The sequence below is a fragment of the Arthrobacter sp. ZBG10 genome (genome assembly GCF_001238605.1).
Lineage (GTDB): Bacteria > Actinomycetota > Actinomycetes > Actinomycetales > Micrococcaceae > Arthrobacter.
On sequence record NZ_LFQH01000053.1, the window covers coordinates 1 to 56,299 of the forward strand.

Genomic DNA, 56,299 nt, shown 5'->3' on the forward strand with positions numbered 1-56,299 from the left:
GGCCCAGGCCCTTGGCCTCACCCTGGCGCACGTAGTGGATGGGGCCCAGGTTGGAGGCGTGCTCCACGGCGGCAAGCTTGTCCGTGTCGCCCTTCCGCTCCAGTGCACCTTCCAGGCCGGGTTCCCGGTCAAAGTGGTCCTCCAGGGCGCGCTTGTTCCGGCCCGTAATCATCAGCAGGTCAGTCAGGCCCGAATTCACGGCCTCCTCCACCACGTACTGGATGGCTGGCCGGTCAACAACCGGCAGCATTTCCTTCGGCATTGCCTTGGTGGCGGGCAGGAAACGGGTCCCCAATCCGGCAGCAGGAATAACGGCCTTGGTGATGGTTTGTGATGCAGTCATGTGTGTTTTCTCTTCTGTTGTGGACGTGTCAGCAGTGGGCGCGGAGGCTGTTGCAGGTCAGGTCGCCGCATTGTGTGATGTCGTTGATGAACCCGGCAGCGTACCGCGGCAGGAGCATTGCAGCATTCGAGGCAGTGGTTTCGTCGCGGATACCGGACTCAAGTGCTGCGGCCAGGCCGGCCAGCCGGCGGGCGCCGATCATCTGGCTTGATGATTTCAGGCTCAACACCGCGTCGAGCGCACATTCGAAGCTTCCCGCCACCAGGGCCAAGCGAAGTCTTTCGATGCGGTGAGGCATTAAATCGATGAAGGAATCAAAGAAGGCCTTCGTGTAGGCAAGTTCCTCAAGTTCCTCCGTGAACTGGTCAAGAACGGACCGGTCCAGTAACGGCGGAATATCACTGGAATCAGGGGGCCGGCGTTCGTTAATCGATTCGTCCGGCCGTTCATCATGCCGGGTGGAGCTGTGAATCATATGTCCTTCTCTTGGTCAGTTGCGGCTCCCGCAATTTCTGTTGGCTGTACTTGGGTGAAGATCCCCGGAATTGCCCTAGGATCAGTCCGAAGTGTGTGTGAAACGCCGCTTGGGTGGTGGCGTCCGCAGGTCCTGGTCTCATAGGTGCAACGCGCCGCTCGGTCTCGTCGGTGCTGTGCGCCGTCTGTCAGGGGAAGTGCAATTGAATACTCAGAAAAACCAGCGTTGGCTGAAGCTGCCTCGACGGCGGCTCTCTGTTGGCGCCGTCGTCTCTGGTTTGGTCGCGTTTATGCTGTTGGTGGTGCCATCAGCCTCAACGGTGCCTGCTGCTGAGGCAGCGGCCACGTCCGGCGATTGGGTTCCCCTGGCCGCGGGGCCGGCACCGGCGAGCAGTCCCTTGGCTGGTTTTGTCCCGTTCGCCGGTGCTTACAGTTCGATGCCTCACTCCATGGAATGGTTCTACCTTCCCGTTAATGCGGTTGTTACCGGACCCGGAACGTTTAATTGGGCAAGCCTGGAAACCCAGTTGAACGCCATTGCGGGACGCGGCCACCAGGCGGTTTTTCGTTTTTATCTTGACTACCCGGGTAAGGCCACCGGCATCCCCGCATATCTGCTGCAGTCCGGGCTGTCCACCCACCGCTATGCAGACCATCAAAACCGTGGCGTGAGCGTCTCCCCGGACTATGAGGATCCGCGCCTCGTGTCAGCACTTGAGGGATTCGTTGCAGCCTTTGGGGCCCGTTATGACGGTGATCCACGAATCGGGTTCATCCAGATGGGCCTTCTGGGCTTCTGGGGTGAATGGCACACCTTCCCCCATGACGGTTGGGGCTCTCCGGAGAACTGGTTTGCATCAACGGCCACCCAGGGTCGCGTGCTCGCGAGCTACACCAAAGCGTTCAGGAAAACGAAGCTTCAGGTCAGGTACCCCGACGCAGCCAACAAAAGCCTGAATGTCGGCTATCACGATGATTCTTTTGCCGTGCAGACCTTGCCGGGAATTGGTTGGCACTTTGTGGACAAACTGCGTCAATCCGGGACGACGGGCAAGTGGCTCACGCAACCCGTGGGCGGGGAACTGCGGGTGGAGATCCAGGACTGCATCTTTGAAACGCCGATGCGCTGCCCCGTCATCGAGTCCGGCGCGGACAATGACTTTTCCGGAAGTGTCGCAGCCACCCATGCCTCGTGGCTGCTTAACCACCGTGCCTTCAGTCCGGGATACACCGGTCAGACCCTGGCGAACGCAAAAGCTGCCTCCCAGTCGCTGGGCTACCGGTTCCAAGCGACAGCTTTCGCACTGACCCGGGGAGCCGTCAGCGGGCAGAGCGATCTCACTGTAAAGGTTAACAATGCCGGGGTTGCACCTTTCTATTACGACTGGCCGATCCAGGTTGCGGCGGCCGATTCGGGTGGAAAAATAGTTCGGACATGGACCACCTCGTGGAAGCTCTCCGGGGTGAAGCCGGGAACTCCGGTGCAGTGGAAAACAACTGTCGGCGGTGTGCCGCCGGGGTATTACACGCTGCTGATGAGGCCGGTCAACCCGCTTGCGACGGGCGTCCCGCTACGGTTCGCCAACGCATCCCAGGACAAAACCCTGGCTGGTTGGCTCACGCTGGGGCGCAAGTACCTCCCGGCGCCGTGAGCAGGCCGGGGGCTCGTCCTGCTCACGGTGCCGGGTTTGTTGCCCTGTATCCGTCCGGGTTTCCCTGCTGCCACCGCCAGGCATCGGCACACATGCGGTCAAGGGTCAGCGACGCCGTCCACCCCAGCTCGAGGTCGGCCTTCGACGGATCGGCAAGACTCACTGGCGCGTCTCCCGGTCTGCGGTCCACCAGGGCGTAGGGAATGGTGGTACCGGATGCGGCTTCAAACGCTTTGATTACTTCCAGGACGGAGTAGCCTTCACCGGTGCCGAGGTTCCAGGTATGCAGTCCCTCGTGCCTTGCGAGGTAGTCCAGAGCTGCTGCGTGGCCTGATGCCAGGTCCATAACGTGGATGTAATCCCTGATGCCGGTCCCATCGGGGGTGGGGTAGTCGCTGCCGAAGACACTCACTTTGTCCCTGCGGCCCACTGCCACCTGCGTCACGTACGGAAACAGGTTGTTCGGCGGCCCCTGTGGGTCCTCACCGATCAGCCCGGAGGGGTGGGCGCCCACTGGATTGAAGTAGCGCAGGAGCGCAATCCGCCACCGGGGATCGGCGGCCTGGAGATCCGTGAGGATGTCTTCGATATGCTGCTTGGTCCTGCCATACGGGTTGGTCGCGCGCAGCGGAAAGTCCTCCCTGAGCGGCATATCCGGGTTGGCACCGTAGACAGTGGCCGAGGAGCTGAAGACAAGGCGGCGGACGCCGTGGGCGTCCATGGCCTCCAGGAGGTTCAGTGTCCCGCTGACGTTGTTACCGTAGTAGCGCAGTGGTTGGCTGACGGATTCCCCGACGGCCTTGAAACCTGCGAAGTGGATGACGGCACCAATATCGGCGCAGGAGAAAATCTCCCGCAGGCAGGACTTGTCCGCAATGTCCCCCTCAACGAAAGAGATGTCCCGGCCCGTGATTTTCTGTACCCGAAGCAGGGATTCAGAGAGGGAGTTGCTGAGGTTGTCGATGACAGTGATGTTGTGCCCGGCCTCGAGCAGATGAAGGATGGTGTGCGAACCGATGTATCCGCAACCGCCGGTGATGAGGATGTTAATGGCTCTGCCTCCGCTGGTAGATGACCCCGCGTTGCGCGGGCAGAACCAGCGACGTCGGGGCAGGGTTCCCTGCGGCGTCCGCCAGTCCCGGGGGAACGCTGATCCGGCGTTTCCGGCGGCCATCCTTGTTGAAGTTCACTGCAGCCCACCCGCCGTTGAATTCGCGCGACCAGACGTGGTGGCGGCCTTTCGGCTTTTCCCTGGGTGTTCCCAGGGACCAGTCCAGCTCGGGGATGTGTTGGGTCCGGCTGTAGTCATCGTGTGCTGTCGCAGTGAAGGAGCCCCGGCCGTGGCCGAAAATCCAGAATGCTGCCAGCCCGTACGTGAAATTCGGGTGGTTGTCATCCCCGTTTGTCGGGACGCGCAGAATTGACAGGCCCGGGCCATCAGCCTGCGGGAGCTGTGCTTCTGCCGTAGCCGGGTCAAAGAGGTCCCGGGGGCCGTAGCCAAGCCAGACTTCTTCGAACCCGCCGCCGTATGCGGCGTGGGAAGCCCACCTGCCCGGCACCCGGCGCGACTCGGCGATGTTGGGCACCAGGATTTTCCCGATGCTGTTCAGGGATTGGCCCGCTGCGTGGACAAGGTGATCGAGCCCGTCCCGAAGATCCGCCATCGAGGAAGCCGATCTAATGGGCAGGTTCAGCTGGTAGTAGTCGTCAAAAACATCGTTGTCAGCCATCACGCCGTCGAACGGCGACTCCAGGAGTTCTGCGGTGACATTTTGAACCCAGCGCGCACGGTACCCGGCGTCGCGAACGTTCATCTGCCAATGCCCGCCGTACCCGTTCCACTCGATGCGGGTGCCGTCCAGCCGGGTAGCGAACCACGCCCCGCCCTCCTCCTCGGCTTCGCGGTACGCAACGCCCGAACTGTAGACCGGCCCGGGTTCGTAGTCACGGGTTGATGAGAAGCACTTGTAACAAAGGACCGTCATGTCCGGCCGGAGCCGCTTGAGTTCTGCCGCCGCGTCCGTCTCCCAGGGTTGGAGGATGGCTGCGCGGTAGTGCTTTGCAGCGAAGGCCACCTGGTCCGCAGGGATGGGATCGCCGTAACGGATCCACGCGCCCACGCCGCTCACAGGTCCACCGGAGCCAGCTCTTCGCCCCGGACCGGGGCCGCTTCCCCGATGACCGGGAGGTCGCCGAGGGCGCGGTAAATCTGGTTGTAGGAGGACATAACCTCGTGCATCTGGAACAGCTCCTGGACGCGGGTGCGGGCATTTGCCGCGTATGAGGCGTAGTTGGCCAGGTTGCCGATGACGGCCTGGATGCCGTCGGCCATCTGTTGCACGTTGCCGGGCGTGACCGTTTCGCCGCAGGGACCGATGACCCGTCCGTCCGCGGTGGTGAGGTTGTCGGAGATCTGCTGTGCGACGCCGCCCACATCGGAGCCGACGGTAGGAATTCCCGCCGCCATGGCCTCAAGAATGACAATAGGCTGTCCCTCGTTGTAGCTGGGGAGGACCAGGAGGTCGAACTGGTCCAGCATGTCCCGAACATGGACAGTGCCGTGGATGGTGACGTGGTCGTTGAGTCCCAGGGCATCGATCTTCGCGAGGCAGGCCTCGTAGTACTCCGGCACGTGTTCGGTTGGCCCCAGAACGTCCAGGTGCAGGTTCGGATACCCGCGGTCGCGCAGGATCTCCATGCTGGACAGCAGATCCAGCAGTCCCTTGATGGGCACAACGCGGGCGATATAGACAAGGTGCCAAACGTAGTCGGGGCCTTCCGCTTCCATCTTTGCCAGTGCGTCCTGACGCGCCCGGAACTTCTCGTCGAACTCGGCAATGACCATGCCGTTGGGCACAACCACCGACTTGTCCATGTCGGCGCCGAGCCGGGCAGCTTCGGTGATGGCACTCGGGTAAAGGTACGTGATGAGTCGTGCGCTGGGGTAGCAGAAACGGCCCATCTCGGTCCACCACGCCATCCACGCGCGCTGCTCTGCGGTCACGTCGAAAGTCCGGTAATCCTCCGCCGTGATGGACAAGGCCATGTTCCGGTCCAGCAGGGTGTTGACCGTGTCGCGGACGTAGAGGTTGTGCTCGGTCAGCAGGAATGACGTGTTGTGGTCCCTGGCCGCGGCCGCGCCGAGCAGCGAGGCGTAGCCGGTGGTATGGGCGTGGTAGACACTGGCCCGGGGCATCGTTTCGCCCAGCACCGCGTAGGCCAGGGAAAAGAAGTTGCGCAGGGTCCAGAAAGAGTTTGCCAGCGACAGGTTCAACTGGGGCATACGATCCTGCAGGGTCTGCATGAATTCCCTGGAACCGAGAAGGGCCCAGAGGGGGTACTGCCGGGTGCGTTCGTTCATCCCCTCGTCAATCAGCTCCCACAGGCCCTCGACGTCGCCGTGTTCCGAAAGTGCGTACAGGGCATCAAAGAACCTGTGCGAGAGCGCTTCGCGTTCCGGTGCCGTCATTCCCAGATCCCTCGATGCGACGCCCTGGAAGTCCTGCCGGTGCTCATCCATGCTGAGGAACACGGTGCGTACCCACCGGACGTTCGACGGCATGCCGTAGAGGTCCGTCAGCGGCGCGTCCGAGTCCCACGTGATGTGGATGATGCCGTAGCTGAGATCGGGGTTGTGGGTCACGATGTCGTGAACCACGGCGGAGACCCCGCCTTTGAGGAAGGGATAGGTGGACTCCATCACGATGGCAACATCCACGTCCTCATAAACGGGCTTGGCGGCTGTTGCCGGCTCGATGGCCGCCGCCGGAGACAAGGTCCGTGGCTTCTTCTTGCCGCTTCTCGCGATCGAGTACATGGTGTTCCCCTTAGCATTTTGGAAGTCAGTCGTGGCGTTGCTGGGTAAAACGGGTCCTTGCCGGGTGATGGGCTGGTTACCAGGTAGTGGCGTGGCGCCAGAAAAGCGTGTATTCCGGTTGGCTCCAGTGACGCTTGTAGAGCGTCCAGGCGATGCCGATGAGGACAAAGTCCACAGCGCCCAACAGCAGGTAGCCGCCGGCCGCACCGGTGAGTGGGCCCAGCAGTCCGCCGGCGGCGAAGGCAAGGACGCAGACCGCCAGGTGGACGGCTCCAATGATCTGGGGGGTGGTCTTCTCGCCGATGAAGTCCAGTTCGTAGCTGAGCAGTGTCAGGACCATAAAGGCCCAGGAAGCCAGGGTGGCGGCCACCGCCAGCAGGGACTGCTGCGGATCAACCCCGGACATCACCAGGGACACTGAAAGTGCCAGCAGCGCTGCGATGGCGCCCGTGAGCAACACGGAGCGGTCAACGACACGGCTCAACCGGCGCGAGCTCCCCTTCAAAGCGCTGATGGGAGCCGCTTCAATGTCCCGGTGCAGGCCGTTGAGGGCACTGTCCACGCCAGGCGCAAGGTGGACAAAGTAGTAGTTGTAGGCAACGACAGCGGGCAGCATCGCTGCGAACACGGCGACGACGTTGAAGTCGCCTTTGGTGACCAGGAAGAGTGCAAACTTGTCAGCCCAAAGCACGGCTCCCATGAGGAGTCCGCGGACAAGGTCGAGGCCGAACACCCGCGTGCCGAGCCGCTGGGTAAATCCCAGCTGCCGCAGGCCGGAGCGCATGGCCAGGAGCTGCGTTGCCGTGCCCACCAGGGGCGGAAGCCACCACACTGTGGGGGCGATAAAAAGCGCGGCGGCGTAACCGGACCACGCCGCTGCCCACAGGCCCCGGCGGTTTGCCACGTTGGCCAGTACCAGGGACTGCACAAAGAGAAGGTGCAGGACGCAGAGCACCACATAGTCGAGCATCACGGTGGCGGACCACCCTGAGGCCAACCACATGGGAACGGCGAATACGGCAACCAGCGGCAGTGACTGGACGAACATCATGGGCCAGTAACGGCAGAATTTCCGGGTGATGGCTTCGAGGTTCCGCTCGGCCATCAGATCGCCGAGGACCCGGTAGATGGGAAGGCATGCCGCCTGGGCCATCCAGGGCACGGTGATGGAGGATGCCAGCACCACGAGCGTCAGGGGCACCCCATCCACGTCAACGGCAGCCATTGTGGGGCTGACCAACGGGTAGACAACGTTGAGCAAAAGAACGGGTGAAAGGTACAGCAGGAGCGCAGAGCCCAACCTTTCAGTCGAGGCAACTGCCCCGCTGTTGGGACCGGCAATGCCTGGCTTGATGATCAGGGCGAGAGCCAGCAGGAACGGGACCGCTGCTGCGGCAAGAACGGGAAAACCGGCGGAGCCGGGAAAAAGCTGCACGGTTGCGGGCACAAGTGCGGACAGCGCCAGTCCCACCACAACGATCAACGACATCTGGCGGGTGTAGGAATCGTGAAATAAGGACTTCAAGATGATCTGGTTCTTTCCTCTGGATCAAGCCCCTGCCCTCGAGCTGCGGGCATGGAAAAGCCCACCGGTCTCTCTCGTCAGCGATTGAGGCGCGGCAGGCGCGATGGGCACTCATGTTGGTGTTGGGTCGGTTGTGCAGGAGAAGGGGAGTCGACGGCGGACTGGGGGGCCGGCCCGGTCTCAGAGGCAGGCTTCCGCCGCCGACTCCGGCTGGTACCGGCCCCACTTGGAAGGCCGGAAATCTACAAATCTAATTCCACGCAAAACTTCACGGAAAAACCCGAGTAGGCAGTACTCTATTTTTTTCCAATGCACTACTTGGTTTCTTGGCAGCGCCGCTGGAATGACCCAACCCAGCGGCCTCCGCTGGTAAACCATTGCGTCCGGTTCGGGCAACAAGAAACATTCAATCAACCACTCCTCAGAAACTACTTTGAGAAAGATCAAGATCTGATCAATGCTCGAAAAGATTCTCAGGAATTCCTCAGTATTATCCAAGGCCAGTTGCTGAGGACCTGTTCGCCCACGTCAGTAGCTGATGGCCTGCTGTTTGCCGCGCCGTGACGCTGTTCACAAATGGCCGACGCGCATTATCGTCGACCCCATTCACAACCCTGGGTAATGTGATGCGGATCGCACGCCGTAAGCTTTTGTCCGTATCAAATGCCGGCACCCTGCCGGGCCTGGAAATTGACGGAGAATATCATCAAAGATACCCCTGGAGTCCGCATCAAAAAGGGACCTGATCCCAAGGCTGGTGTTTGCCTGAATTTCCCACTGAGCCATCCGCGGGGTTGGCGGTGCCGAATCCACAGGTAATGCATAAAGCCCGGGCCGGCTGTGCGTGCCGGGACAGTTACTACATGGAAGGAAGCAGTTGTGGAGCGCGGTGTAGCAGTAGTGATCGAAGACGACAACGACGTAAGGGCTGCGCTTGCTGCGATTTTCCGGCAGGCAGGGTTCGCCGTGCACCAGGCGTCATCGGGTGCTGAAGGACTGGACCAGGTACGGACGCACAACCCTGACATCGTGACCCTTGACATCGGCCTGCCGGACTTTGATGGGCTTGAAGCGTCCCGGCGCATCAGGACCTTCAGTGACGCTTACGTGGTGATCATCAGTGGGCGTGCAGACGAGGCGGATGCGTTGCTTGGCTTTGAGGCGGGCGCTGACGATTACATCGTCAAACCCTTCCGTGCCCGGGAACTTCGGGCCCGCATCAAGGCGATGCTCCGCAGGCCGCGGGCCTCCAGCCCGGGTGGGGCGGGCAGCAGCCAAGGGGGCGCCGCTGCGGGTTCCGGTGACGGGACTTTCACGCGGGAGGCGACGTATGACAGTTTCGACTACGTCCACAAGGGCCTGGCTTTGCACGAGGGAACCCGGCAGGCTGCCGTGGACGGCGTACCCGTCGCCCTGACGCGGAGCCAGTTCGACATCCTCCTGGTGCTGATGAAAAAGCGGCGGACCATCCAGGCGAAGGCCGACCTGGTGCGCTACCTTCGCCATGACAGCTACGACGGCTCCTTTGTGGGCGCCACGGAGGAACGCGCGGTGGAGGTCCACGTCAGCAACCTCCGTAAACGTCTCGGGGAAAACCCCAGGAAGCCGCGGTGGGTGGAGACGGTGCACGGTGTGGGCTACCGCCTCACGCCGCCGGTGCCGCGCCGGCAGGGCAGGCAACAGGACTGAATGCTGAACCCGCCGCTTTTCAGCTGCCCTGGGCCGGGCTGAGGACTTCGCGCAGGGCTTCGACCACCAGGTTGTGGTCCTGGACCTGCGGGAGGCCGGACACCGTGACGGTGGCGACGGCCCCAACGCCGGCCACGTACAAGGGGAATGACCCGCCGTGGGCTGCGTAGCGGGACTGGTCGAACCAGGCGTTGTCCTCGATCCGGCCGCCGTTCCGCCGGCCCCGAAGGCCCACCAGCAGGGACGGCACCTCGTAGCGGGCCGCTGTGGCCTTCTTCGCCCGGATCCATTGCTCGTTGTCCGGAGTGGCGCCGGGAAGCGCCACGTGGAAGAGCACCTGCTCACTCCTGGAAATATCAATGGCAATGGGCAGGCTCCGCTCCTTTCCCAGCTCCACCAACAGCAACCCGAGGTTCAGGGCGTCATCCAGCGAAAAGCCGGGAAACTGCAGTTCCCTGGTCTCGGCTTCGATCCTGGCAATGAAGGCCTCCAGCGAACCCTCAGGCTGGGCATCGGCGGAGTCCGGATCGAAGTCGGTCACAAGCGGTGAATTGGCGGTCATGGCCCACAATCTACCCCGCCCAGGTGTAAACTGGGCAGGCCCAACAGGGCAGCTTTAACCAACCACTGAAACATTCAACGACAGGGGAGCGCAGCCGTCGGGCGTCACTGGCATTTGCCAGGATCCGCAGGTGGGCGCTGAGAGTGCGGACAGCCGCAGACCCTCGAACCTGATCCGGTTAGTACCGGCGCAAGGGAGTCGAGTTCTCGAAGTGCGCGGAAAATGGCGGCAGCAACCGCCACCCGTGTCCACTTTCCCCTCCTGTTACCCAGGAGGACCACCATGAGCACTGCAGCAATCAAGAAGACCACCAGCAGGTCCTGGCGCGTCGTGGACATCGTCGTCGCGGCCCTGATCGCGATCGCCGGCGGCATCATTTTCTGGGCCTGGTCCCAGGGTGCCGCGGCCGTTTCCGCGCCGATGAACGCCGTCTATCCGCCCCTGACCGGCCTCCTGGCCGGCGGCTGGATGATCCCGGCCGTCCTGGGCATGCTGATCATCCGGAAACCAGGTGCCGCGCTTTTCTGCGAAACCATCGCCGCGACGGGTGAGCTGTTTATGGGCTCGCAGTACGGCGCGTCGGTGCTGTTTTCCGGGTTCGTCCAGGGCCTGGGCGCCGAGATCATTTTCGCCATCTTCGTCTACCGGAAGTTCAACCTTCCTGTCTCCCTGCTGGCCGGCGCGGGTGCCGGACTCTTCTGCGGCCTGAACGATTCGTTCGCGCCGTGGGGCTGGAACATTGCCTATTCGGGCGGCGACAAACTCGCCTACATCGTCTTCACCGCCATCTCCGGCGCAGTCATCGCCGGCGCCCTCTCCTGGATCGCCACCCGCGGCCTGGCCAGGACCGGCGTGCTGGCTTCCTTCGCCTCCCGGAAGGCCGCATCGGAGCCTGCCTTCTCCTGATGCCTGCACCTTCCCAGCACGGCAGCCCGGCGGTCCGGCCCGCAGCGGTCAGTGCCCACGGGTGGGGCTGGCGCCATGCCGGCCGTACCAGGCCCGCCGTCCACGCCCTTGACCTGGATATCCGGCCCGGCGAGCGGGTCCTCCTTTTGGGCCCCTCCGGAGCCGGTAAGTCCACGCTGCTCCACGCCCTCGCAGGGGTGCTGGGGGATGCGGACGACGACGGCGAAGCGGCGGAGTCGGACGAGTCCGGTTCGCTGCTGGTGGACGGCGCCCCGCCCAGGTCCCGGCGCGGGCGCGCCGGCCTGATGCAGCAGGACCCGGAAACGCAGGTGGTCCTTTCCCGGGTGGGCGACGACGTTGCTTTCGGCGCCGAAAACCTTGCGGTGCCCCGCGACGACATCTGGACCCGTGTGCACGAGGCGCTGGCCGACGTCGGGCTTTCCCACCTTTCGCTGGACCACCCGACGTCGGCCCTCTCCGGCGGGCAGAAGCAGCGCCTGGCGCTGGCGGGAATCCTTGCCATGCGGCCCGGCCTGATCCTGCTGGATGAGCCAACGGCGAACCTGGACCCGGCCGGGGTGCTGGAGGTCCGCGACGCCGTGGCCAGGTGCCTCGACAAAACGGGGGCCACCCTGGTGGTGGTGGAGCACCGCGTGGGCGTGTGGAAGGACCTGGTGGACCGGATTGTGGTGCTCCAACCGGGATCAGCGTCGGACCCGGCCGTGCTCCTGGACGGGCCACCGGATACCGTGCTGGAAGGCGCCAGGGAGATGCTGAAAACCGCCGGTGTCTGGGTCCCGGGGTATGCCCCCGCCACGCGCCACCGCACGGCGGGATCCCCGGCCGACGGCGACCTGCTCCTGGCCGCGGACAATCTGGCGGTGTCCCGTGAACGGCCCCGCCGCAGCAGGTTCCGCAAAATTCCGCCGGTTCCCGTCCAGGAAGGGATCGCCGCGCAGGTAATTTCCGGGCAGGCGCTGGCCATCACGGGTCCCAACGGTGCCGGAAAATCCACCTTCGCCCTGACGCTGGGCGGATTACTGGCTCCGGTGACCGGGACCGTCGAGGCCGCTGCCACTCTTGGCCAGGGCGCCGGACCGGATCCCTACCGCTGGAAGGCCGAGCAGTTAATCGAGCGGATCGGCACGGTGTTCCAGGAGCCTGAACATCAGTTCGTCACCGGCCGGGTGCTGGACGAACTGCAGTTCGGTCCCAGACACTTGGGCCATGGCGCGGAACGGGTGGATGAGCTGCTGGAAAGGCTTCGGCTGACCGGTTTGGTGGACGCGAATCCCTACACACTCTCAGGTGGCGAGAAGCGGCGGCTTTCCGTGGCCACCGTCCTGGCCGCGAGTCCCAGGGTCCTGATCCTGGACGAGCCCACGTTCGGGCAGGACGCCAACACCTGGGCCGAGCTGGCATCGTTCCTCAACGAACTCCTGGACACCGGCACCGCCGTGGTCTCGGTGACGCATGATGCCGAATTCACTGCCGCCCTGGGCGGGGCCGAGCTGCGACTGTCAGCTCCGGAGCGGGTGGCGCCATGAGGCAGGAGCTGAACCTTTCCGGCGGAACCGCCGTGCTGGCCCGCGCCAACCCGCTGAGCAAATTTGCCGCCGTTTTCCTGGTCACGCTGGTTTTGGCGTTGTCCATCGACTGGGTTTCCGCGTCCGTTGCGCTCGCCTGCGAACTGCTGCTGTTCCCTCTCGCGGGGCTCACGCTGACGCTGCTGTGGCAGCGTGGCTGGCCGTTGATCCTGGCGGCGGCCGTCGGCGGCTGGAGTACCTCCATCCTGGCAGCGGACAGCGGAAGGACGCTGATCGACGTCGGGATCTGGACCATGAGCGAGGGCTCGCTGGAAACCGGCGCCGGATTCCTGCTCCGCGGCCTGGCCATCGCCCTTCCCGCCGTGCTGCTGATGAGCTGTACCGATCCCACTGACCTGGCCGACGCGCTGGCCCAGAAGGCCCGGCTGCCGCACCGGTTTGTCCTGGGGACGCTCGCGGCAATGCGGCTCGTGGGGCTGATGGCGGAGGAATGGCAGACCATCGGGATGGCGCGCCGGGCCCGCGGCGTGGGTTCGCGCGGCAGTGTGGGCCAGCGGATCAAGGCCACGCTGGGCCAAAGCTTCGGCCTCCTGGTGCAGGCGATCCGGCGGGCCTCCAGGCTCGCCGTGACCATGGAAGCGAGGGGTTTCGGCGGCGGCGAACGGACCTGGGCCCGTGAGTCCACCTTTAGCGCGCTCGATGTGTGGGTGGTTGCCGGTGGTGCCCTGATCTCCGGCCTTGCCGTCACTGCTGCCGTGTCGGCCGGAACGTGGAACATGGTGTGGCTGGGGCAATAGGTCCTCATCCTGTTGGCAAAACCATTGATCTTCCCGAAACACACTGATAGTTTCGGGAAATCGGTTTCTCAACAAAGGTGGATACCCAATGGCGCGTAAAAACATCCGTGGAACCCGGAAGATTATTGCAGTGGCAACAGCCCTAAGCCTTTTGGGCTTCGCCGTTGCCTGCTCCACTGATTCGTCCGGCGAATCAGGCTCAGGGCAGCAGGAGATCCGGTTCGCCTGGTGGGGAAACGCCACCCGCGCGGACCTGACCAGCAAGGCCATCGCCGCCTTCGAGGCACAGAACCCCGATATCAAGGTCAAGCCCGAGTATGGCGACATTTCGGGCTACTTCGACAAGCTCGCCACGCAGGTCGCGGCCAATGACGCCCCGGATGTGATCACCATGGGCGGCGCCTACCCCGCCGAGTACGCCAACCGCGGGGCCCTGCTTGACTTGTCCTCGGTGGGCGACGCCCTGGACCTGTCCGGCATCGACCAGGGCGCCCTGCAGAACGGGCAGGTGGATGGCAAGCAGTACGGCATCTCCACCGGCGCCAACGCGCTGGCCATCGTGGCCAACCCGGCCGTCTTCGAGGCCGCCGGCGTTCCCATGCCTGACGACGGGACGTGGACCTGGGAGGATTTTGCCCGGATTGCCGCAGACGTGACCGCCAAAAGCCCCAAGGGCACCTACGGGACTGCCACTGTCCTGACCCACGACTCGCTGGACGCCTTCGCACGGCAGCGCGGCCAATCGCTGTACACCAAGGACGGCGCGCTGGGCCTCGAGGAAGGCACGGTCCGGGACTACTTCGACTATTCCCTGGAACTGAGCCAATCGGGGGCCGCGCCCGGTGCGTCCGAAACGGTGGAAAAGCTCAACGTCAGTACCGAGCAGACCCTGATGGGGACCGGCCAGGCCGCCATGATGCTGACCTGGTCAAACTCGCTGACGGCCCTGAGCAAGGCCTCCGGTGCCCCGCTGGAGCTGCTTAAGCTGCCCGGCGAAATCCCCACCCACGGCATCTGGCTGCAGTCCTCCCAGTTCTACACGGTCTCGGCGCGGAGCAAGCATACGGAGGCGGCGGCCAAGCTGATCGATTTCCTGGTCAACAATGAGGAAGCGGCGCGGGTGGTCCAAAGTGACCGTGGTGTGCCCAGCAATGCCGACATGCGTACCGCCATCGGTGACCTGTTGACCCCCCAGGGCAAGGCCGAGGCGGCCTACGTGGACGAGATCGGAAAGCAGGATTTTGCCCCCACCTTCATCGGACCCACCGGCTCCACGGCCGTGGCTGAAATTACGGCACGTATCAACACCGAGGTGCTTTTCGAGCGGCTGACACCCGAAAAGGCGGCAGGCCAGTGGCTGAGCGAGAGCAAGGCTGCCATCGGGAAATAGGTGCCAGCGATTGCCTGGTATCGCACGTAACGGGTATACGGCGCGCCGCTGGGCCCTTGGGTGGCCCAAGCGGCACGCCGTAACTCATTCATGATATATTCGCGGCATGAGCCAGGAGACTACCGAACACGTTGCCGCCATGTTGAGGAACGCCAGGAGCGAGAAGGGCTGGACCCAGGGACAGCTGGCTTCCGAGCTTGGCACCAGCCAAAGCGCAGTGGCCCGGATGGAGCAGGGCAAGCAGAACCTGAGCCTGAAGATGATCCAGCGCCTGGAAACCATCTTCGACCGCAGCATCGTTAACGTTGGTAAACCGCGGATGACGCACCTTCGTGTTGAAGGCGGCCGCACCCTGTCCGGCTCGGTGGACGTCAACAGCAGCAAAAACGCCGGCGTTGCCCTGCTGTGCGCCAGCCTCATCAACCGGGGGACCACCGTCCTCCGCCGGCTTGCCCGGATCGAGGAGGTCAACCGCATCGTTGAGGTGCTCAGCAGCATTGGTGTTGAGTGCACCTGGCTGAACGCCACTGACCTGCGCCTCCGCCGCCCCGCCGTGCTGGACCTGGCTGCAATGGACGTTGACGCCGCCCGCCGGACCCGCAGCGTCATTATGCTGTTGGGGCCGCTCCTGGACGAGACCGCCGAGTACCGGCTGCCCTATGCCGGCGGCTGCGACCTGGGCACACGGACCGTTGAACCGCACATGCAGGCTCTGCGTCAGTACGGTCTGTCGGTGGAGGCCACGGCAGGCTTCTACAGCGTCCAGGCGCCATCCGCCGATACCCGCGACCGCTCCTTTGTGCTGAGCGAGCGCGGGGACACGGTCACGGAGAACGCGATCATGGCCGCCGCCCACCGCGAAGGCACCACCGTGATCCGCAACGCCAGCCCCAACTACATGGTCCAGGACCTCTGCTTCTACCTGCAGATGCTCGGCGTCAGCATCGAGGGCGTCGGCACCACCACGCTTCGGATCGTAGGCCGGCCGCACATCGATGCCGACATCGAGTACTTCCCCTCCGAGGACCCCATCGAGGCGATGAGCCTTATTACCGCAGGCATCGTGACCAACTCCGAGGTGACGGTCCGCCGGGTTCCCATCGAGTTTATGGAGATCGAGCTTGCCACCCTGGGCCAGATGGGCCAGCAGCTGGAGATTTCCGGCGAATACGTGGCCCGCAACGGACGGACCAGGCTGGTGGACGTAACCACCAAGCCTTCCGCGCTGCGCGCCCCTGAGGACAAGATCCACCCGATGCCGTTCCCCGGCCTGAACATCGACAACCTGCCCTTTTTCGCCGTGATCGCCGCCAACGCCCACGGCCAGACCATGATCCACGACTGGGTCTACGAAAACCGGGCCATCTACCTCACGGAGCTGAACCGGCTGGGCGCCCAGGTGCAGCTCCTGGATCCGCACCGGATCTACGTCAACGGGCCCACCAAGTGGCGCGCAGCAGAGGTCGGCTGCCCGCCCGCCCTGCGCCCGGCCGCGTGCCTGCTGCTGGCCATGCTTGCCGCCCGGGGAGTGTCCGAGCTGCGGAACATCTACGTGATTGAGCGCGGCTACGAGGACCTCGCGGAGCGCTTGAACACCATCGGGGCCAAGGTGGAGTACTTCCAGGACTAGTTCCGGCGGATTCTGCACGATCATCCGCGCCCAGGCCCGGGTGGGCCCCGCCAGTCCGGGCTTCCGGCCCGGCCAGCGGCGGATGATGGTGCAGAATCAGGCAGGACGGCCCCGCCGCAGCACAGCCCGGATGTCCCGGAGCACCACATCGGGGGCGTTCCAGACCTGCTCGGGCGCGAAGCTGAGGGTTGCGTAACCCAGGGCCTGCGCGGCGTTCAGGCGGGCCATGTCCTTGCGCCAGGCGTCCCGCGAGCTGTGGAACTGGTAGCCGTTGACTTCCACGATGAGCCAGCCCCCAAGCATAAAGTCCACCCGCCCCACTCCGGGTACTTGGACCTGTCGGCGGAACTCAAGCCCCGCCGCGTCGAACAACAGCCTGGCACTGATCTCCGGCACGGATTCGGACAAGCCGTCCGCCTTTGCCAGGCGCCGCCGGGCCACACCGTAGTACCTGGCGCCCAGCTGGGCTTCCAGCGCAGCCCGGGACACACCCTGGAAGCGCATTGCGGACTGGGCGATCGCTATCGCATCGACTTCCGGCAGGCAGGTCAGGGCGTGGACCACAATGTCCTCGATGCCGGCGATGGGCAGTTGGTGATGCGGCTCGAAACGCAGCCCGCCGTGCCTGGGGCGATGCGTTCCGCGCCGGTGTTTGGCCGCCAGATGGAGCCGGACCGGCCTGTCCTTGATCCACAGCCCGTACCGGATGGCCCCGGAAGCGCAGGTCAACAATGAATCGCTGACGATTGCCTGCAGGAAAGCGGGATCGGCGTCCGGCAAGGCCCAGACACCCTTGCGCGGCTGGGCTGCTCCGGCTGTGGCGAGATTCCGCACCGCGCGCTCCGAGTAGCCTTGGCGGCGGAGCAGGCCAACCCGTGCCACGCCGCCGACGGATTTCAGGTAGTCCAGGGGGTCCATGGAACGAGCCAGCCATCTTTTGGGCCGGTTGGGCACCGCCGTCGTGCCCTATGTGGAGAACGGGCGGCGGGTTCTGCCCACTCAACCACGACAAACCCGGGCCCCGCCGCCCACTGGCCCGCACGCCGCGCCCGCCCACCGCATTGATTGGGCAGAATCCGCCGCAATCCGGAACCGGTTACCGGCAGGGAAGTGCCGCACAATGTAAGCATGCGAACATTCGGCGTTGAGGAAGAGCTCCTGATCGTTGACCCGGAGTCGGGCGAACCGCTGGCGCTCGCGGATGCGCTGCTCTCCGGCCGGCACCTGGCCGCCGATGATTCGCCGGCCGGCCAGGGCATGGGGCTCAGTGCCGAACTCAAGCTTGAGCAGATCGAGACCCAAACCCGTCCGTGCGGCGACCACGCCGGGCTGCTCCCGCAGATCAAGGCCGGGCGGCTGCTGGCAGACCAGGCCGCCCGCAGGAACAACGCCCGGGTGGCTGCGCTGGCCACGTCCCCCCTGGCCTCAACCACCCACACCACTCCTGACCCGCGGTACGCGTTGATGCAGGAGCGGTTCGGCCTCACCGCGCAGGAGCAGCTGACCTGCGGCTTCCATGTCCACAGCTTCGTGGCCTCGCCGGAGGAAGGCATCGCCGTCCTGGACCGGATCAGGGACAAACTGGCTGTCCTCACGGCGCTGAGTGCCAATTCGCCCTTCTGGAACGGCATGCCCACCGGGTTCGAAAGCTACCGCACGCAGGCCTGGAACCGCTGGCCGACTTCCGGCCCGGCCGGCATTTACGGGACGTACCCTGCCTACCGGCGGGTGGTGACCCGGCTGCTGGACAGCGGTGTGATGCTGGATGAAGGCATGCTGTATTTTGATGCCAGGCTGTCCCGGAACCACCCCACCGTTGAGGTGCGGGTGGCGGACGTCTGCCTCCGCGCCGAGGATGCTGCGCTGATTGCGGTGCTGGTGCGGGCCCTGGTGGAAACGGCCAGCAGGGAGTGGCGGGACGGCATTGACCCTGTCCCGGTGCCCACGGTGCTGCTCCGGATGGCGGCCTGGCAGGCCAGCAGCAGCGGGCTGCGCGGGGAACTCCTCGATTTTGGGACCTTCCGCCCTGCTCCCGCCGTCACGGTGGTGCGGTCCCTGGTGGACTACCTGGCACCGGTCCTGCAGGAACAGGGCGAACTGGCCCTGGCCCGGCAGGGTACGGAGGACATCATTGCGCGCGGCACCGGCGCGGCTGAGCAGCGCCGGGTGCAGGAAGCAGCGGCCGACGACGGCGGGCTGGGGGCCGTGGTCATCCATGCCGTGGGCGTCACGATGCACGGCACTTCAGGGCTGGCTGACGTGGCGGGGACGCCGGAACTGCTCCGCGTACGCCAGTCCTGAAGCACCTGTCAGAGACCCGCCGCCAGGCGCAGGCCGAGCGTGAGCATCACCAGGGCGATGAGGCCGTCGAGGAAGCGCCACGACGATGGCCGGGCAAAGAACGGACGCAGGACGCGGGCGCCGAAGCCCAAGGCGCTGAACCAGGCTCCGCTGGCGGCGATCGCCCCGGCGCCGAACCACCAGCGCAGGTCCTGCTCCTGCTGGTTGGCCACCGACCCGAGCAGCAGCACAGTGTCCAGGTAGACGTGCGGGTTGAGCCAGGTCAGGGCCAGCACTGTGGACAGGGCGGCACCGGCGCTGAGTGCCTTCCGGGAACCTGACGCCGTCAGCACCCCTGGCCGGATGGCGCGCCGGGCAGCCAGCACGCCGTAGGTGACCAGGAACGCGGCCCCGGCATAACGGGCCACGTCCACCACCATCGGGCTGGTTTGGATCAGGACACCGAGGCCCGCGATGCCCCCGGCAATCAGCAGCGCGTCGGAGACGCTGCAGACGATGACAACGGCGGCCACGTGCTCGCCCCGGATGCCTTGCCGGAGCACAAAGGCATTCTGGCTGCCGATGGCTACAATCAGCGCCAGCCCGGTGCCGAAACCAAGCGTCGCCGCGCCAAACCCAACAAGTATGTCCATAAAACCAAAGCTACGGTTGGGCCCGACATTACTCCAGCTAAAGATGTTTAGGACTACTAAGCTGAGCTAATGAAGATGTTCCAGCTCGACCAGTTGAAGACCTTTGCCGCAGTGCTGGATGAGGGGACGCTGGAGGCTGCCGCCTGCACCCTGCACGTCACGCCGTCTGCGGTGTCGCAGCGGCTCAAGGCGATGGAGGACGCAGCCGGCCAGATCCTGCTGCAGCGAACCAACCCGGCCCGCCCCACCACGGCGGGCGAGGCCGTGCTGCGCTACGCCCGCCAGCTCCGGCAACTGGAAGGGGACGCGCAACGCGAACTCGGTGGCGCCGCCGGTAGCCCCAGCACGCCCATCCCGCTGGTGGTGAATGCCGATTCGCTTGCCACCTGGTTCATGGCGGCGCTGGCAAGCCTCCCCCCGGAGCCGGGTGTCACCTTTGAGCTGCGCCGCGAGGACGAGCAGCATTCCACGCAATTCCTCCGGACGGGAGCGGTGATCGCCGCCGTCACAGCGAACCCGGAACCGGTTCAAGGCTGCAGCGTCGAGCCACTTGGGGCGCTGAGATACCGTGCCGTAGCCAGTCCCGGGTACGTCCGGCACTGGTTGCCCGGCGGGCCGGAGCTCGTTGCGGGCAGCACCGCCCCGGTGGTGGACTTCGACCGGAAGGACGACCTTCAAGGTGGGTTCTTCCGCAGGATGACCGGGACGGCCCTCGGTGCCCCGCGGCACTACGTCCCGTCATCGGCAGAGTTTGCCCAGGCCATCCGGCTGGGGATGGGCTGGGGGCTGCTGCCCGAAGCGGAATGCCTGCCCTGGCTTGGCAGCGGCGAGCTGGTGGAACTCGCGCCCGGGCACCCGGTGGACGTGGCCCTCTACTGGCAGCGCTGGAAAATTGACTCGCCGGTGCTGAACCAGCTCACGGCGGCCGTCCGGGCGACGGCTGCCCACGAGCTCCGGCAGCCCGCCCCGGGACCGGGTTCCGTCAGATCTGCTTGAGCGCTTGCTCCAGGTCGCCGATCAGGTCATCGGCGTCCTCGAGCCCCACGGACAGCCGCACCACACCGTCGCCCAGCCCGATCGCTGCGCGGCCTTCCGGCCCCATGGCCCGGTGCGTGGTGGTGGCAGGGTGGGTGATGAGGGACTTTGAGTCACCCAGGTTGTTTGAGATATCGATGATGCGCAGGCCGTCCAGCAGGGCAAAGGCGGCGTCCTTGGCCGACCGCCCGGGAGCCGAAGCCAGGTCCAGCGTAAGGACGGTGCCGCCTGCCTTCATCTGCTTCGCGGCAAGCCCGTACTGGGGGTGCGATTTAAGCAGCGGGTATTTCACCCAGCTGACCGCCGGCTGCTGCTCCAGCCACTCGGCCAACCGCAGGGCCGTGGCCGACGAGTGGTTGACCCGCAGTGCCATCGTCTCCAGTCCCTTGTTGAGGACCCAGGCGTTAAACGGGGAAAGCGAAGGCCCGGTGTGGCGCATGAGCTGCTTCACGGGACCGTCAATGAACTCCCTGGTGCCCAGGATCGCCCCGCCCAGGACGCGGCCCTGGCCGTCGATGTGCTTGGTGCCGGAGTAGACAATAACGTCGGCGCCGAACTGGCCGCACCGCTGGAGCAGGGGAGTGGCAAATACATTGTCGACGACGACTGTTGCGCCGGCGGCGTGGGCCAGGTCGCTGACGGCGGCGATGTCCACAATCTCCTGCATGGGGTTGGACGGCGACTCGAAAAACACGGCAGTGGTGGGCTGGGACAGGGCTTCGCGCCACTGGTCCAGGTCCGGCCCGTCAACAAACACCGTTTCCACGCCCCACCGCGGCAGGATCTCGTTCAGGATCACAAAGCAGGAACCGAACAGCGACCGGGCGGCAACCACGCGGTCGCCGGCAGCGAGGAGGGCGCCCAGGGCGGTAAAGACCGCTGACATTCCGGAGGCCGTGGCGAAGCACGCTTCGGTGCCCTCCAGCAGCCGCAGCCGCTCCTGAAAAGTGGCTACCGAGGGGTTGCCGTAGCGGGAGTAGACAAAACGCTGGTCCTCGCCGGTGAACGCCCGCTCGGCGGCGGCAGCGGATTCATAGACAAACCCTGAGTTCAGGAACAGCGCCTCGCTGGTCTCCTGGAAGTTGGTGCGGTCCAGGCCACCGCGGACCGCCTGCGTATCGGCGTTCCAACCGGCAGCGTCGTCATTAAAAGCCATTTAGTTGGTTCCCAGGTTGGTAGGCAGGCCGCGGTTCTTCCAGCCGTTGACGGTCCGTTCGCCATACCGGTCAGGCTCGCCCTCGAAGCCCTCCAGCACGTTGTATGAGGTGAAACCGGCCTGCGTCGCAGCGGTGGCAGCCGCGATGGAGCGCTGCCCGGAACGGCACAGGAACAGCAGTTCCGCGGCTGAATCCTCCGGAGCCTGCTGGCTGAGGTCGCTGATGAAGGCGGGGTTCGGGACGCCGCCGGGGAAGGTCCACTGAATAAACAAGGGATCGTTGTCCGTGGCCTTGGTGTCAGGAATGCCGATATGGGCCCATTCAGCTTCGGTCCGGACGTCCACCAGGATGGCGCCCTGCTCCAGCTTGGCCCATGCCTCCTGCGGGGTCAGGTCTCCGGCGTAGCTCATGCGTGCCCCTCGCCGTCGAATTCGAGGCTGTCCACTGCGGTTGCCACGGCGGCGTCCGCCGTGGCGATGGCGGCCGGCAGGACAACTGCCTGGGCCACAATCACACCTCCGCCGTTGTACGTGGCGGCGGGGCTTCCGTGCAGCACGTAGCCCTCCGCCAGTGCGGCCGAGATCCGCTCGCAGAACTCGCGGTTGTCCGGGCCGCTGATGAGGCGGTAGGACAGTCTCTCTTCAGGGGCAGGTGCGTCGGACACGACGGATCTCCTTCTCTCACGCTTGCAGCTCGAATGGTCGATATGCCGAGTATTCACCTGAGGCACCCCGCCGCGGAAGGGAGGGTTGCCGACCGGCCAGTCAGGGCTTAGTGCCGGTACTCATTACTCCCCAAAAACGTAACACTTGCCGCCCGGTGCCGCACGGCCGCCGTCGTCATGTTCCGTAACCGAGCCGCGCCGGGCACGGGGTCCTGGCGCGGCGGCCGGACCGATAAGGTTTGCATGGGGGCGCCGCCCCGACAGCTGGCTTCAGACCGGGGGGTTCCCATCAGCAATCGATCAGCCGCGCGGAGTGGCGGCACTGCCGTGCCCGGCACCCGGATTTTCCGCGCCTGTGCTGCCCTGCTGGCAGCGATGATGATGACAGTGCTGGCCATCGGGCTGCCGGCCGGGGCGGCACACGCTGCTGCGCCGGTTCCGGACGACCGCGGGCCCCTCCTTGGCGCCGTCCTGGAATGGGGCGAAGATACCGCCGCAGGTTTCGCGGACCGGCTGGGTGCACGGCCCGCAGTCCTGGGTCACGACATTGACTTTCCGTACCGGGATGCGGAGCGTAACGACCTCAAGGGCTTCCTGTACCAGGCGTCCGCCCAGGGCGCGCATGCCATGCTCACCGTCCGGCCCACCGTCCCGCTGGACCAGGTGGATTCAGGCTCTGCTGCCGCCTTCGCGGCGGAGGTGCGCACGCTCGCCGGCGGGTTCAAGGGCAAGCTCCTGATCCGGTTCGCGCCCGACATGAATTCCAGCTGGGTGGAGTGGGGCCAGCAACCGGCAGCGTACCGGGAGGCGTTCCGGACGCTCGCCGGCAAATTCCGGGCGTCCGACGGCGGCGCCCTGATGGTGTGGGCCCCTTTCCTTGGCAAGGACTACCCGTTCGAGCGGAGCAGGGCAGCCCCCGGTCCCGGAAGCGACGGGTTCAGCCTGCTGGACAGCAACGGGGACGGCAGTTGGAACGGTGCCGACAGCCCCTACGGGCCGTATTATCCGGGCGATGATTCCGTTGATTGGGTGGGCCTGAGTGCCTACCATGACGACACCTCGGGCGGGGCCGCCGTCAACTCCCTGCCCCGCGCTGGTGAGTTGCGGGAAATGCTGACATCGGCCGGCGGTGAGGACTTCTACGGCACGTATGCAGCCGGCAAGGACAAGCCGTTCCTGCTCCAGACCGCCGCCTTCTACAGCCCGGCGTCGGGAGGTGCCGCAGAGGCCGACATCAAAGTGAACTGGTGGGACCAGGTAGTGGGCACCATGACGTCGGCGGAATTCGCCCGGACCGCCGCCGTTGTGTGGGATGAGCGGACCAGCACCAGGGACACCGGGGTCGCCAGCATTAACTGGCTGCTGACGGGGAAACCGGACATTGCTGCAGCTGCCTCGGAGCGGCTCAAAAAATCCCCTGTGGTGACCGGGCCGGTGACGGAGGTGTCCACGGACGGCAGTTATTCGCATCCCAACACGTTGTCCGGCGTTGCCGCGTGGAGTGTTGGAGCGGCTTTGCTGATCCTCCTTGCCGCGCTGTGGCAGATTCCCGGACGGATCAACAACGCTTCCTCCTGGGCCTATGCGGATCCGTCCAAGCGTGACTCCCGCGTGGATCTGCTGCGCGGCATGGCGATCGTCTTTGTTGTGGTCAACCACCTGGGCATGACATCCCTCTTCCAGCTTTTTACCCAGGAAGCGGTGGGATTCGTCTCGGGAGCCGAATTGTTTGTCCTGTTCTCCGGCCTGGTGGTGGGCATGGTCTACGGGCCGCGCGTCAAGGACGACTTCGGCCGCGTGCTGGAGTTGACGTCGCGCCGCGCAGGCAAGCTGTACATGACGGCACTTGTGGTGCTGATCGGTGTCTTCCTGCTTTCGCTGCTGCCGGTTTTCCGTTCCGAGGTGCTGACCACGTTCGTGGACCAGGGAACGGGTGGAGCCGGCCATGGCGGTGCGGGCCGCACCTACGACCTTTACGCCGGCATGGGCTCCCTGCTGCAGTTCCCCGTACCGCCGGGGATCCTGCCCGCGATCCTGCTGCTGCAGTTCGGGCCGTGGCAGTTCAACGTGATGGGCCTCTACGTGGTGCTGCTGCTCGCCAGCCCCCTGATCCTTGCCGCGCTGGGCCGGGGCAAAGGGCTGTATGTGCTGGGTGCATCGATTGCTGCCTACGCCGCCGGCGCAACCACCCGTTTCCGGCTGCTCCCCTCGCAGTTCGAGGATTCATTCCCCCTGCTGGTATGGCAGGTGTTGTTTGTGATCGGGCTGGTGGCGGGGTACCACCGGCACCGCATCATTGCCTGGTTCTCGGCCCGGGTTTGGGTGGTGGCTGCCTGTACCGTCCTGGCCGTTGTCTTCGCGTTCCTGTCCTGGGGCAACCCGTACCTGGCCAATGGCTTCGACGTCCGGCTCGCCGTCATCCCGGACGCCACCTACCGCATCATGTACGACCTGTTTTTCGGCCGCACCTACCTGGCACCCGGCAGGCTGCTGAACGTGCTGGTCCTGGTGGTGGCGGCCTACGCGTTCCTGACGGCGTATTGGAAGCCGGTGCAGCGGACACTGGGGTGGTTCCTGATTCCGTTGGGCCAGGCAACCCTGTATGTGTTCATCATGCATGTGGTGCTGATTGCCGTGGTGGCCAACATTCCGGCCCTGCTGCAGGAGAACGTCCTGCTGAATACAGCGGCCTACGCCGTGCTCCTGGGGCTGCTGTGGGTCATGGTCAGGACCAGGTTCCTTTACCGGATCATTCCCACGTAGGCCCGGTCCGCAGGCCGCTGACCGCCTGGGGCAGAATTACCTGATGCAGCAGATGGTCCTGCCATTTGCCCGCGATCTTGAGGTAGTTGGGAGCCAGCCCGATCTCCTGGAATCCGGTGCGGTCCAGGATGCGACGGGATGCTGCATTGTGGACCAGCGTGGCGGCCTGGACGCGGTGCAGTCCCAGTTCCGCGCCGGCATAACCGAGCATGTAACGCACACCGGCCGTGGCAATGCCCCGGCCGGTGAGGTCGCGGTCCACCCAGTACCCGAGATTGGCGCTCAGGAACGGCCCCCGGACGATCCCTGTCAGGGTGATGGCGCCGACTATCCGGTCCCCGTGAAGTTCTGAGCCCCGTTGGTCGGTGTCGACCAGGACCCACGGCACCTCGGTTCCCGCGGACAGGTGCGCCCGTTTGGCGTGGATGATGTCCAGCTGGTGGGAGGCAGTGAAGAACGGGTCGAGCCGTTCCGGTTCCCAGGGTGCGAGGTGCCCCCGGTTGCGGAGATAGGCAGCTGACATTGCCCCGGCGTCGGTGGCAGCAAGCAGCCGGATCCCGACGCCGGGAGCAATCCCAGTCATTGAACCGTCCAGTGGGTGCTCCTAGACCAGGCCCGGGTAGCTGGCCATGATGTAGTCCGTCGCGGCGGGGCCCTTCATGCGCAGGCCGTTCCGGCCGGAGCCCACCCTGGCCTTCATGGCAGTCCAGAAATTGGATTCGGGGCCTGGTGCCTGCTGGTTGATGAAGCACCAGCTGGTGTACAGCCCGTACAGGCGGTCCCGGTCGAGGCTGGTTTCGTTGACTGTGTCGACGTGGGTGGCTTCGTGGAGAAAAAGGTCAAACTGCGAATGTGCCATGATGGCGTCCCTTCGCTCAGTGCGTGGCGCCGCCGTTCGGCTACAGCAGCCATAACCGGCGCCATGCACGGGGCGCCGGAGGGTTGATGCGGGCAACTTCGGTTGTTGCGGCCCTGAGCGGCGCTAATGCTCCATCTACAATGTAGACTTTACCTGTAGACCAGGAATCGGGCAAGCGCCCGGCAATTTGCCGGGAGGCAGCACAGCTCCGGTCCGGAACGGAATCCATGACTTCCCCGAGCGCAACCACCGAAGGCGGCCGGTCCCGCAAGGCAAGGCTGAGCAAAGAGGTGGTGCTCGCCAAGGCCCTTGAACTGGTGGACGCCGACGGCCTCGAATCGCTCACCATGCGGCGCCTGGGACAGGAGCTGGGGCGGGACCCGATGAGCCTTTACCGCTACGCCGAAAACCGGGCCGCACTGCTTGACGGGGTATCGGAACTGGTGCTGAACGAGCTGCCGGTCCATGCCGATGACCCGAACTGGAAAGGCCAGCTGAGGCTGATCGCCCACAGCTTGCGCCTCATTGCGTTGGAGCATCCCAACGTGGTCCCGCTCCTGGTCACGCGGCCTCTGTCCACCCCGCTGGGTCTCCGGCCGTTGGGGACCCTTCGCCCCCTGGAACAGATCCTGGCACTTCTCATTGAGGCCGGGTTCCAGCCACCGGATGCGCTGCACGTGTACCGCGCCTATTACGGCTTCCTGTATGGCCACATCCTCAATGAGCTCCAGGAGTTTGTGGTGGATCCGGAGGAGAATGAGGCCCTCCTGCGGCTGGGCCTGCACCGGCTCCCGGCCAAGGACTTCCCCCGCCTCCGGGCGCTGGCCCCTGCTCTCGCTGACTACGACGGGTACGCCGAACTGGACCAGGGCCTGACCATCCTGCTCTCGGGCCTGGAGTCCCAGCTGTTGAAGCAGGAAGCGGCGCCGACGCCCGTTTAAGGCCCGCCGGTCTTATTCGATGCCGGCAAACAGCAGGTTCAGTTCGTCCGACAGTTCCTTCCGCAGCGCAGGAGTGCCGATTTCCTGGCCATCGATGCGGTTGACCGGGGCGAGCAGGCGCACGCTGGAAATCAACCACACCGCGTCCGCATCCAACAGGTCGCGCGGCTCCAGCGGGCCGTAGCCGAGCTCCCAGCCGGCGGCCTTCGCGGCGATAAAGAGGGCGCCCTGCGAGGTGCCCGGCAGGATGCCGCTGTCCAGTTGAGGTGTGATCAGGCGTTTGACGGTGGTTCCGTCCGCGGACTTTTCCACATGCGCCAACAGCACCGTGGACGTGGGTCCCTCCAGGACGCGACCATCGGAGGAGTGGAAAATAACGTCGTCGGCACCCTGCTTGTGCGCGTGGCGCAGGGCGGCCATGTTGACGGCGTAGGAGAGCGTTTTGGCGCCCAACAGCAGCCAGGGCGCCCTTTCCCCCACTTCACTGTCGTAACCCCTGTCCAGGAGGATCACGTCGATGCCGGTTTCCCGTTGCCGCCGGCCCAGCTCACCTACCGGTGATACCTGGACCCAAGCGGTGGGCGCCACTGCCCCGTCCACACCGCGGGTCACCACCAGCTTGACCGCCAGTTCGTCTGCTGCCGGCGCGGCCGGCGGATGCTGGACGTGATGTTGGCCCAGCCCGGCCGCGATCGCGCGCCGCCACTGGTCCTCGCCCGGCACGTCCAGGTCCAGCGCTTCGGCGGAGCCGGCCAGCCGGTCCAGGTGGGCCTGGATCTTGCGGACCTTGCCATCCACGGCCAGCATGGTCTCGAAGATCCCGTCGCCGCGGGTGGCGCCCTGATCGGTGACCATCAGCTGGGGCTGCGACGCGTCTGCCAGGCGGCCGTCAGGAGCATCAGGGTCGAGAAAAACGAGAACCACGGGCGAAGGAGAGGTCATGGCTCCAGCTTAGTGCGGCGTTGCCCGGATAAGCTGGGCTGACGCCGTGGCCGGAATCCGTCCGCCGGGCGCTCATTCTCCGGGGGTCTGCTCGTGTTGTGGCCGTTTTCGCTTGCCGGTACCGCTCCGGGGTGGGTGGTGACCCTCCTGGCCGTGGCGGACCTTGTGATCAGGGTGCTGGCCATCGGCATCATTCCCGGCAACAGGCGGCCCACCACCGCCATGGCCTGGCTGCTGGGCATCTTCTTTGTGCCGTTCCTCGGCATTGTCCTATTCCTGCTGTTCGGCAATTTCCGGCTCTCCAGCCGCCGCCGCGAACAGCAGCAGCAGGTCAACGACAGGGTCCGGTCCGGGATATCCTCCCTGGCAGCCGCCGAAAGCGAGTACCACGGCCCCGAGTGGGTGAAGTCCGCCGGTGAACTGAACCACAGGCTGGGTTCGCTGCCCATGGTGGACGGCAACTCCGTGGAGCTTATCCCCGGCTACCCGGACTCGATCCTGGCCATGACCGAAGCCGTGCGGAAAGCGAAGAAGTTCGTCAACGCCGAGTTCTACATCATGAGTTCGGACCACATCACCAACGACCTCCTCACGGCCCTCGAGGAGGCCGCAGAGCGCGGCGTCGAGGTCAGGGTCCTGTTCGACCACATCGGCACCCTCCGGGTTCCCGGCTACCGCAACCTGCTGAAGCGGCTGAGGGCGGGCAAAATCCAGTGGAAGCGGATGCTTCCGTTGCTGCCCATCCACGGCCAGTGGCGCCGGCCGGACCTCCGGAACCACCGCAAGATCATGGTGATCGACGGCGAAATCGCCTTCTCCGGGTCGCAGAACCTGATCGAGCCCTCCTACAACAACGCGCGGCACCGCCGGGCCGGACGCGAGTGGGTGGAGCTGATGGCGTGCCTGCAGGGCCCCATCGTGACCACCCTGAACGTCGTTTTCGCCACGGACTGGCTCAGCGAGACGGACGAGTCGCTGGAGGACCAGCTGCAGTTGCCGGCCAACACCGCACCGGGCAACGTCACGGCACAGGTTGTTCCCAGCGGTCCCGGGTTCATCACCGAGAACAACCTGCGGCTCTTCAACACCCTTATCTACTCGGCCCAGCAGCGGATTTCCATCTGCAGTCCGTACTTTGTTCCCGACGATTCCCTGCTCTATGCCATCACCACCGCAGCGCAGCGGGGCGTGGAGGTGGAACTCTTTGTCTCCGAGAAGGGCGACCAGTTCCTTGTCCACCATGCCCAGCGGTCCTACTATGAGGCGCTGCTGGAGGCAGGAGTGCGCATCTACCTGTACAAGGCGCCTTTTGTCCTGCACGCAAAGCACTTCACGATCGACGACGAAGTGGCGGTGCTGGGCTCCAGCAACATGGACATGAGGTCCTTCTCGCTGAACCTTGAAGTCTCGGTCATGCTGATGGGCGCCGACATCGTCACCAAGATGCGGGCAGTGGAAAACACCTACCGCGGCATTTCCCACGAGCTGAAGCTTGCCGACTGGCTCAACCGGCCGCTGGCCGCCCGCTACGTGGATAACGTGGCCAGGCTGACGGCGACAGTCCAATAGCAGCGGTCCGTCCGCCTAGGGGTCCGGAAAGTGCGCGCCCAGCGTGGACAGGACGCCGTAGGCTTTGGTCCGGATTTCCTGGTACTCGTCCTCAGGATCGGAATCCGACGTGATGGCGCCGCCGATGCCCAGGCCCAGTTCCATGGCGCCGCCGGGGCCGGCGCTGATCACCAGGGTCCGGATGGTCACGGCCAGGTCAGTGGCCCCGTTGAGCGAAAAATAGCCGATGGCGCCGGAGTACAGCCCCCGGGGCCCGGTCTCGAGCCGGTCGAGGATGGCCATGGTACTGATTTTCGGGGCGCCCGTCATGGAACCGGCCGGAAAGCAGGCCGCCACTGCTTCGGCGCGGGAGGAACCGGGCAGCAGCCGGGCGTCGATGGTACTCACCATCTGGTGGACGGTGGCGTAGCTTTCGATGGCGCACAGTCGGCTGACGGTGACGGAACCGGGGACGGCAAAGTGGCTCAGGTCGTTCCGCAAGAGGTCAACAATCATGATGTTTTCCGCCCGGTCCTTGGGCGAGGACGCCAGGTCCGCCTGCAGCGCCCCGTCCTCGGCGGCGTCGGCACCCCGGCGGCGGGTGCCCTTGATCGGTTCGGCGCGCATCCCGCCGTCGGCCGCGATTTTCAGGAAACGCTCGGGCGAGGTGCTGGCCACCGTCAGGCCGCCGAACCGCAGGTAGCTGGCAAACGGTGCCGGGTTGCGGTGCCGCAGGTCCAGGTAGGTGGACCACGGGTCCAGTGTCCCGGCCGGCACCGAGGCTTCCAGCGCCGTGGTCAGGCAGACCTCGTAGGAGTTGCCGTCCGCGATCTGGTCCTTGGCGGCATCGACCTTGCCCCGGTATGCGGCAGCCGAATCGCGGCTCCGGAAGGACGGCGCAGGGCGGCTGCCGGCAGTGGGGCGTCCGACGGCGGTGCTGCCGCCGTCCGCCGCCGGCACGGCAGCCACGGTGGTCCTTGCCGTGTGCAGCCAGTGCCGGGCGTCCGGGGCCTCCAGTGCCAGCAGCCAGACCGTGCCTTCTTCGTGGTCAATGACCACTGCGCGACCGGCAAAAATCAGGGCTGCATCGGGGGTGGCCGCGGACAGGTCTGAACCGCCGGTTTCGCGTTTCAGCTCAAAGCCCAGGCAGCCCAGCCAGCCCAGGGCAAACTGGGCCGGATAGCCGTCCGGTGTCCGTACCGCCCGGCGCCCCCACACGGTGTGCAGCCAGCGGAAAAACGGCCCGGGTACGGTGGCTGCCGCTGAGCCGGTGCTGATCAGGCTGGTGCCGGATTGGTGCGTGACGAATTGGCCGAACGTCCCGCCGTCGTCCGCCATGATGCTGAAGCGGTTGCGTTCCGGAACAGCGGTGGCTGAATTCGAGGAGTCGAGCCAAACAGCGTTGGGTGATTCGGAATACAGGGCACGGAAAAGGGCGGGCGCGTCCGGCAGGCCCTCAAGCCGTTCCGTGAGCAGCTGCAGGCCCCGCCGCGCCGAAAGTTCGGGGGCCAGCACCGGGGCAAGGGCTGGGAGGTAGGGCAGGAGCTGCAGCACGTGCTCCGGGGCCGACGTGCCTGCGGAATTGTTGACCCGAATGCCCGCCTGGTGCGGCGCATCGTCCGTGGCAAGCCACTCATCCTCCTGGGCAGCCCACTGGTCCCAGAAGGGTTCATACGTGGCCCCATCGCGGTCCATGGCGCGGGATTTGCGAAGCCCGGGAGGTGCTTCCGCCCAGATGGCGGCGCTCAGGAAGGGCCGGGCAGCGGCAGCTGCCGCACCTACCCCTTCCACAATCACGATTTCCGCCGGAAGCGTTACCTGGGTTCCACCGTCGTAATGGTTTTCCCAGTCCCAGCTGGTCCACGTTGCTGCCTCGCCGCGGGCCAGGGGAGTGAGCACTGTGGCCACGTACCGTTCGATTCCCGCCGCGAGCCCGTTCCACCCGGGGTAGATGTCCTCCAGGTGGAACAGGGAAACCCTGTGATGGGCCCGCAGCCTGGCCGCCAGTTCCACGGCCAGCGTTGTCTTCCCTGCGCCGGAGCGCCCGTCGATGGCGATGATGACGGGGGCTGGGCTCATGGACTGAAGCGTACCGCTAACCCTGGCGGGCTTTCATCCGGGGGTTCTTTTTATTGATCACAAACGTCCTGCCGCGGCGCCGGACAATCTGGGCGCCCGGGATCTTCTTCAAAGCCCGCAGCGAATTCCGTACTTTCATGGTGTTCTCCTTGTTCCATTGGGTGGGTGGCGTTGGGGGCGACGCTGCCGGCGCCTTACGTGGCCGGCGTCAGCCCGAATGGGTCCGGCAGGCGGTGCCCTGCTGCCAGTTCCCTGTCGGTGAGCTCGCAGTCCTTCAGGAGCCGCGAGATTTCGGCGGGGTCCAGGTCCTCGCCTGTCGCGGCGATGAACGAGTCCGGCGCTGTGGCCGGGACGCCCGCAGCCGCTCCGTGGCTGTCCGAGGGCCAGGCGCCGGCGTTTTCCAGCCAGACCCGGGGTCCGATGCCCTGGAGGGTGATCCGGCAGCCCGGCGCCGATGCCACGTTGAACTGGCCCCGGAGGACGCAGCAGCCCGCCGCCAGGGTTCCCAGGGCCAGGCGGAACCTGCCCGGATGCAGTTCCCTGTCCAGGCGGTGGACGACAGTGGTGAACGGGGACGCGGCGCCAGGCCGGGCCCGCCCGGCCTGTGCCGGGGCGGTGCCCGGTTCGCACCGGGCCGCGGACGCCCCGTAGTGGAACCGGCCACGCCTTAGGTCCGCGCCGGCCGCCGCGATGTGTGCGTGCGGCGCCAGCGCCTGGACCAGGTGCAGGCCGCGCTCCTGGCCGGCCGGATGTGCGGGCATGATGTCCGGCTGGGCAGGGAGGATGGTGTCGGCAAAGTCCAGTTCCCCCACCATAAACTCGCCGGGTGTGCGTTCATCTCCCGGCGCGGGGGTGAAGCCCGATTCGAAGAGCGTGTGGGCATCCCAGAGGTGGTCCTCCATGGCATCCGGAGCGCAGGCCAGAATGACGGACCCCACCAGGGCAGGCCGGCCCAGGCCCCGGTTAAGGGCGGCGATTGCAGTCGCTGCCGGCAGGGCCGGGGGCAGCCCGATGATGATGGGCCGTGCGTTGGCGGCAAGCAGTTCCTCCACCGCGGGTACCAGGTCCAGCCGCACGGCGCAGCTGAGGCAACTGTGTTCCAGTATGGTTTCCGTGCGGTCCCGGCGCCCTGCGGCGTCGACGGTCCTGCGGATCACCAGGCCCTCGTCCAGCAGGTCCTGGACCACCACCACGCTGCCGGGATGTGCTGCTGCCGCGGCCTCGCATGCCTGCTGCCGGCAGAGGGCGTCGAGAGAGCTGATGACGAGAATGTCCATGCCCGCAGTTTAGATGAGAATCATTCTCATTTGCAAATACAAGGGGAAGGGGAGTCCCCTCAGTGGTTGCTGAGCTGCGGGTCCCTAGCCACGGCGTTTTTGAGGTGCCTCAGGAGTCCCGGAAGGGCTGTGTGGATCTGATGCCACACCGCATCAAAATCCGCGCGCCCGCCGTACCAGGGGTCCTCGATGCCCTGGTCCAGCAGGTCGTGTCCCGCCATTGCGGGATCGAAGCTCCGGAGCATCCGGATCTTCCGCAACGCATCACCGTCCGGGGCGGCCTCGCTCAGCCAGGCGTAGTGGTCGATGTCCAGCGCCAGGATGAGATCGCGTTCGCGGAACCATGCCTGGTCCCACGCGCGGGCAACGTGCTGGCCTGAGCTGAGTTGGGTATCCGCCAGGCGGCGGGCGGCGCGGGGGTCGATGGGCCGGCCGGCTTCGTAGCCGGTGGTTCCCGCGGAATCCACCTCCACCAGCCCCTCGAGCCCTTCGCGTTCCAACGCTGCGCCCAGCATGATCTGGGCCATGGGCGACCGGCAGATATTGCCAGTGCAGACGGCGATGACGCGGTATGGGCTCGACGGTGAGTTCATTGCTCTAGCATGCGCGCTGGGACGCCAGTTGGCCAGAGGTGCGTTCATAAAGGTTTACGGGCTTGTAAACTCCTGTGAATTTCCGTCATATCCGTCGTTGCGGGCAACGTCGGGCAACGCGGACAGTGCGGGCGCGAAGGTCAGTGGATCAGGGCCAGCAGGATTCCCACGGCAATGAACAGGGTGCCAAAGACCTTGCTCAGCACCAACTGGCCCCGCGGCGTTTGGGTGAACCGCTGGAAAGACCGTGCGGCGGCCGCAAAGAAGAACCACATCACCAGGATGTCGATGACCACCACGGTGGCCGTCAGGACCGCGTACTGCACAAGCAGGGGTTCGTCCGTGCGGATGAACTGGGGCATAAACGCGAGGAAAAAGACGATGGCCTTGGGGTTCAACAGGTTGACCCAGAGGCCGCGGCGGAAAATCGACCACGCCGGCTCGTTGCGCAGCGCGGCCGCCTCCTGCTTTGCAGGGTCCGGCTTGCTGAGGAACTGCCGGATCCCCAGGTACACCAGATATGCGGCACCGGCGTAGCGGATCACGTTGAAGGCGACGGGCGAACTGGAGACCAGGACCCCCACTCCCAGCGCAACAATCGCCACGTGGATCACCAGTGCCAGCTGCTGTCCCAGGATGCCCCAGATTGATCGCACAAAGCCGGCGCTCAGGGAATTGCTCATCGTGTTGATGGCGCCTGCTCCCGGCGTGAAGCTGATCAGGACGCCGGCGCCGGCCAGGGCCAGCCAAAGGGAGAATTGCACCAGACAATACTAGTGCCCCCAGGGCGCCGCTGCTGAGGCGGGTGGGGGCTTGGGGCCGGATCAGGCCCGGGCGATGACCTCGCCGTTGGGGATCAGGAACCAGCCGTCGTCGGTGGAACCCCAGCGGTGCCAGCCGGCGGAGATCCGGGCCAGGTCGGCGGGGTTGGCGAAGTCGTACTCCAGGGCCTGCTCAGCGAAGGCCGAATGCAGGACGCGTTCGCCCCAGACCCGCGCCTGCCACCGGCGCTGCTGCCCGGTGGCGTACAGCCAGTTGCTGCTGGTGGGTGCAACGTCGGTGAACCCGGCGGACTGCGCCCACGAGACCAGGCGCCGGCCGGCATCGGGCTCGGCGCCGTTGCGCCGGGCGATGCGCTGGTACAGCTCCATCCATTCGTCCAGTTCGGGGATGGCGGGGTACCAGCTCATGCCGTGGAAGTCGGCGTCGCGCACAGCGACGATGCCGCCGGGCTTGGCCACGCGGCGCATTTCCCGCAGTGCTTCGACCGGGTCCGTCAGGTGCTGCAGGACCTGGTGCGCGTGGACGACGTCGAACACGCCATCCTCGAACTCGAGGTCGTAGATATTACCGGCCACAAAATCCACGTTCTCCACGCCGCGCTCCACGACCAGGGACTGCGCCTGGCGGATGATGTCCGGCGAGCGGTCCAGCCCCGTCACTGCGCCCGGAGCCACCAGGGCGGCGAAGTCGCAGGTGATGCTGCCCGGCCCGCAGCCCACGTCCAGCAGCGTGGTCCCCGGCGGAAGGTGGGGCAGGACAAACGCCGCGGAATTCTCGGCCGTCCTGGCGGCGTGGGCGCGGACCACCGATTCGTGGTGGCCATGCGAGTAGATATCTTCCTGGGGCTGTTCCGCACTCATAGCCAAACGCTACCCCCAGGGGCAGGGATCCGTGCCGCAAACGTGCCGGTGCAAGGGTCCGCGGCTCAGCCAGGCCGGCGGGCGTCGGCGGAATGCACTTCCCGGGCCGAGATGGTGGCCTCCACCATGGCCGTCATGAACCGGGTCACGGTGTCCAGTTCGGCTGGCGAAAACCCTGCCATGGCGCCGTTCATAAAGCGGGACAGGGGCGCGAAGATGGCCCCGCCGTCCTCGAAGGCCTTGGGGGTCATTTTGAGTTGAACCTGCCGGCGGTCCGCGCTGTGCCGCTCCCGGACCACGTGGCCGGAGTGGTCCAGCCGGTCGATCAGGGCGGTGGTGGCCGGTGAGCTCAGGTGCAGCTCCTTCCGCAACAGCCCGGGCGTGACGGTATTGCCCTTCGCGGTGTGGCGCATGATCACCGCCAGCGCGTTCAGGTCCGTGCGGTGCATGTCCTGGCGTCCGCCGGCAGCATCCACGTACCGGTTGGCTTCAAGGGTGAACTCCTGCAGGAGCCGGATCAGCGGGTGCGGTCCGCCGCCCTGGCCCTGGCCCGAGCCGGAGGCCGGGCCGGGCAGTGGCGCAGGGTCTGCGGAGGGAGTGTTGCCGTCCATGTCCACCATCTCCTTTCCGGTGTCGGATTGCGCCAGCCGTACTGACGGATATTACTTCACCAAGCCGGGAGCCCCGCTCACTTGCAGAAAAGCTTGACTGGCACTTATCTCTATCATGGAGATAGTCTATTCTGGAATCAATAGTACGCCCAAGCCCGGAAGGCATCATGAAAAATCACATCCCAGGAACGGAACGCGTCCCGTTCTGGCTTCGCTGGCTGGTCCCCGTCCTCCTGGTGCTGACGTGGCTCGCGGTGGCCGGCGTCGGCGGGCCCACGTTCGGCCGGCTGGATGAGGTCTCCTCCAATGACCAGGCCTCTTTCCTCCCCGCCAGCGCCGAGGCCACCGCCGCCCAGGAGTGGCAGTCAAAATTCCGGGACTCGGATGAGGTCCCCGGCATCATCGTGATCGAAAACGCAGATCCCATGACCCCGGCCCAGCTGGGTGAAATGGCGGAACTGAAGACCCGGCTGGCTGAGCTCAAGCTGGGCAGCGCCGTCATCGGCCCGATCCCCTCCGAAGACGGCCGGGCGGTGCAGTTTGTGGCACCCATCGATTCCTCCGGTGAGCTCAAGGAGGCAGTGAAGGAGCTCCGGGACACCGTGGCTGAAGCCGCCCCGGACGGCATGCAGACCTACGTCACGGGCCCGGCAGGCCTGGCGGCGGACCTCACCGCCGCCTTCGCCGGAATTGACGGCATCCTCCTGCTGGTGGCCCTGGGCGCCGTGTTTGTGATCCTCCTGATCGTCTACCGGTCCCTGCTGCTGCCCATCGTGGTGCTGCTGACCTCGGTCTTCGCATTGTGCGCCGCCATCCTGCTGGTCTTCGGCATGGCAAAGGCCGGTTGGATCCAGCTGAACGGGCAAAGCCAGGGCATCCTGTCCATCCTGGTCATCGGCGCCGCCACGGACTACGCGCTGCTGTTTGTGGCGCGGTTCCGTGAGGCGCTGACCCACACCACCAACCGGACGGCGGCAGTCCTCAAGGCCTGGAAGGCATCCTTCGAGCCCATCCTCGCCTCCGGCGCCACGGTGATCATTGCCCTGCTGTGCCTGTTGTTCTCGGACCTGAACTCCAACAAGGCGCTGGGTCCCGTGGCCGCAGCCGGCATCCTCTGCTCGCTCTTTGCGGCGCTCACCCTGCTGCCGGCGCTGATGGCGCTGTTTGGCCGGGCCGCCTTCTGGCCCTTCCGCCCCAAGCTGGTCCCCGCAGGAGAGCGCGAGCCGGAGCTTGTGACCGGATTGGAAGGCCAAAAGGGCCTCTGGCGCGCCACAGGCTCCCTGGTTTCCCGGCGGCCACGCATCATCTGGGTAGGTTCGGTGCTCCTGCTGGTGCTGGCCGCAGGTGGCCTGCTGCAGCTCAAGGCCAACGGCGTGCCGCAAACGGACGTTATCCTCACCGCATCCAATGCCGTTGACGGCCAGGACGCGCTGGCTCGGCACTTCGACGCAGGCAGCGGCAGCCCCGCCGTCGTGGTGGCGGACGAAAGCAAGGCCGCGGACGTCCTCGACACCGTAAAATCGGCCGACGGCGTAGGGGAGGCCTATCTGCTGGCTCCCGGCAGTGTGCCCATCACCGGCGCCCCGGGGACTCCCGCGGACCCGGACGTCCGCGACGGCAAGGTGCTGATCAACGCAACGCTGAACTCCGCGGCGGACTCGCTGGAGGCAGAGGAAGCAGTCAAGGAGCTCCGCACCAATGTCAGGGACGTGGACCCGGGTGCGCTGGTGGGTGGTGTCACGGCCACTGCACTGGACACCAACACCACCGCCCAGCGCGACCTGGTGATCATCATCCCCGTGGTCCTGGTGGTGATCCTCTTCATCCTGATGCTGCTGCTGCGATCCGTGGTGGCGCCGGTCCTGCTGGTGCTTTCGGTGGTGCTGTCCTACGCCGCGGCCATGGGCGTTTCGGCGCTTGTTTTCAACAACATCTTCGGGTTCTCCGGAGCCGACGCCACCGTGCCGCTGTTCGGCTTTGTGTTCCTGGTGGCCCTGGGTGTTGACTACAACATCTTCCTGATGAGCCGGGTCCGCGAGGAGTCCCTCAAGCACGGCACCCGTCCGGGAATCCTGCGTGGCCTGGGCGTCACCGGCGGCGTCATCACATCCGCGGGTGTGGTCCTGGCCGCAACGTTTGCGGCTCTGGGTGTCATTCCCATCATGTTCCTGGTGCAGCTTGCCTTCATCGTGGCATTCGGTGTCCTGCTGGACACGGTGCTGGTGCGCTCGCTGCTGGTCCCGGCCCTGGCCTACGACCTTGGCGCAAAGATCTGGTGGCCCAGCAAGCTGGGCCGCGGCCTTCCCGCCGGCCCCGCCCAGCAGGCCCAGCACATTCCGAAGCATTCCGCTGAGGAGGAGCCCGCCGCCGAGGCGGCCCGCTGAGTTCCCGGGCTTCGTTCCAAAAGTTGCTGCCGCCACCGGTCACCGGTGGCGGCAGCGTCGTTTCCCGCGCGAGCCCGGGCTGGCCTGAAGGCGACCCGTTTACCGGCCGGCGTCGGCCCCAACCGTGACGGCGGCCCGGCCGGCTGTTCCGTCGGCGCTGCTGTCCTGCCGGTCCGGATCGCCGGCGCGTGCGCGGCTGATGGCCGCGAACGCCGCCAGGATCGTGACGATCCCGCCGTAGAGGTAGGTGGTGGTGGGCAGTGACAGGACGGGTGCCAGCAGGCCGGCCAGGACGGCGGGAATGCCGAACGCCGTGTAGGCCACCACAAACAGGGACGCGAACGTGCCGGCCCGTTCGTGGTCCTCCACCAGCGGGCTGATGGAACGGATGACGCCCATAAAGGCCGTGCCGAAGCCCGCGCCGGCCACCACAACGGTGGCGAGGAAGATAGGAAACGAGTTCAAGCCCAGGGCAACCATGCTCAGGGCAGTGCCTGCCGCCAAAGCCGTGGTGCCGAAAATGGTGATGGTGCGTGCGGGGAAATGGTGCAGGACGGCCGCTGCGATGGAGCCGGTGCCGGCGAGGGTGGTGATAACAATGCCCTGCCACACGTGTTCCTGGATCCCGAAGGTGGTGTGCACAATCGCGGCGCCCAGCGAGAGGTAGAGTCCGCCGGTGGCCCAGCCGGCGAAGACGGCGGGAGTGCCGCTGACAAAGGCGCCCCGGGCTGCGGCCGGAATGGTGATGTGCGGCCTGAGCGAGGCTGCCCAGCCGGATGTACGCGGCGAGGTCTCCGGGACTGCCCAGACCAGGGCTGCAAACACAACGTAGAGGCCTGACAGCGAAATGAACACCAGGGCACGGGGTTCGGCCAGCAGGTCCAGGAGCAGACCCGATGCGAGGGCGCCCAGGGCGAGGCCGCCCAGAGGCGCCACCGTGTTCCACGCTGCACCGGCGCCGGGTTTGTCCTCCGGCTCCAGGTCGGCAATGGCCGCCGAGAGGGTGGTCAGCAGCACCCCGCTGGCGATGCCCTGCAGCACCCTCGCCACCAGCAGCATGGCCAGCGAATCCGCCAGGAGGAATGCGGTGACACTGGCAGCCAGCAGGATGAAGGCAACACTGATGACCGGGCGCCGGCCCAGGTGGTCCGAGATGGACCCAAACACCAGCAGGGCGGCCAGCAGGGCAACGGCATACACGGCGAAAACGCCTGTGGTGGCAACCGGCAGCAGGTGCAGCTGCTCCTGGAGCGTGGGGTAGAACGGCGAGGGTGCACTGGCGCCCGCCATCATGGCTGCCGTGGCAGCGGCGACCAGGCCGAAGCCCAGCCGCCTGCGTGCCTGGGGACGACCGTTTCCGGGGACGGGACTCACAACCGGCCACCTTCCTGTTTGCCCTCAAAGGAGCGTTGGTTCGAAAAGACTCGAAGTGTCAGCGTACTGGCATCACCGCGAAGGTTCAACTAATATCGAACCGTGGCGACAACGGCGAACCTTCCGCACCCCGACCGGGCAGGCCTCCTGCTGCCGGGAGTGCTGTTTGCCCTGAGCGATCCCGATCGCCTGGACATCGTCCGCCAGCTCCGCTCCGGCCCGCTGGACATGGCCGACTGCTCGCTGAGTAATCCGGACATGCCCAAGTCCACCAAGTCGCATCTGATGAAGGTGCTCCGCGAGGCCGGCGTCATCCGCAACGAGGCCAACGGCCGCGGCCGCCGTTTGACCCTGCGGTCCGAGGACCTGGAGGCCCGCTTTCCCGGCCTCTTGGCCGCCGTCCTGGACGCCCCCGCCGCCGGTTGACCACCAGGGCAGCCCGGCGCAACGTTCTCCGATAGCGAACGGAAGGGCCGCCGTCGTCCGTTCCGGCTGCCTGGAAACTGCGGATTTCCGGACCCCTGCCGGCGTCGAATGGCACCTTCCTCGCCAAGGTTGAGTGCACCTCACTCAACTTTCGATTGACAACTTTCCGTCCATGAGTAAAGTTGAGTGCAGAACGCTCAATGATCGGGCGCCATCCAGTTTCCAAGAAAGAAGGAAGCAACACATGTCACGTGCAGTAGGTATCGACCTCGGAACAACCAACTCCGTCGTCTCCGTTCTCGAAGGTGGCGAGCCCACCGTTATTGCCAACGCCGAGGGTGGCCGCACCACGCCGTCCGTCGTTGCATTCTCCAAGTCCGGCGAAGTCCTGGTCGGCGAGATCGCCAAGCGCCAGGCCGTCAACAACATCGACCGCACCATCGCCTCCGTCAAGCGCCACATGGGCACCGACTGGACCGTTGCCATCGATGACAAGAAGTACACCCCGCAGGAAATCTCCGCGCGTACGCTGATGAAGCTGAAGAACGACGCCGAGTCCTACCTGGGCGAAAAGGTCACCGACGCCGTCATCACCGTCCCGGCCTACTTCAACGACGCCGAGCGCCAGGCCACCAAGGAAGCCGGCGAGATCGCGGGCCTGAACGTCCTGCGCATCGTCAACGAGCCCACCGCAGCAGCCCTGGCGTACGGCCTGGACAAGGGCAAGGAAGACGAACTCATCCTGGTCTTCGACCTCGGCGGCGGAACGTTCGACGTCTCCCTCCTCGAAGTCGGCAAGGACGAAGACAACTTCTCCACCATCCAGGTCCGCTCCACGGCCGGCGACAACCGCCTCGGCGGCGACGACTGGGACCAGCGCGTTGTTGACTACCTGCTGAACCAGCTCAAGGTCAAGGGCATCGACCTGTCCAAGGACAAGATCGCCCTCCAGCGCCTCCGCGAAGCTGCCGAGCAGGCCAAGAAGGAACTCTCCTCCTCCTCCAGCACCAACGTCTCCCTGCAGTACCTTTCGGTCACCGCAGACGGCCCCGTGCACCTGGACGAGCAGCTCACCCGCGCCAAGTTCCAGGACCTCACCAAGGACCTGCTGGAGCGCACCAAGAAGCCGTTCCACGACGTCATCAAGGAAGCCGGCATCAAGCTTTCCGACATCGACCACATCGTCCTGGTGGGCGGCTCCACCCGTATGCCCGCCGTCTCCGAACTGGTCAAGGAACTGGCCGGCGGCAAGGAGCCCAACAAGGGCGTCAACCCGGATGAGGTTGTGGCCGTTGGCGCAGCCCTCCAGGCCGGTGTGCTGAAGGGTGAGCGCAAGGACGTCCTCCTCATCGACGTCACCCCGCTGTCGCTGGGCATCGAAACCAAGGGCGGCGTCATGACGCACCTGATCGAGCGCAACACCGCGATCCCCACCAAGCGGTCCGAGACCTTCACCACGGCCGACGACAACCAGCCGTCCGTGGCCATCCAGGTCTTCCAGGGCGAGCGTGAGTTCACCCGGGACAACAAGCCGCTGGGCACGTTCGAGCTGACCGGCATCGCACCGGCTCCGCGCGGCGTCCCGCAGGTCGAGGTCACCTTCGACATCGACGCCAACGGCATCGTCCACGTGTCTGCCAAGGACAAGGGCACCGGCAAGGAACAGTCCATGACCATCACGGGCGGCTCCAGCCTCTCCAAGGAAGACATTGACCGCATGGTCAAGGACGCCGAGGAGCACGCAGCAGAGGACAAGGCGCGCCGCGAGGCCACCGACACCCGCAACACTGCCGAGCAGCTGGCTTACTCCGTGGACAAGCTGATCGCGGACAACGCCGATAAGCTGCCCGAAGAGGTCAAGACCGAGGTCCAGGCCGACGTCGACGACCTCAAAAAGGCCCTCGAAGGCACCGACGACGCAGCCGTGAAGACTGCCTTCGAGAAGCTGCAGGCTTCCCAGGGCAAGCTCGGCGAGGCCATCTACGCCCAGCCCGGTGCCGCTGATGGCGCCCCCGGCGCTGAAGGCGCTGACGGTGCCGCCGGTGACAAGGCTGCCGACGAGGACATCGTCGACGCCGAGATCATCGACGAAGACGAAGCGAAGAAGTAGCCATGCCGCACCACGGTAACGAGGAAGAGCACAACTCATCCGCGGGACACGAAGGCAAGGGACCCGAGCCGGTCATCCGGGACAACCGCAAGGTTGATCCGGAAACCGGTGAGGCCCGGCACCCCGAAGGTGCACAGGCCGGCGGCGCTGAGCCCGCAGCAGCGGACTCAGAAGGCGACGCCCTGTCCCAGGCCGAGGAGATCCTCAACGGCATTGAAGTGCCGGCAGAGGAATCCGTGGCCCAGGGCGCAGGCACCGCTGAGGCGGCCGAGCTGAAGAACGACCTCCTCCGCCTGCAGGCCGAGTACGTCAACTACCGCAAGCGCGTTGAACGCGACCGCGCCGTGGCAGGGGAAATGGCCGTCATCGGCGTCCTGAACTCCCTGCTTCCGGTCCTGGATGACGTCGACGCCGCCCGCCAGCACGGTGACCTGACCGACGGCCCCTTCGCCGCGATCGCCACCAAGCTGGAGAACGCGCTGAAGACCTACGGCCTGGTCCGCATCGATGAGACAGGCGTGGAGTTCGATCCCACGATCCACGAAGCCCTCATCCAGCAGCCCGGCGAAGACATCGAGGTTGACACCGTCAGCCAGGTGCTCCGTTCAGGCTACAAGTCTGGCGAACGCGTCCTCCGGGCCGCACAGGTCATCGTCGCAGTTCCGGCCTGATCCTCACCTCGGCGCCGGACGGATGAGGGGCCCCGCCCCTTCGCGTGGAGGCAAAGTCCTCACGGACTTTGCCTCCACGCTCCGGCAGGCCCGATGCCACTCCCGGGCCCCTCATCCGTCCGGCGCCTAAGCGGCAATCTCGCCTAAGGTGAGGTGACCGCGTAGAGCGTCGGTACAACTGAGAAGTACGAGAAAGGAAACGCCATTGGCTAGCCAGGATTGGGTGGACAAGGACTTTTACGCGATCCTTGGTATCGCCAAGGACGCTTCCGACGCCGACATCAAGAAGGCGTACCGGAAACTTGCCCGCCAGCACCACCCGGATACTAACTCGGGGGACGCTGCTTCGGAGAAGAAGTTCAAGGACATCTCCGAGGCCTACTCGGTGCTGTCGGATCCGGATGAGCGCCAGCAGTATGACGCCATCCGGGCCATGGGCGGCGGCGCACGCTTCGCCCCCGGCGGGACCGGCGGCGGCAACGGCGGGTTCGAGGACATGTTCGGTGGCCTGTTCACCGGCAACACCGGCCGGCATGCGGGCGGGTTCAACCCGTCATCCGGCGGCATTCCGCCCGAGTTCGCTGACCTTTTTGGTGGCGGCTTCGGCGGCGGCGCAGGTTTCCAGCGCCCGCCTGCCAAGGGCGCGGACCGGACCGCAACCACCAGCATTTCATTCTCCGGCGCCATCCGGGGGACCACCATCGGCCTGCGGGAGCCGAACGGCGAGGTCATCGACGTGCGGGTCCCCGCCGGCATCAAGGACGGCCAAAAGATCCGCGTCCGCGGCAAGGGCCAGCCCGGCGCGGCAGGCAACGGCGACCTTATGGTGGCCGTGTCCGTGAAGCCGCACGACTTCTACACCCGCGACGGCGACAACCTCCGTATCCACGTCCCCGTCACCTTCCCCGAAGCCGCGCTGGGCGCCGACATCGAAGTACCCACTGTTGACGGCGAAAAGGTGCGCGTCCGCGTGCCGGCGGGAACGCCGTCGGGCCGTACCCTGCGGGTCAAGGGCAAAGGTGTGGCAACGGCGAAGGCTGCCGGCGACCTGCTGGTGACCATCGACGTCGCCGTTCCCAAAAACCTGAGCAAGGAAGCCGAGGCCGCCGTCAAGGCGTTTGCCGAAGCCACCGCCGGTGCTGACGTCCGGGAAGGCCTGGCCGCGAAGGCCCGGCTCTAGGAGCGCGTGCCATGGACATCAGCGCTGACCAGCCCATCTTTGTGATCTCCGTGGCGGCCGAGCTGGCGGACATGCACCCCCAAACGCTGCGCCAGTACGACCGGATGGGCATCGTTTCGCCCAGCCGCGCCCCCGGCAAGTCCCGGCGCTATTCGCAGCGGGACATTAACATGCTGCGGGAGGTGCAGCGGCTCTCCCAGGAGGGTGTCTCCCTGGAGGGCATCAAACGTATCCTGGAGCTGGAGAACCAGGTAGCGGCACTGCAGCACCGGGTGACCGAACTGGCAGGGGAGCTGGCCCGCCGGCCGCAGTCCTTCGACTCGCGCATCTTCGCCGCGGGCGCCGCCGGTGACGTGGTCAGCCTGGCCCGCGGGCAGCGGCCCAGGCCGCGGACCCAGGCCATGGTGCTGTGGCGGCCGCGGGCCATCGGCCAGTAGCCCGCCCGGCCCGTAGCCGGCCCGCGGCACGCCGGGGCCGCGGACACCGGCTCAGCCGTTGATGACCTGCGGCACGCCGAGGGCTTTGAGGCCCTCCACCCCGAACTCCAGTCCGTAACCGGACTGCTTCGCGCCGCCGAACGGGATGCGCGGGTCCACGGCGCCGTGCCTGTTGATCCACACCGTGCCGGCCTGGATCCGGGCGGCGACGGCCCGGGCCGCCTGCAGGTCCGGGGACCATACGGAGGCACCGAGGCCCACGTCCAGGGCGTTTGCCTTGGCCACTGCCTCGTCCACGGTGCTGTATTTGATGATCGGAAGTGCGGGGCCGAACTGTTCCTCCGCCACCAGCGGGTTGTTGTTGTCGATGTCCGCCACCAGCGTGGTGGGGTAGAAATAGCCGGGCTGGTCCGCTGCCGGGTCGCCGCCCAGCAGGATCCGCGCCCCTGAGGCCCGGGCATCCTCCACCAGGCCGGCGACGATGGTGTACTGCGCCTTGTTCTGCAGCGGTCCCAGCACGTTCGACTCATCCAGCCCGTTGCCCATCGGCATGGCTTTGGCTACGGCGGTGAGTTCCTCGCAGACGGCGTCGTAAATGTCCTCGTGGACGTACAGCCGCTTCAGCGCGGCGCAGGTCTGGCCGGTGTTGATGAAGGCACCCCAGAAAAGGTCCTGGGCGATGGCCTTGGGGTCGGCGTCCGGCAGCACAATGCCGGCGTCGTTGCCGCCCAGTTCCAGCGTGAGGCGTTTGACGGTGTCCGCCGAGGACCGGATGATGGCTTTTCCGGTGGCGGTGGAGCCGGTGAACATGATCTTGCCGATATCGGGGTGTCCGGCCAGCCGCGCCCCCACCTCGCGGCCGCCGCTGACTACGGTGACCAGGCCCTCGGGCAGTTCCTCGTTGATGACTTTCACCAGCGCCAGGACACTCAGGGGTGTGTATTCGGAGGGCTTGACCACCACGGCATTGCCCATCCGCAGGGCGGGGGCGATCTGCCACACGGTGATCATCATGGGCCAGTTCCAGGGGCCGATGGCGCCCACCACCCCGATGGGCCGGTACTGCAGCTCGGCGCGGGTTTCGCCGTCGTCCAGCAGGGTCTCGGCAGGCAGGGGGGTTCCGGCCGCTGTCCGCAGCCACGCGGCGCAGGCGCCCACCTCGAACCTGGCATTGGGTCCGTTGAGCGGTTTCCCTTGTTCGCGGGACAGCAGCCGGGCCAGTTCCTCTGCGGAACGTTCGACGGCGTCGGCTGCTTTGAGGAGCGCCGCGGACCGGGCGTCGTGGCCCAGGGCAGCCCAGGCCGGCTGTGCTGCGCGGGCTGCGGCCACTGCGGCGTCCAGCTGTTCAACGGTGTGCTCGGGCGCCTCTCCCACGGCAGCCCCCGTGGCCGGGTCATGGATGGTGCGGGTGGGCCCGCGGCCGGGGGCGATGGAAGCAAGCAGCGCATCATAGGTTTCCACGGGGTACTCCACCTCGAGTAGGAAGGGCGCCGGCCGGGTGGCCTGGCAGCTTGCTTCCAGTGTCGTTGCTGCCCGGAAGGATCCTTTGTCTTTTCACGCAGGACCCTTGACATGGAGGGCACAGCCTGGCGCGCCGCCGCTAATACTTGCCCGCTGCGGACGTGACCATGTCGCCGGAGGGGGCCACGAGATACCAGACGCTGTTGACGCCCTGGCCCAGGATATCCCCCGCAGCCTTGTCCTTGGCGAAGTAGTAGACGGGCATGCCGTTGATGGTGACCTGCTTTTTGCCGTCCGGCGTGGTGATGGTGCCCGGCGTTCCCGTTACGCCGTCCATGGCCGGTGTCTCTTCGGTGGTGGTGACCGGTGGCCACGCTGCCAGGCAGGCATCGGTGCAGGCGCTGGTGCCGGAGTCCTTGGTGTCCTTGGTGAAGTAGTAGATACTCATGCCGTTGCCGTCCACCACAATCGGCCCGAGCGCGGAGTCCGCCGTCATCAGCTTCGCCGAAGCGGCTGCACCGGAGGTGGCGGCCGCCGTCGTCGCCGGGCCGGACGCCGGGGCGGATGCCGGAACCGACGCCGCCGTGGACGGGGTGGGCGCCGGCGTCGTACTGCTTCCCCCGCCGACTGCGCAGCCGGACAGCAGTGCGGCGGCCGCCAAAGCCGACAGGCCAAAGCTGAGGTTCTTGTGCATCTTTTGCTCCTTGCCTCGAGCCAGCCAACGCGGAGGCCGGCGCTACCCTCTTAGACGCCGTGCGGGCAAGAATGGTTCAGGGAACCGGAACTGAACCTTTGTGTGGTTGCGGACGTCTTTAGAGGCAGGCGGGTTCGACTCGGGAGGCAGGGCATGTCGCTGGATGAGGAAGTGGTGGCGGCGATTTACCGTGACCACGGCGCTGCCCTGCGGCGCTTTGTCCTGAGCGCCTGCCGGGACCCGTATATCGCGGACGACGTGGTCCAGGAGACGGTGCTGCGCGTCTGGCGGCAGGCCCCGGAGATCACCGGCGGCCTGCGCAGCTACCTGTTCCGGACGGCCCGCAACATCATGATCGACAACTACCGCAGGTCCCAGCGCCGGCCGGCCGAGGCCACCGGAGACCCCGTGGATCCGGTGGATCCAGCCGAGCGGGTGGATGAGCTCCTCACCCGGGTCCTGATGGAGGAGGCGCTGCTGCGGCTGAGCGCCGAACACCGCGATGTGCTGGTGGCCCTCCACTACCGCCGATACACCGTGAAGGAGGCTTCGGAAAAGTTGAATATCCCCAGCGGAACCGTGAAGTCCCGGGCTTTCTACGCCGTCCGGGCGCTGCGGACCATCCTCGACGAAATGGGGGTCCAGCGGTGACCGCCATGGAACCGCACCAGCTTCTTGGCGCCTACCTGCTGGGCGGCCTCGACCCGTCGGACGTGACGTTGTTCGAACAGCACCTGGGGTCCTGCGCCACGTGCCGGGAGGAGCTGGACGAACTTTCCAGCCTGCCGGCGCTGCTGGACGCGGTGCCGGTGGGGGACGCCGTTGTGCTTCCCGGCGTGGCAGCAAGCCCGCAACAGGCGGCTGTAGCGGCGGAGAGCGGTGCGCCGCCGGTTCCCAAACGCCTGCTGGATCAGCTGGCCGCCCGCCGCCGTACGGTCCGCGTCCGGTGGACAGCCGCGGTGGCCGCGGCTGCCGCCGCCTGCCTGGCTGCCGGGATCCTGGCCGGGCCGCTGCTCAGCCCGCCCGCCAAACCAGACGCCACCTACTCCGTCCAGGCGGGCGACGGGGTCCGGCTCACCGTGGGCCTGGTGCGGAAAACCTGGGGCACGGAACTTGCGGTGGACGGACAGAGCCTGCCGGTGGACGGCACATTCTCGCTCTGGGTCAAGGACCGCACCGGCGGCGAGGACCGGGCCTGCGCGTGGACCGCAACCCCGAGCGGCCGGGTGCGGATCACCGGCGCCACCCCGGTCCAGCTCGCCAGCATCGCCGGCGTGGAGATGCGTGACGGGCAACAGCAGACTGTTGCCGTCATCGCGGTGCCGGGCGGGTAGGCCTTTACACCGGCGCCGGTGCGTCCGCCCGGAAATCCGCTGCCGCGTATACGCCGAGGATCCGCACCTCGGTGGTGAAGAACTCCAGTTCCTCCAACGCCAGTTTCAGCGGGAGGTCCTCGGGGTGCGCTTCGACGTCGGCCATAAACATGGTGGCCGCGAACTCGTCGCCCACCATGTAGCTCTCCAGCCGGGTCATGTTCACCCCGTTGGTGGCGAACCCGCCCAGCGCCTTGTACAGGGCGGACGGGACGTTGCGGACGCGGAACACAAAGCTGGTCACGGCCAGGCCGGGAACCTCGTCCCGTGCCGGCAGTCCGGTTTCGCGGGCCAGGACCACAAAGCGGGTGGTGTTGGAGGGGTCGTCCTCCACGCGGGAGGCCAGGACTTCCAGGCCATAGATCTGTGCGGCCAGCGGCGGGGCGAGCGAGAGCTTGCGGGGATCGTTCCACTCGCTGACTTCCCGGGCCGAACCGGCGGTGTCCCCGGCGATGACGGGGCGGAGGCCGGCCTCGCGGATGAGGCGGCGGCATTGGCCCAGCGCGTGGATGTGGCTGTGGACCTCGGTGGCACCCTCGATGGTGCTGCCGGGGATGCCCAGCAGGTCGAAATGGATGGGCAGGAAAAACTCGCCTACGATCTGCAGGTTGGACTGCGGCAGCAGGATATGGATGTCCGCCACCCGGCCGGCGATCGAATTTTCGATGGGGATCATCGCCAGGTCCGCCTCCCCGCTGGAGACCAGCTCGAAGGCGTCCTCGAAACTGGCGCACGGGATGCTTTCCAGCTCGGGGAACATCTGTTGACACGCGATATTGGAGTTGGCGCCGGGCTCACCCTGGTACGCAATCTTCTGGGCCATGCTCCGTATGGTTTCACGCCTGCGCCCGCCTCCCCAACTGACTCGCACTTGTTGTCGTTTTGAGGGCCCAAAACGACAACAAGTGCGAGCCAGTTGGGTGGGGAGGTGTCAAAGGGGCGTGACGCGCAGCCAGACAAATTGGCGGGGGAGCAGCGCCAGCCCGTCTGCCAGGTCCTGCTCGGTTTCCGAGAGAAGGTCGACGGCGGCAGGCGCGAAACCCGCGAAGGTCGCCGCCTGCAGGATCACGGGGGAGTCGCTGAAGTTGGCCAGCGCCAGGATCCGGCTGTCTTCGCCCGGGCGCTGGTACGCCAGGACGCTCCGGTGGTTGGTGGCGAAGTCGATCAGCCGGGTGCCCGCCAGTTCCGGGGTCGCGGCCCGGACCGTAGTCATCCGCCGGATGCCGGCAAACACGGCCCCTTCCGGGGTGCGGGCCTCGGCCTTGTGCGCATAGTTTTCCGCAGGATAGCGCGGCCGGTGCACCCACCGGCTGTCGGTGTCGTGGCCTTTTTCAAGGTAATACTGGTAATCGTTCACCTGGCCCACTTCATCGCCAAGGTACAGCAGGGGAATGCCGCCGGTGCTGAAGGCCACCGAATGGGCCAGCAGGATCCGTTCCACTGCCTCCGAGGGGTTGTCCTCCATGCCGCAGAGCGACGCCGTCGTCCCTGAGATCCGGCAGTCCCCGGTGCGGGGGTTGTCCTGGAACGGAACACCGCGGGCAAAGCTGCCTGGAAACCTGTTGACGTAGAACGAGTTCAGGAACCGGCGGTGGTCGAAGCCGTTGATGCCCAGCTCGGCGGCGTCCTCGTCGGCAAACGTCCAGCCGATGTCGTCATGGCTGCGGACGTAGTTCACCCACGAAGTTCCGTCGGGGATGTTATGCCGGCGCTTCAGGGCCTGCCCCAGCAGGGACGTATCCCGGGTGGCCAGCGATTCCCAGATCAGCGCCATCTGCAGCGGGTTGTACGAAATCTGGCACTCGCCGGGACTGATGTACAGGGCCACCTCATCGGGGTGGACAATCGCCTCGGATTTGAACAGAAGCGACGGCGCGGCCAGCCGGCAGACCGCGTTGAAGGCCTGCAGCAGGGTGTGGGCCTGCGGCAGGTTCTCGCAGGGGGTGCCCAGTTCCTTCCAGATGAACGCCACGGCATCCATCCGCAGGATGTCCACGCCCTGGTTGGCCAGGAACAGCATTTCGCCGGCCATGGCCCGGAAAACGTCAGGGTTGGAGTAGTTCAAGTCCCACTGGTACGTGTGGAACGTGGCCCATACCCAGCGGCCGTTTTCGGTACGGATGAACGAGCCGGGATGGTTTTCCGGGAAGATTTCGCGGACGTGCTCCTCGAACGCATCCGGCATGGTGCGGTCCGGGTAGAGCCAGTAGTAGTCGCTGAACTCCCGGTCCCCGGCAGCGGCCTTGCGGGCCCACTCGTGTTCGTCGGAGGTGTGGTTGAAGATGAAGTCCACCACCAGGCTGATCCCGTTGGCGCGCAGCTCGGCCGCGAGGGACCGCAGCTGCTCCATGGTGCCCAGCTTGGGGTTCACCTTCCGGTAGCTGGAGACCGCGTAGCCGCCGTCCGAGTGCGGCTCCGGCGCCAGGAACAACGGCATCAGGTGCAGGTAGGTGAGGCCAAGCTCCTTGAAATAGGGGATCCGGGCCCGTACTCCCTCCAGGGTGCCGGCGTACCGGTCCACGTAGCAGACGCCGCCCAGCATGGTGTTGGCCTGGAACCAGCCGGGGTCGGCGCCGCGTTCGGCATCCACGGCCTTCAGCTCTGCAGGGCGCTCCTGCCAGGACGCGGCGCACTGGAGCACCAGCGCGGTGAGCTGCTCCAGCCAGTCGGGGCGCTGGCCGTACAGGGAATGGAACAGGCCGCAGAGGGCGGGAAGGTGATCTTCGAGGCGGGCGGCGAACGCCGGGTCAACAGCCCGGGCGGGGCCCTGGGCCAGGCTGATGGCTTCCAGGACATGCTGGTGTGCCGCGGCATCCACCCTGACGGATTCCTGCATGGACGAGTGCTCCTTCGGACCCCGCGCCGGGCTTGATCCGGCGGCACCTGGTTACGGCAGTATGCCACCGTTGCCCGCGCCGGAATGGAAGAAGCGCCAACGGCGCGCTGCGCTGACAAACAAGTTCCGGTCGCTGCCGGACAAACCGCCCGCGGACACCGGTGCCAAGCTGGATTCCACAGCTGGCCCCGGCGCAAATTTGACTGTTAAAGAGGGATCCCATGAGCATTTCGAATTCCGAACCACGAACCGTGGACACACGTGCCAAAGAGCATTCCACTGCCCTGCGCTCCGGCAGCGTTGGGGTCCTCGGCATCCTCTTTTTTGTGCTGTCCGCCCAGGCGCCCTTAACCGGGATCGTGAGGGCCTCGCCACTTGCTGCGGCGCTGGGCAACGGCGCGGGTGCACCGGGTGCATACCTGGTGGTGGGCGCCGTCATCGCTGTTTTCGCCGTAGGTTTTGTGGCCATGAGCCGGAAGATCCGGGCCAATGGCGCGTTTTATGCCTACGTCACGGCGGCGTTTGGCCCGCGGACCGGCGCGGGGACGGCGTGGCTCGCACTGCTGGCCTACAACACCATCCAGGCCGCCATGTACGGGCTGTACGGGGCTGCCTTCTCCGGGCTCCTGGCGTCCGTGGGTATTGATGTGCCGTGGTGGCTGCCGGCGCTGGCCACCATGGCAGGCGTGCAGGTGCTGGGTTCGCTGAACATCGAACTCGGCGCCCGCGTGCTGGCGGTTTTGGTGGGACTTGAGGTGGCAGTGCTGCTGTTGTTCGGTTTCACCGTCCTGTTCCAGGGTGGCGGCCCGGAAGGCTTGAACCTGGCGGCGTCCTTTTCCCCGGCTGCCATTGCCGCCGGGGCCCCCGGGGTGGCCATCATGTTCGCCGTCGCGTCCATGTTCGGTTTCGAGTCCACCGCCATCTACTCCGCTGAGGCAAAGGATCCGCAGCGGACCGTGGCCCGCGCAACCTACCTTTCCGTAGGCGTCATCGCCATCTTCTTCGCCTTCACCTCCTGGATGCTGGTCAGCTACTACGGGCCGTCCCAGGTCATGGCAGCAGCCGGGGCCGCCCTGGAATCCGGGGACTCCACCAGTTTTGTGCTGGGGCCCATGGTGGACCTGTTTGGCCCGTGGGCCGGGGTGGCCACCGGCATCCTGCTGGTGACCTCCCTGCTGGCCGGCATCGTCGCATTCCATAACGGCATCAACCGGTACCTCCACTCACTGGCACTGCGCGGGTCCATGCCCGCTGCCGTGGCCCGCACCAACCGGCACCACGCGCCCGCCGTTGCCGCCTGGCTGCAGACCGCGCTGGCGGTGGCGCTGGTCGCCCCCTTCGCGCTCCTGGGGCTGGATCCTGTGCTGAGCCTGTTCTCCTGGTTCAGCGGACTGGCCGTCGCGGCACTGCTGGTGCTGTACATCCTCTGTTCAGCCGCCGTCGTCCGGTATTTCCACCGGCAGCGCGAGACCGGCCCGCTGTGGCAGACCAGGATCGCACCGGTGCTGGGCGCCGTCCTGCTGATCTGGGTGCTCGCGCAGGTGGTAGGCAATTTCACCGCCCTGATCGGCGGCAGCGCAGGGACCGCAGCAGTCCTGCTGGCCACTGTCCCTGCCGTGTTTGCTGCCGGAACCCTGGTGGAACTGGCGATTGAACGCCGCGGTGGGGCAGCGCCCGGACGGGCTTAGCGGGCGCCGTCCGGCAGGGCGCCGGCGGCCACCCTCCCGGCGGCGCGCGGCGGAACCGTGCCGCGGCGGGCCAGCAGGAACGCGGCCAGCAGGAGTGCCGCCAGCCCGGCCGCTGCCGCCGCAGCCACCTCACCCTGCTGCGGCCACAGCCCGGCAAGGCCCAGGAACCCGGGCACTGTCGCCGTGGCCTGACTGGCCAGGACCAGGGCCCAGCCGGTGAACCGGTCCACGCGGCGCCAGCCCAGGGCCATGGACCCGAACAGCAGCCCCCACAACAGCGACCAGCACAGCCAGAGCACCGCGAGGAACGGGTTCGACGCGAACCAGCTGCCGGCCAGCAGCAGGCCCACAAAGCCCACCATGCCGCAGAACCAGCCCAGGCCCTGCGAGCCCAAACCCAGCAGGGTATCGATGCCCACATGGACATAGGTCAGGCCAAAAAGGACCATCCCCACCGCAGTCATCAGGGTCTCCGCCGGCAACGCCGCACCGGCCGGTCCGGCAGCGGCCGCCGCCAGGTATCCCACGGCGAGCACCAGTTGCAGCGACCCGATGGCCAGGCTGAGGACACCTGCGTCGCGGCGGGGGATGCGCCCCAGGGTTGCGAGGCCGTTGGCGAGCAGCGCGGCCCCGGAGAGGAGCAGGCAGAGATAGGCCATCAGGCACCCGCCCCAAGACCCCGAAGGGTGCATACTTTTTTCGTTTTGTGGAATCTAAGTGTCACAATACGGACATTAGCGGACAGTTCGATCGGTGCCTACTGCTGCCCGGTCGCAATCCGTTAGCTTGGATGGAGGACCCGCCGCAGCCACTGCACTGCCGGCGGCAGCCCCCTGATTGGCTTCGACGTAAGGAAATACTGCATGGATGCACGGCTGGAGGCCATTCGGGACACCGTCCTGGCCAGGAACCCCGGGGAAGCGGAATTCCACCAGGCGGTGACCGAGGTTTTTGAAAGCCTGGGCCCGGTCCATGACAGGCATCCGGAATTCCTCGAAGCCGCCATCCTGGAACGGCTCTGCGAACCCGAGCGGCAGATCATCTTCCGGGTGCCGTGGACGGACGACGCCGGCCGGGTCCGGATCAACCGCGGCTTCCGGGTGGAGTTCAACTCCGCGCTGGGCCCCTACAAGGGCGGCCTGCGGTTCCACCCGTCTGTGTACCTGGGCATCGTGAAGTTCCTGGGCTTCGAGCAGATCTTCAAAAACGCGCTCACCGGCATGCCCATCGGCGGCGGCAAGGGCGGCTCGGACTTCGACCCCCGGGGCCGCAGCGACGCGGAAGTCATGCGTTTCTGCCAGTCGTTCATGACCGAGCTCTACCGGCACATCGGCGAATACACCGACGTCCCGGCCGGCGACATCGGGGTGGGCGGCCGCGAAATCGGCTACCTGTTCGGCCAGTACAAGCGCATCACCAACCGCTACGAGTCCGGCGTCCTGACCGGAAAGGGCATCTCGTGGGGCGGCTCGCTGGTCCGCCCCGAAGCCACCGGCTTCGGCACCGTCATCTTCACCCAGGAGATGCTCAAAACCCGCGGCACCTCGTTCGACGGGCGGCGTGTGGTGGTTTCCGGTTCGGGCAACGTGGCCATCAACGCCGTGGCCAAGGCCCAATCCCTCGGCGCCACCGTGGTGGCCTGCTCCGATTCGTCGGGCTACATCGTGGACCCTGCGGGCATCGACGTGGCACTGCTCCGGCAGGTCAAGGAAGTGGACCGCGCCCGGCTCAAGGAGTACTCGGTCCGGCGCGGCGGCGTCTCCTACGTTGAGGGCGGTTCCGTGTGGGACGTGGACGCCACGGTGGCGCTGCCCTGCGCCACCCAGAACGAGCTCGACGGCGATGCTGCCGCCAAGCTGGTGCGCAACGGTCTGCTGGCCGTGGGAGAGGGCGCCAACATGCCCTCCACCCGTGACGCCGTGGCCGTTTTCCAGGATGCCGGCGTGTTGTTCGGTCCGGGCAAGGCCGCCAACGCCGGCGGGGTAGCCACCTCGGCGCTGGAAATGCAGCAGAACGCCAGCCGGGATTCGTGGTCGTTTGAGCACACCGAAGCGCGGCTCACGGAGATCATGGTGGGTATCCACCACAGCTGCGCCGCCACGGCCGACGAGTACGGCGACCCCGGCAACTATGTCCTCGGCGCCAATATCGGCGGTTTTGTGAAGGTGGCCGACGCCATGCTGGCCCAGGGCCTGATCTAGGGGCGCTGGCTAGGGGCGTTGGCTAGGGGCGCTGGGCAGGGCCGCTGGGTAACGGCGCTGGGTAAAGGCGCGGGTCGCAGCGCGGGTCAGGCGCCGCGGCGCCAGTCGCTGGGCGATGCGCCGAAGGCGTCGCGGAAGGTCCTGCTGAAATGGGCCGCGTCGAGGAAACCCCACCGCGCGGCAACGGCGCCCACCGTTTTCCCGGCGTGGACCGGATCCCGCAGGTCCCGCCCGGCGCCGGCCAGCCGCCTGCCCCTGATCCAGCTTGCCACCGTGGTGCCGCTCTCGTGGAAGACGTTGTGCAGGTGGCGGGTGGAAATGAAATGCGCCGCAGCGACGGCGGCCGGCGAAAGCTGCGGATCCCACAGGTTGGCTTCGATGTATTCGCGGGCTGAAACCGCCAGGAGGGCCTGAGGGGTCAGCCGGTCCGGGGTGATGTCCATCTCCGCGTGGAGGAGGGTGGACACCAGGTCCAGGGCGTTGGCTGCCAGCCGTGAGCCGCTGGGACCGTTGAGGACGTCGAGGTTCTCCGATAGCTGCCGGATGAACTGGCCCACCAGGGCACCCAGGCCGGCGTTGCCCGCCATCCGCACGGCCGCCAGCTGGCCCACGCAGTCGCTGGGCAGCGCCAGCGCATCACAGGGGAACATCACCACCATCAGCCGGGCCCGTTCCTCGAACGTGAGCGTGTAGGGCCGGCTGGTGTCGTAGATGGCCAGGTCACCTGGCCGCAGGACGGCCTCGCGGTTGTCCTGGATCAGCAGTCCGCTGCCTTCCAGCTGCAGGTTGAGCTTGAAGTAGCGCCCCGTGGACCGGGCGATCAGGGCTGGGGTGCGTTGGACCGTGTGCGCGGCGGCGCTGACCTCCACGATGGACATCCGGTCCAGCACCCGGGCCCGGAGCTGCCCCTGGAAGGCTTCCGGCGCTTCGCTGTGCGCGGCCAGCGGTACAAACGACTCGGCCACCAGGTGCCGCCAGTGGTCGAAGGAACCGGCGACGCTGGTGGTGACGTGCTGTGTGGCGGGCGTGGCCGGAGCTCTTACGGGCATGGAAATCCTGACGTGGGACGGGTCCTGGCAAATCCCCCTGCCTGTGTCCTGGGACACAGTCAGCCCAGATTACGTCCGCAGGATCCTTTTTTCAACAGCTGGCGAAAAAAGAATTCCCGGGAATCCGCCCCGCTATTTGTTCCGGCCCCTGGCCGCGACCTTCCAGCGGTCCACCAGGTTGCCGCCACTGACCACCGCAACATCGTCCACCAGGTTGATGGCCAGGCAGACGTGGTTGGGAATGATCCGCAGCCGGTCGCCGAGGGCAGGCAGCGGGTCGGGGCCATACCACTCCACGGTGGCGTGGTGCTCGGAGAGGGCGATGATCCGGGCATCCAGGTGGTCCATCAGCCGGCCGAAACCGCTGGCCCACGCGGGCCTGTCGCTGCCCAGGATCTTACTGCCGGCGTCGATGATAAAGCGCACGGGGCTGCCCGGTTCGGTCCTGTGGTGGCTGACCACCGTGGCGGCGACGGTCAGCGCGATGTCCGTAAGGGCGCACCGGTCCAGTTCCAGTTGCTGGGCGTCGCCGAAGACGTAGACGCCGGGCCGCACTTCCGTGGCGACCGAGCCGTCGGTGAGCAGCGCCGTGGGCGTGGAGCCGCCGCTGAGGGTGGCGGCGTCGAAGCCGGCGGCAGCGAGGGTTGCCGCGGCCGCGGCCAGCGCGGACTGCTCCTGGGCGGCGGCTGCCGCAGGCATGCCGGGCGCGTAGCTGTGGCCGGGAAAGGTGAAGACCCCCGCCACCTGCAGCCCGGCAGCGGCTGCGGCCTGCGCCACCGCCGCCGCCTCCTGCGGGAGTGTGCCGCTGCGGTGGTGGCCGCTGTCGATTTCGACCAGGACGCTCACGGTTCCCGCTGCTGCGCCCAGTGCGGTGCCCAGCCGGGTGGCGCCGGCCGCCGAATCAACGCCGACGGTCACGGTTGCCTTCTCCGCTAGGAGCCGGAGCCGTTCCGCCTTACCCGCTGATGCCCACAGCGGGTAGGCGATGAAGAGGTTGTCCACGCCGCCTGCTGCAAAGACTTCCGCCTCGCCCACGGT

The 56,299-nt window shown here is 66.3% G+C and carries 52 protein-coding genes and 2 riboswitches (1 of these 54 cut by a window edge); of the genes, 22 read left to right on the top strand and 30 right to left on the bottom strand.

Going from position 1 to position 56,299, the window contains the following annotated elements; all coding sequences use genetic code 11:
• Both ACU18_RS13370 and ACU18_RS13375 read right to left on the bottom strand, forming a co-directional pair.
• Positions 1-343 (bottom strand): sugar phosphate nucleotidyltransferase (locus tag ACU18_RS13370; RefSeq protein ID WP_269430541.1); only part of this gene is annotated, 343 nt, incomplete at its 3' end.
• Between the two features lie 28 nt (positions 344-371).
• Positions 372-818, bottom strand: coding sequence for an Hpt domain-containing protein (locus ACU18_RS13375; protein ID WP_082178328.1), 447 nt, complete (start codon positions 816-818; stop codon positions 372-374).
• Positions 819-1,020: 202 nt separating this feature from the next.
• Between ACU18_RS13375 and ACU18_RS13380 the strand changes: the two genes are divergently transcribed.
• Positions 1,021-2,469: a DUF4832 domain-containing protein gene (locus ACU18_RS13380; protein ID WP_231686080.1), complete on the top strand. Its 1,449-nt coding sequence runs from the start codon at positions 1,021-1,023 to the stop codon at positions 2,467-2,469.
• A gap of 22 nt (positions 2,470-2,491) precedes the next feature.
• On the opposite strand, the gene galE is transcribed toward ACU18_RS13380, so the two are convergent.
• The 4 genes from galE to ACU18_RS13400 all read right to left on the bottom strand — a co-directional run bounded on the left by galE (position 2,492) and on the right by ACU18_RS13400 (position 7,811).
• Positions 2,492-3,520, bottom strand: coding sequence for a UDP-glucose 4-epimerase GalE (gene galE / locus ACU18_RS13385; RefSeq protein ID WP_050686410.1), 1,029 nt, complete (start codon positions 3,518-3,520; stop codon positions 2,492-2,494).
• Complete coding sequence (locus tag ACU18_RS13390) at positions 3,516-4,598, bottom strand: putative glycoside hydrolase (protein WP_050686277.1); 1,083 nt, start codon at positions 4,596-4,598, stop codon at positions 3,516-3,518. The genes galE and ACU18_RS13390 overlap by 5 nt, the downstream gene beginning before the upstream one ends.
• Positions 4,595-6,286 carry a GT4 family glycosyltransferase PelF gene (pelF, locus tag ACU18_RS13395; protein WP_082178329.1) on the bottom strand — a complete coding sequence of 564 codons (1,692 nt, stop codon included), beginning with the start codon at positions 6,284-6,286 and terminating at the stop codon, positions 4,595-4,597. Before pelF ends, ACU18_RS13390 begins: the two co-directional genes overlap by 4 nt.
• Before the next feature lie 76 nt (positions 6,287-6,362).
• Complete coding sequence (locus tag ACU18_RS13400; RefSeq protein ID WP_231686081.1) at positions 6,363-7,811, bottom strand: hypothetical protein; 1,449 nt, start codon at positions 7,809-7,811, stop codon at positions 6,363-6,365.
• Between the two features lie 879 nt (positions 7,812-8,690).
• Here ACU18_RS13400 and ACU18_RS13405 point away from each other — a divergent pair.
• Positions 8,691-9,500, top strand: a complete 810-nt coding sequence (locus ACU18_RS13405) for a response regulator transcription factor (protein ID WP_050686278.1) — start codon at positions 8,691-8,693, stop codon at positions 9,498-9,500.
• 19 nt (positions 9,501-9,519) lie between these two features.
• Here ACU18_RS13405 and ACU18_RS13410 read toward each other — a convergent pair whose 3' ends face one another.
• On the bottom strand, positions 9,520-10,062 hold the full coding sequence (locus ACU18_RS13410) for a heme-degrading domain-containing protein (RefSeq protein ID WP_050686279.1): 543 nt from the start codon (positions 10,060-10,062) through the stop codon (positions 9,520-9,522).
• A gap of 72 nt (positions 10,063-10,134) precedes the next feature.
• Positions 10,135-10,276: riboswitch (TPP riboswitch) on the top strand.
• Between the two features lie 68 nt (positions 10,277-10,344).
• Between ACU18_RS13410 and ACU18_RS13415 the strand changes: the two genes are divergently transcribed.
• From ACU18_RS13415 to ACU18_RS13435, 5 genes are all read left to right on the top strand, one after another.
• Complete coding sequence (locus ACU18_RS13415) at positions 10,345-10,968, top strand: ECF transporter S component (RefSeq protein ID WP_050686280.1); 624 nt, start codon at positions 10,345-10,347, stop codon at positions 10,966-10,968.
• Entirely contained in the window at positions 10,968-12,515 is a 1,548-nt protein-coding gene (locus tag ACU18_RS13420) for an ABC transporter ATP-binding protein (protein ID WP_050686281.1), read from the top strand. Before ACU18_RS13415 ends, ACU18_RS13420 begins: the two co-directional genes overlap by 1 nt.
• The gene (locus ACU18_RS13425; protein WP_050686282.1) at positions 12,512-13,312 is read left to right on the top strand and encodes an energy-coupling factor transporter transmembrane component T family protein; all 801 of its coding nucleotides are present in this window, start codon (positions 12,512-12,514) and stop codon (positions 13,310-13,312) included. The genes ACU18_RS13420 and ACU18_RS13425 overlap by 4 nt, the downstream gene beginning before the upstream one ends.
• Before the next feature lie 88 nt (positions 13,313-13,400).
• Positions 13,401-14,702: an ABC transporter substrate-binding protein gene (locus ACU18_RS13430; protein WP_050686285.1), complete on the top strand. Its 1,302-nt coding sequence runs from the start codon at positions 13,401-13,403 to the stop codon at positions 14,700-14,702.
• Positions 14,703-14,808: 106 nt separating this feature from the next.
• Positions 14,809-16,332: a UDP-N-acetylglucosamine 1-carboxyvinyltransferase gene (locus ACU18_RS13435; protein ID WP_050686286.1), complete on the top strand. Its 1,524-nt coding sequence runs from the start codon at positions 14,809-14,811 to the stop codon at positions 16,330-16,332.
• Between the two features lie 96 nt (positions 16,333-16,428).
• Here the strand turns inward: ACU18_RS13435 and ACU18_RS13440 are convergent, their stop codons facing one another.
• On the bottom strand, positions 16,429-17,250 hold the full coding sequence (locus ACU18_RS13440) for an endonuclease domain-containing protein (RefSeq protein ID WP_050686288.1): 822 nt from the start codon (positions 17,248-17,250) through the stop codon (positions 16,429-16,431).
• A 210-nt stretch (positions 17,251-17,460) separates the two neighbouring features.
• Between ACU18_RS13440 and ACU18_RS13445 the strand changes: the two genes are divergently transcribed.
• The gene (locus tag ACU18_RS13445; protein ID WP_050686290.1) at positions 17,461-18,633 is read left to right on the top strand and encodes a glutamate--cysteine ligase 2; all 1,173 of its coding nucleotides are present in this window, start codon (positions 17,461-17,463) and stop codon (positions 18,631-18,633) included.
• Positions 18,634-18,641: 8 nt separating this feature from the next.
• Here the strand turns inward: ACU18_RS13445 and ACU18_RS13450 are convergent, their stop codons facing one another.
• Positions 18,642-19,265 carry a LysE/ArgO family amino acid transporter gene (locus tag ACU18_RS13450; protein ID WP_050686291.1) on the bottom strand — a complete coding sequence of 208 codons (624 nt, stop codon included), beginning with the start codon at positions 19,263-19,265 and terminating at the stop codon, positions 18,642-18,644.
• Positions 19,266-19,334: 69 nt separating this feature from the next.
• On the opposite strand from ACU18_RS13450, the gene ACU18_RS13455 reads away from it, so the two are divergent.
• Positions 19,335-20,261, top strand: a complete 927-nt coding sequence (locus ACU18_RS13455; RefSeq protein ID WP_050686292.1) for a LysR family transcriptional regulator ArgP — start codon at positions 19,335-19,337, stop codon at positions 20,259-20,261.
• On the opposite strand, the gene ACU18_RS13460 is transcribed toward ACU18_RS13455, so the two are convergent.
• Genes ACU18_RS13460 through ACU18_RS13470 form a run of 3 tightly spaced genes read right to left on the bottom strand, consistent with a single transcriptional unit; the run spans position 20,248 to position 22,121 of the window.
• Positions 20,248-21,456: an O-succinylhomoserine sulfhydrylase gene (locus tag ACU18_RS13460; RefSeq protein WP_050686293.1), complete on the bottom strand. Its 1,209-nt coding sequence runs from the start codon at positions 21,454-21,456 to the stop codon at positions 20,248-20,250. The genes ACU18_RS13455 and ACU18_RS13460 overlap by 14 nt on opposite strands.
• Positions 21,457-21,867, bottom strand: a complete 411-nt coding sequence (locus ACU18_RS13465) for a rhodanese-like domain-containing protein (RefSeq protein ID WP_050686294.1) — start codon at positions 21,865-21,867, stop codon at positions 21,457-21,459.
• On the bottom strand, positions 21,864-22,121 hold the full coding sequence (locus ACU18_RS13470; RefSeq protein WP_050686296.1) for a DUF1737 domain-containing protein: 258 nt from the start codon (positions 22,119-22,121) through the stop codon (positions 21,864-21,866). The genes ACU18_RS13465 and ACU18_RS13470 overlap by 4 nt, the downstream gene beginning before the upstream one ends.
• Positions 22,122-22,134: 13 nt before the next feature.
• Positions 22,135-22,249: riboswitch (SAM riboswitch) on the bottom strand.
• Between the two features lie 247 nt (positions 22,250-22,496).
• Here ACU18_RS13470 and opgC point away from each other — a divergent pair.
• Positions 22,497-24,884, top strand: a complete 2,388-nt coding sequence (opgC, locus tag ACU18_RS13475; RefSeq protein ID WP_050686414.1) for an OpgC domain-containing protein — start codon at positions 22,497-22,499, stop codon at positions 24,882-24,884.
• Here the strand turns inward: opgC and ACU18_RS13480 are convergent.
• Both ACU18_RS13480 and ACU18_RS13485 read right to left on the bottom strand, forming a co-directional pair.
• Positions 24,871-25,467, bottom strand: coding sequence for a GNAT family N-acetyltransferase (locus ACU18_RS13480; RefSeq protein WP_050686297.1), 597 nt, complete (start codon positions 25,465-25,467; stop codon positions 24,871-24,873). The two genes, opgC and ACU18_RS13480, sit on opposite strands and share 14 nt — an antisense overlap.
• Positions 25,468-25,488: 21 nt before the next feature.
• Positions 25,489-25,743 (bottom strand): hypothetical protein, encoded by a 255-nt coding sequence (locus tag ACU18_RS13485; RefSeq protein WP_050686298.1) that lies wholly within the window; start codon positions 25,741-25,743, stop codon positions 25,489-25,491.
• Between the two features lie 227 nt (positions 25,744-25,970).
• Between ACU18_RS13485 and ACU18_RS13490 the strand changes: the two genes are divergently transcribed.
• On the top strand, positions 25,971-26,684 hold the full coding sequence (locus ACU18_RS13490; RefSeq protein ID WP_050686299.1) for a TetR/AcrR family transcriptional regulator C-terminal domain-containing protein: 714 nt from the start codon (positions 25,971-25,973) through the stop codon (positions 26,682-26,684).
• Between the two features lie 12 nt (positions 26,685-26,696).
• Here the strand turns inward: ACU18_RS13490 and ACU18_RS13495 are convergent, their stop codons facing one another.
• A complete protein-coding gene (locus tag ACU18_RS13495; protein WP_050686300.1) occupies positions 26,697-27,626 on the bottom strand; it encodes an aminodeoxychorismate lyase in 930 nt (309 codons plus the stop codon).
• A 96-nt stretch (positions 27,627-27,722) separates the two neighbouring features.
• Between ACU18_RS13495 and cls the strand changes: the two genes are divergently transcribed.
• On the top strand, positions 27,723-29,195 hold the full coding sequence (gene cls, locus ACU18_RS13500) for a cardiolipin synthase (RefSeq protein WP_050686417.1): 1,473 nt from the start codon (positions 27,723-27,725) through the stop codon (positions 29,193-29,195).
• Positions 29,196-29,210: 15 nt separating this feature from the next.
• Here cls and ACU18_RS13505 read toward each other — a convergent pair whose 3' ends face one another.
• The 7 genes from ACU18_RS13505 to ACU18_RS13535 form a co-directional block, all read right to left on the bottom strand.
• Positions 29,211-31,253, bottom strand: a complete 2,043-nt coding sequence (locus ACU18_RS13505) for a chorismate-binding protein (RefSeq protein ID WP_050686301.1) — start codon at positions 31,251-31,253, stop codon at positions 29,211-29,213.
• A gap of 16 nt (positions 31,254-31,269) precedes the next feature.
• A complete protein-coding gene (gene ykgO / locus ACU18_RS13510) occupies positions 31,270-31,392 on the bottom strand; it encodes a type B 50S ribosomal protein L36 (RefSeq protein ID WP_011693081.1) in 123 nt (40 codons plus the stop codon).
• 55 nt (positions 31,393-31,447) lie between these two features.
• Positions 31,448-32,530: a GTP-binding protein gene (locus ACU18_RS13515; RefSeq protein WP_050686303.1), complete on the bottom strand. Its 1,083-nt coding sequence runs from the start codon at positions 32,528-32,530 to the stop codon at positions 31,448-31,450.
• Positions 32,531-32,589: 59 nt separating this feature from the next.
• Positions 32,590-33,123 carry a low molecular weight protein-tyrosine-phosphatase gene (locus ACU18_RS13520; protein WP_050686304.1) on the bottom strand — a complete coding sequence of 178 codons (534 nt, stop codon included), beginning with the start codon at positions 33,121-33,123 and terminating at the stop codon, positions 32,590-32,592.
• Positions 33,124-33,263: 140 nt separating this feature from the next.
• Positions 33,264-33,887, bottom strand: a complete 624-nt coding sequence (locus ACU18_RS13525) for a LysE family transporter (protein ID WP_050686305.1) — start codon at positions 33,885-33,887, stop codon at positions 33,264-33,266.
• Positions 33,888-33,947: 60 nt separating this feature from the next.
• On the bottom strand, positions 33,948-34,766 hold the full coding sequence (locus ACU18_RS13530; protein WP_050686306.1) for a methyltransferase domain-containing protein: 819 nt from the start codon (positions 34,764-34,766) through the stop codon (positions 33,948-33,950).
• Positions 34,767-34,831: 65 nt separating this feature from the next.
• The gene (locus tag ACU18_RS13535; protein ID WP_050686418.1) at positions 34,832-35,377 is read right to left on the bottom strand and encodes a MarR family winged helix-turn-helix transcriptional regulator; all 546 of its coding nucleotides are present in this window, start codon (positions 35,375-35,377) and stop codon (positions 34,832-34,834) included.
• Between the two features lie 167 nt (positions 35,378-35,544).
• Between ACU18_RS13535 and ACU18_RS13540 the strand changes: the two genes are divergently transcribed.
• On the top strand, positions 35,545-37,761 hold the full coding sequence (locus ACU18_RS13540; protein WP_050686307.1) for an MMPL family transporter: 2,217 nt from the start codon (positions 35,545-35,547) through the stop codon (positions 37,759-37,761).
• A 99-nt stretch (positions 37,762-37,860) separates the two neighbouring features.
• Here the strand turns inward: ACU18_RS13540 and ACU18_RS13545 are convergent, their stop codons facing one another.
• On the bottom strand, positions 37,861-39,135 hold the full coding sequence (locus ACU18_RS13545; protein WP_050686309.1) for an MFS transporter: 1,275 nt from the start codon (positions 39,133-39,135) through the stop codon (positions 37,861-37,863).
• 102 nt (positions 39,136-39,237) lie between these two features.
• Here ACU18_RS13545 and ACU18_RS13550 point away from each other — a divergent pair, with 102 nt between their 5' ends.
• The 5 genes from ACU18_RS13550 to ACU18_RS13570 all read left to right on the top strand — a co-directional run bounded on the left by ACU18_RS13550 (position 39,238) and on the right by ACU18_RS13570 (position 43,959).
• Positions 39,238-39,561: an ArsR/SmtB family transcription factor gene (locus ACU18_RS13550; protein ID WP_050686311.1), complete on the top strand. Its 324-nt coding sequence runs from the start codon at positions 39,238-39,240 to the stop codon at positions 39,559-39,561.
• Between the two features lie 244 nt (positions 39,562-39,805).
• Positions 39,806-41,671 (top strand): molecular chaperone DnaK, encoded by a 1,866-nt coding sequence (dnaK, locus tag ACU18_RS13555; RefSeq protein WP_050686313.1) that lies wholly within the window; start codon positions 39,806-39,808, stop codon positions 41,669-41,671.
• A 2-nt stretch (positions 41,672-41,673) separates the two neighbouring features.
• Positions 41,674-42,342 carry a nucleotide exchange factor GrpE gene (locus ACU18_RS13560; protein ID WP_050686315.1) on the top strand — a complete coding sequence of 223 codons (669 nt, stop codon included), beginning with the start codon at positions 41,674-41,676 and terminating at the stop codon, positions 42,340-42,342.
• A 205-nt stretch (positions 42,343-42,547) separates the two neighbouring features.
• Complete coding sequence (locus tag ACU18_RS13565) at positions 42,548-43,522, top strand: DnaJ C-terminal domain-containing protein (protein WP_197273582.1); 975 nt, start codon at positions 42,548-42,550, stop codon at positions 43,520-43,522.
• Positions 43,523-43,533: 11 nt separating this feature from the next.
• Positions 43,534-43,959, top strand: coding sequence for a heat shock protein transcriptional repressor HspR (locus ACU18_RS13570; protein WP_050686319.1), 426 nt, complete (start codon positions 43,534-43,536; stop codon positions 43,957-43,959).
• A 51-nt stretch (positions 43,960-44,010) separates the two neighbouring features.
• On the opposite strand, the gene ACU18_RS13575 is transcribed toward ACU18_RS13570, so the two are convergent.
• Complete coding sequence (locus tag ACU18_RS13575; RefSeq protein WP_050686320.1) at positions 44,011-45,420, bottom strand: aldehyde dehydrogenase family protein; 1,410 nt, start codon at positions 45,418-45,420, stop codon at positions 44,011-44,013.
• A 139-nt stretch (positions 45,421-45,559) separates the two neighbouring features.
• Positions 45,560-46,114 (bottom strand): COG4315 family predicted lipoprotein, encoded by a 555-nt coding sequence (locus ACU18_RS13580; RefSeq protein WP_050686322.1) that lies wholly within the window; start codon positions 46,112-46,114, stop codon positions 45,560-45,562.
• A gap of 153 nt (positions 46,115-46,267) precedes the next feature.
• Between ACU18_RS13580 and ACU18_RS13585 the strand changes: the two genes are divergently transcribed.
• Together ACU18_RS13585 and ACU18_RS13590 are read left to right on the top strand one after the other, a co-directional pair.
• Positions 46,268-46,765, top strand: coding sequence for a sigma-70 family RNA polymerase sigma factor (locus ACU18_RS13585; RefSeq protein WP_050686324.1), 498 nt, complete (start codon positions 46,268-46,270; stop codon positions 46,763-46,765).
• Positions 46,766-46,770: 5 nt separating this feature from the next.
• A complete protein-coding gene (locus ACU18_RS13590) occupies positions 46,771-47,448 on the top strand; it encodes a zf-HC2 domain-containing protein (protein WP_050686420.1) in 678 nt (225 codons plus the stop codon).
• Between the two features lie 4 nt (positions 47,449-47,452).
• On the opposite strand, the gene ACU18_RS13595 is transcribed toward ACU18_RS13590, so the two are convergent.
• Both ACU18_RS13595 and ACU18_RS13600 read right to left on the bottom strand, forming a co-directional pair.
• The gene (locus ACU18_RS13595) at positions 47,453-48,310 is read right to left on the bottom strand and encodes a prephenate dehydratase (RefSeq protein WP_050686327.1); all 858 of its coding nucleotides are present in this window, start codon (positions 48,308-48,310) and stop codon (positions 47,453-47,455) included.
• A 108-nt stretch (positions 48,311-48,418) separates the two neighbouring features.
• Positions 48,419-50,323, bottom strand: coding sequence for an alpha-amylase family glycosyl hydrolase (locus ACU18_RS13600; RefSeq protein ID WP_050686329.1), 1,905 nt, complete (start codon positions 50,321-50,323; stop codon positions 48,419-48,421).
• A 221-nt stretch (positions 50,324-50,544) separates the two neighbouring features.
• On the opposite strand from ACU18_RS13600, the gene ACU18_RS13605 reads away from it, so the two are divergent.
• Positions 50,545-52,011, top strand: coding sequence for an APC family permease (locus ACU18_RS13605; RefSeq protein ID WP_050686330.1), 1,467 nt, complete (start codon positions 50,545-50,547; stop codon positions 52,009-52,011).
• On the opposite strand, the gene ACU18_RS13610 is transcribed toward ACU18_RS13605, so the two are convergent.
• Positions 52,008-52,670 carry an AmiS/UreI family transporter gene (locus ACU18_RS13610; RefSeq protein ID WP_050686331.1) on the bottom strand — a complete coding sequence of 221 codons (663 nt, stop codon included), beginning with the start codon at positions 52,668-52,670 and terminating at the stop codon, positions 52,008-52,010. The genes ACU18_RS13605 and ACU18_RS13610 overlap by 4 nt on opposite strands.
• A 204-nt stretch (positions 52,671-52,874) precedes the next feature.
• Here ACU18_RS13610 and gdhA point away from each other — a divergent pair, with 204 nt between their 5' ends.
• Positions 52,875-54,212: an NADP-specific glutamate dehydrogenase gene (gene gdhA / locus ACU18_RS13615; protein WP_050686333.1), complete on the top strand. Its 1,338-nt coding sequence runs from the start codon at positions 52,875-52,877 to the stop codon at positions 54,210-54,212.
• A gap of 86 nt (positions 54,213-54,298) precedes the next feature.
• On the opposite strand, the gene ACU18_RS13620 is transcribed toward gdhA, so the two are convergent.
• Both ACU18_RS13620 and ACU18_RS13625 read right to left on the bottom strand, forming a co-directional pair.
• Positions 54,299-55,261 (bottom strand): helix-turn-helix domain-containing protein, encoded by a 963-nt coding sequence (locus ACU18_RS13620; RefSeq protein WP_050686335.1) that lies wholly within the window; start codon positions 55,259-55,261, stop codon positions 54,299-54,301.
• 132 nt (positions 55,262-55,393) lie between these two features.
• A protein-coding gene (locus ACU18_RS13625; RefSeq protein ID WP_050686337.1) for an alanine racemase crosses the window boundary here: on the bottom strand, positions 55,394-56,299 show its 3' portion. 192 nt of this gene lie beyond the right edge of the window; only the last 906 of its 1,098 coding nucleotides appear in the window; the start codon falls outside the window, past its right edge; its stop codon occupies positions 55,394-55,396.

Excerpts from the sequence above, each read along its gene's own strand:
- ACU18_RS13465 (WP_050686294.1), bottom strand. The coding sequence starts at position 21,867 with ATGAGCTACGCCGGAGACCTGACCCCGCAGGAGGCATGGGCCAAGCTG.
- ACU18_RS13620 (WP_050686335.1), bottom strand. The coding sequence starts at position 55,261 with ATGCCCGTAAGAGCTCCGGCCACGCCCGCCACACAGCACGTCACCACC.
- ACU18_RS13505 (WP_050686301.1), bottom strand. The coding sequence starts at position 31,253 with ATGAGCCCAGCCCCCGTCATCATCGCCATCGACGGGCGCTCCGGCGCA.
- ACU18_RS13570 (WP_050686319.1), top strand. The coding sequence starts at position 43,534 with ATGGACATCAGCGCTGACCAGCCCATCTTTGTGATCTCCGTGGCGGCC.
- ACU18_RS13490 (WP_050686299.1), top strand. The coding sequence starts at position 25,971 with ATGACTTCCCCGAGCGCAACCACCGAAGGCGGCCGGTCCCGCAAGGCA.
- ACU18_RS13480 (WP_050686297.1), bottom strand. The coding sequence starts at position 25,467 with ATGACTGGGATTGCTCCCGGCGTCGGGATCCGGCTGCTTGCTGCCACC.
- ACU18_RS13520 (WP_050686304.1), bottom strand. The coding sequence starts at position 33,123 with ATGAACTCACCGTCGAGCCCATACCGCGTCATCGCCGTCTGCACTGGC.
- ACU18_RS13580 (WP_050686322.1), bottom strand. The coding sequence starts at position 46,114 with ATGCACAAGAACCTCAGCTTTGGCCTGTCGGCTTTGGCGGCCGCCGCA.
- ACU18_RS13485 (WP_050686298.1), bottom strand. The coding sequence starts at position 25,743 with ATGGCACATTCGCAGTTTGACCTTTTTCTCCACGAAGCCACCCACGTC.
- ACU18_RS13560 (WP_050686315.1), top strand. The coding sequence starts at position 41,674 with ATGCCGCACCACGGTAACGAGGAAGAGCACAACTCATCCGCGGGACAC.
- ACU18_RS13590 (WP_050686420.1), top strand. The coding sequence starts at position 46,771 with ATGGAACCGCACCAGCTTCTTGGCGCCTACCTGCTGGGCGGCCTCGAC.
- ACU18_RS13440 (WP_050686288.1), bottom strand. The coding sequence starts at position 17,250 with ATGGACCCCCTGGACTACCTGAAATCCGTCGGCGGCGTGGCACGGGTT.
- ACU18_RS13435 (WP_050686286.1), top strand. The coding sequence starts at position 14,809 with ATGAGCCAGGAGACTACCGAACACGTTGCCGCCATGTTGAGGAACGCC.
- ACU18_RS13600 (WP_050686329.1), bottom strand. The coding sequence starts at position 50,323 with ATGCAGGAATCCGTCAGGGTGGATGCCGCGGCACACCAGCATGTCCTG.
- ACU18_RS13605 (WP_050686330.1), top strand. The coding sequence starts at position 50,545 with ATGAGCATTTCGAATTCCGAACCACGAACCGTGGACACACGTGCCAAA.
- ACU18_RS13425 (WP_050686282.1), top strand. The coding sequence starts at position 12,512 with ATGAGGCAGGAGCTGAACCTTTCCGGCGGAACCGCCGTGCTGGCCCGC.
- ACU18_RS13585 (WP_050686324.1), top strand. The coding sequence starts at position 46,268 with ATGTCGCTGGATGAGGAAGTGGTGGCGGCGATTTACCGTGACCACGGC.
- ykgO (WP_011693081.1), bottom strand. The coding sequence starts at position 31,392 with ATGAAAGTACGGAATTCGCTGCGGGCTTTGAAGAAGATCCCGGGCGCC.
- ACU18_RS13540 (WP_050686307.1), top strand. The coding sequence starts at position 35,545 with ATGAAAAATCACATCCCAGGAACGGAACGCGTCCCGTTCTGGCTTCGC.
- dnaK (WP_050686313.1), top strand. The coding sequence starts at position 39,806 with ATGTCACGTGCAGTAGGTATCGACCTCGGAACAACCAACTCCGTCGTC.
- ACU18_RS13515 (WP_050686303.1), bottom strand. The coding sequence starts at position 32,530 with ATGGACATTCTCGTCATCAGCTCTCTCGACGCCCTCTGCCGGCAGCAG.
- gdhA (WP_050686333.1), top strand. The coding sequence starts at position 52,875 with ATGGATGCACGGCTGGAGGCCATTCGGGACACCGTCCTGGCCAGGAAC.
- ACU18_RS13495 (WP_050686300.1), bottom strand. The coding sequence starts at position 27,626 with ATGACCTCTCCTTCGCCCGTGGTTCTCGTTTTTCTCGACCCTGATGCT.
- ACU18_RS13375 (WP_082178328.1), bottom strand. The coding sequence starts at position 818 with ATGATTCACAGCTCCACCCGGCATGATGAACGGCCGGACGAATCGATT.
- opgC (WP_050686414.1), top strand. The coding sequence starts at position 22,497 with ATGATGATGACAGTGCTGGCCATCGGGCTGCCGGCCGGGGCGGCACAC.
- ACU18_RS13450 (WP_050686291.1), bottom strand. The coding sequence starts at position 19,265 with ATGGACATACTTGTTGGGTTTGGCGCGGCGACGCTTGGTTTCGGCACC.
- ACU18_RS13610 (WP_050686331.1), bottom strand. The coding sequence starts at position 52,670 with ATGGCCTATCTCTGCCTGCTCCTCTCCGGGGCCGCGCTGCTCGCCAAC.
- ACU18_RS13415 (WP_050686280.1), top strand. The coding sequence starts at position 10,345 with ATGAGCACTGCAGCAATCAAGAAGACCACCAGCAGGTCCTGGCGCGTC.
- ACU18_RS13530 (WP_050686306.1), bottom strand. The coding sequence starts at position 34,766 with ATGAGTGCGGAACAGCCCCAGGAAGATATCTACTCGCATGGCCACCAC.
- ACU18_RS13535 (WP_050686418.1), bottom strand. The coding sequence starts at position 35,377 with ATGGACGGCAACACTCCCTCCGCAGACCCTGCGCCACTGCCCGGCCCG.
- ACU18_RS13455 (WP_050686292.1), top strand. The coding sequence starts at position 19,335 with ATGAAGATGTTCCAGCTCGACCAGTTGAAGACCTTTGCCGCAGTGCTG.
- ACU18_RS13420 (WP_050686281.1), top strand. The coding sequence starts at position 10,968 with ATGCCTGCACCTTCCCAGCACGGCAGCCCGGCGGTCCGGCCCGCAGCG.
- ACU18_RS13430 (WP_050686285.1), top strand. The coding sequence starts at position 13,401 with ATGGCGCGTAAAAACATCCGTGGAACCCGGAAGATTATTGCAGTGGCA.
- pelF (WP_082178329.1), bottom strand. The coding sequence starts at position 6,286 with ATGTACTCGATCGCGAGAAGCGGCAAGAAGAAGCCACGGACCTTGTCT.
- ACU18_RS13595 (WP_050686327.1), bottom strand. The coding sequence starts at position 48,310 with ATGGCCCAGAAGATTGCGTACCAGGGTGAGCCCGGCGCCAACTCCAAT.
- ACU18_RS13445 (WP_050686290.1), top strand. The coding sequence starts at position 17,461 with ATGCGAACATTCGGCGTTGAGGAAGAGCTCCTGATCGTTGACCCGGAG.
- ACU18_RS13410 (WP_050686279.1), bottom strand. The coding sequence starts at position 10,062 with ATGACCGCCAATTCACCGCTTGTGACCGACTTCGATCCGGACTCCGCC.
- ACU18_RS13460 (WP_050686293.1), bottom strand. The coding sequence starts at position 21,456 with ATGGCTTTTAATGACGACGCTGCCGGTTGGAACGCCGATACGCAGGCG.